Raw genomic sequence first — 57,671 nt, forward strand, 5'->3', positions numbered from 1 at the left:
GGCAAACGCCGGTGCCGTCAGCATCAGTGTCACCAGGGTTTGACGCAGGGCAAGTCGCAGCATGACGGGGCGATCCTTTCGATGGCGAACACGCCTTGATAGGGCAGCATGCCCGATGGTCCTTGATCTGCATCAACCGGCTTAATGCGCGGCGGAGGCCGTCTGCCATCAGCAGTCGTCGTGCGACCAGGCGCCCTGCGCGCAGGCACCCTCGCTCCAGGCAGACAAAGAAATTCGTTTCGTCCTAGATAGTCACCGGTATAGGAATTGTCAGCTCCCTTGTTCTGGCAGCTGGCGTTGGATAGAACCGCGCGCAAATAACCAGGGTGGGCCGCTGGAAAAGCTGACGGGAGGACTTGCCGGCTCCGGCGTCGTGGCATCCTCTGGGTGCGTATGTAGCGATTCGCTACCGCAGGCAATCCTGAATTGCCGCCCAGTCACTCCCATCCCAAAAATCCCATCCGGCGCTTTGCTGGCCCGCGCCCTCATCATTCGCATATGACGGCTGCAAATGCTTGTTCTGCCATGATCTTTCGCTAATCTAGATCCGGGTGGATGGAGGAGCCGAGGGTGGTTTGTCAGGTTTGTCAGTCGACCCTGAAAGCCGGCGACGTGTATTGCTCGTCCTGCGGCGCGGTCGTCCCTGAACATCCTCCCGTAACTGCCGAACTTCGCGGTCGCATCGCTGGCGAGCGGAAATATCTCACGGTCCTCTGTGCCGATCTGCAGCGCTCGACCGATTTGATCTCGGAGCTGGACCCCGAGGCGGCGATATCCCGGCTCGAGCCCGCGCTGATTGCCATGCGCACCGCGGTTCGCCGCAACCGCGGGATTGTCAGCAAGGAGGGCGGCGACGGGCTGATCGCGCTTTTTGGCGCCCCGCATGCCGATGACAATCACGCCGTCATGGCTTGTCACGCGGCGGTCGAGCTGGTGCGCCGTGTAAAACTGTTGAACGACCCTGCGCTTCAGGTGCGGGTCGGGGTTCATTCCGGCTATGTCGTCGCCCACGTGATCGAGGCCGACTTCTCCTCGATCTATGAAGCGGGGGGCCCTGCGGTTCATCTGGTCAAGCGGCTTGAGAATGCCGCCCAAGCCGGCCAGATCCTGGTGTCGGAATCCTGCCAGAGCCTGGCCGCGGGCCTGGTAACTTTCAACGTGCTACCCCAGAGGCGGCTGGAGGGGTTTTCCGCGCTTGTTCCCTGCTACGAGCTAGCCGAAATCAGCGGGCTTACCCGCTGGCGCGCCCGATCGACCAAAGGGCTTTCGTCATTTGTCGGGCGGGCCGAAGAGATTTCCCTGCTCGAGCGGGCGGCGCGGGAGGCCGGTTCGTCCGGGCAGATCGTCGCGCTGGTGGGGACGGCCGGTATCGGAAAATCCCGAATCGCCCACGAATTTGTCGGTGCGTTGCGGGAGAAGGACTGGCAAGTGCTGGAGGCGGAAGGCAATCCGCTGGAGCAGGCAGTGCCGTATGCGTTGCTGAAGAAACTGCTCCAAAGCGCGCTGCAAGGGGGCCATGTCGGGGCAACTGATCAACATGGCCTGTCCGAAGGGTCGGTAGCTGCGCATTCCGATCTTTGGCCGGCCGCGCTTTGTTCGGTTCTGGACCAGCCGGTTATGGACAGCCGGTGGAACGATCTCGAACCCCTGTTGCGGCGCCGCGCCATCATCGATGCCGTCCGCAATGCGATCGGCAGGGTGATCGCGACACGGCCGACCGTCCTGCTTCTCGAGGACCTTCACTGGATCGATGGTCAAAGCGAAACCACGATCGAGGCCTTGATGTCGCTGACGGCAGGCCATCCACTGCTGGTGCTGCTGACATGGCGGACGGAAGATACACCGGGATGGCTGGCTCGGCTGGATGTGCGCCGGGTCTGGTTGCGGTCGCTCGACATCTCCTCGGCAAACGCTTTGCTTGACGATCTGCTCGGTAACGGGGCGGACCTCGACGCGCTCAAGGCTCACATCCTTCGCCACACCGGCCAGGTTCCGCTCTTCATCGAGGAGGTTGCGCGGCAACTCCTCAATCGTGGCGTTCTCGACGCCGACGCCGGCCGGTTTGCCACCAAAACCCCCTGGGACGCGCTGGAAATTCCTCCCACCGTGCAGGGGGTCATTGCTTCCCGCATCGATCGCTTGCCGAAAGAGGACAAGGCGCTGCTCCAGCTCGCTTCCGTCGTCGGACCGCGCATTCCGCCCCCCTTGCTGACGGCCGTGACCGGCATGCCGGCCGCCGAGCTGCAAAGCCGCCTTTGGTCGCTGGAAATTCTGGATTTTCTGGTCGAGTCGCAATGGCTTTCCGCGCCGGAATACGAATTCGCGCACGATCTCATTCGCGAGGTTGCCTACGATTCGATCCTTCGTCCGCAACGGGAGGAGCTACACCGCCGGATTTTGGCGGCGATGGAGGCGAATGCTCTCGGTCACCGGGAGGAGGTCGCCGAGGCATTGTGCCACCATGCGGTCAAAGCGCAGGACTGGGCTAAAACGGACCAATACGGATACATGGCGGCGAAGAAGGCGTTCGATAGATCGGCGTTCCGGGATGCTACCGGATATTTCCAGATTGCGATGGACGCGGTGGACAAGCAGCCGGCCTCGAATGTGCGCGAACAGCGGGCAATCGACCTTCGTATCGAAGCCCGGCTTGCATTTGCAACGCTCGGAAGAATGGATCAGTGGTTTGGCCTCTGCCGCGACGCGGAAGCCCGTTCCGCGAAAATCGGTGATGAAAAGAGACGGCTTGCTTCCCTCGCCGTGAGGGCGGCGGCACTTAATTTCTACGGAACCCCTTATGAAGCGACCACGGCGGGAGAGCGGGCCGTTTCGTTAGCGAACGAACTGACCGATATGACCTGGCTCGGTTTTGCCGAGTATGGGCTTGGCCAAGCCTATTTTGTCGCGGGCCGATACCGCGATGCGGAGGCGTGCCTGAATCGAGCGGCTGCGCGATTTGTGAGTGCACCGGAGAATGTGCCTCCCGGAGCCACCGCATCAAGCCTTCTCGTGCTCAGTTACATGATGAAGGCCATTATCTACGCATCGATCGGCGAATTCGACGACTCCCAGCAGTGTTCACTGCAGGCAAGCGATCTCGCTGAAGGCAATGGCCGTCCATACGATTTGATCGCGGCTGGATATGGTCGCGGCCTGGTACAAATCTTTCAGGGTAATTTTGAGGAGGCGGAAAGCGTTCTCAATCGGGCGGCCTCACTCTCGCGCGAGAACGAAGTCCGGTTGTTCCTACCGCTGGTATTGTGCGGACTCGGGAGCCTTTATTTGCAGCAAGGGCGCCCGGCGGCGGCGAGAGACATTCTGCTTGAGGCAAAGGACGAGGCCGATACACTCGGTCACGTGACCAGTGACCTGCTGTCATCGGCTTATCTCGCGACCGCTTACGCACAACTCGGGGACATACCTCGTGGATTGAGTGTCGCCCGGGGGTGCCAGGCCGGAGCAAAGCAGAAGGGATATCAGGGAATTGAAGCCTTGGCGCTATTTGCTGAAGCTGTAACTTTGTCTCTACAAGGCCCGTCCGCCGTAGCGGAAGCGATTGCGCAGTTCGAGCGAACCATTGAAATTGCGGCAAGACTTGAAGCCAGACCTTTGCTGGGCGCGGCGAAGGGGACAATGGCCCGTTTGCTGGCCAGTTCAGGCAGAAAGGCCGAGGCACAGCAAGAACTCGTTCAGGCGATCGCTCTGTTCGCAAGGTCGAAAATGACTATTCAACTCGAACGTGCTAAAGCAATCCTCTCCAAGTTCTCGGATTGATGACGAATTATCACCAAAGGAGTTGAGCATGGCCGGATTCGTCTATGGCGGAAAATTTGAGCAGATCATCAACGAAATGCTGGGCCCGGAAAATATCGCCGCGTCGGCAACCAAGTTCAAAGAGTTGGAAAAGAAGTACGGGCCTTACAGTTTCGGAAAGTTTGTAAAATATTTTCTGCCGAAGCCAGAGGAGTTTGCGAACTGGGATAAGGATGCTGGCGGAATATCTGAACCGGTGCAGCGCCGCCTCACCGAAATCGTTGCGGCCAATCTCAGATCCTCATTGCCAATGCCGATGTTGTTGAAGGTCGGCGACAACGTCGATGCGACCCACGATCTGATCGTCAAGGTCTTTGTCCACAATGCCCACATCTACATCGGCCTTCACATGCTTTGTCCAAATCCTGCGCTAAAATGACGCCGAAGTCCGCATGTTGGAGGTCGGAATCGATATCCTCCCACTCGCATCCAACCCTTTCGCCTATTTAAAATTGTTCACTTAATTTACGCATCCTAGGCGAGCAATTATCTTAAAGGCCTCGGTATAACCGGGGCCTTTCTTGCCGTGCGCTGCCCGCCGGAGTATAAATTGCGGCGCGGCGGACTATTGCTCTCGTCAGCCTTGCGTCAGCACGACCCGCCGTTGATGGGCAAAGTATCAGATGGTCGTGACCGGCGTGCCTCAGGATAAGACGGGTGGAGCTCGCGAGGCTCCGAGCAGCAAATTATCGGTGCTGCGCAAGCATCCGATCTTCTGCGATCTTGAACCCGAGGCGTTCGATCAGCTGTGCCGCTATGCCAAACACTCCACGCTGAAGCGGGGTGCCACGATCTTTTCAAAGGGCGATGCCGGCACCAGCATGTTTGCGGTGATCAGCGGCACCGTGAAGATCAGCATCTCCTCCGCCGATGGCCGCAGCGCGATTTTGAATTTGATCGGCGCCGGAGAGATTTTCGGCGAAATGACGGTGCTCGACGGGCAGGTCAGATCCGCCGACGCCACGGCAAATACCAGTTGCGAACTCTTCATCATCGACCGCCGCGAATTCATTCCGTTCCTGAAGAGCCAGCCGGCGCTGGCGATGAAGTTCATCGAGCTGTTATGTACGCGCCTGCGCTGGACCAGCGAGCAGGTAGAGCAGATCATCCTGCAAAACCTGCCGGGCCGGCTGGCCAGCGCGCTCCTTCGCCTGACCGAAAAGCACAAGCTTGCGCCTGGCGGCCGGACCATCGCCGTAACCCAGCAGGAAATCAGCGAAATGGTCGGCATGACCCGGGAAAGCATCAACAAGCAGCTCCGGGTCTGGGCCGATCGCAAATGGGTGCGCCTCGAGCACGGGGCCATCGTCGTGCTGAATGCCGAGCCGCTGCAGTCGCTGGCCGAAGCGGGATCAGGCGACAACGGCGATTAGCGCGCCGTTGCAAGGTTGGTGAAACCGCCGCATCGAGCGCAGCGATGCCTTATAGCCTTTTCCGCGACCCACCTGACAGCGCCGGCGCTGCCGCTTTACCCCTCGATGATGGCGACTGCGCGGGTCCAGCCCGCCGAAGCGCGTTCGATCTTGACCGGAAAACACGACACGGTGAATCCGGTCGACGGCAACTGCTCGAGGTTGTGCAGCTTTTCGATATGGCAGTAGCCGATATGGCGTCCGGCCTTGTGGCCTTCCCAGATCAGGCTGGCGTCCCTGGTCTCCGCATATTTCTTCGCGGTATGGACGAATGGCGCATCCCAGCTCCAGCCGTCGATGCCCGTGAGCCGCACGCCGCGCTCGAGCAGATACATCGTCGCTTCATAGCCCATGCCGCAGCCGGACGTGACGTAATCCTGCCGGCCGTATTTGGTCCCGGCGCTGGTGTTGACCACGACGATTTCCAGCGGTGAAAGCGTGTGGCCGATGCGCTTCAGCTCATTTTCGACATCCTTTGCGGTCGCAACATAGCCGTCCGAAAAATGTCGGAAGTCCAGCTTCACGCCGGGTTGCAGGCACCATTCCAGCGGCACTTCATCGATGGTCCACGAGCGCTCGCCGCGGTTCATGGTCGGGTGAAAATGCCAGGGCGCATCGAGATGGGTGCCGTTGTGGGTGGAGAGCTGGACCTGTTCGACCGCCCAGCCTTGCCCGTCCGGCAGATCCTCGGCTTTCAAGCCCTCGAAGAACTGCAGCATGCGCGGCAGGCCCTGCTGGTGATCGATGTACTGGATGGTGGGATGTCCGCCCGGCGGATCGGCCGGCACGTCGTTCTGCAGCGGCACGGAAATGTCGATCAGTTGTCTGGCCATATGCGCTTCCTCGAAGAGTTTTGCCTGCTTTTATTCACATATCGAGCTTCAGGCGTCCTGCCGCTCGACCTTGTTTTTCAGGATTCCGATCTTTTCAACCTCAAGTTCTATGGTGTCGCCGTGTTCGAGATACCAGCCGAGTTCAAGCCCGCAGCCGTTGCCGACAGTGCCTGACCCGATGAATTCCCCGGGCATCAGGGTTTCATCGCGGGTGACATGCGCAATGATTTCCTCGAAAGAAAACAGCATTCCCTCGGTAACGCCCTGCGAGCGCATCTTGCCGTTGACGCGGGCTTCCATCCTGAGCTTGTAGGGATCGCCGATCTCGTCTGGCGTGACGATCCACGGTCCCATGACGTTGCCACCGTCAAAGCTCTTGCCCTTGGCAGGGCCGAGCCGTCCTTCCATTTCGATGCGCTGGGCGTCGCGCGCCGAGAAATCGTTGAAGATGGTATAGCCGAAGATATGGTCCCGGGCCTTCGAGGCCGGGATATTGGCGCCCTTGTTCTTCGTGACGATGCCGAACTCCAGTTCGTAATCCATCACCTTGCTGTAGCGCGGCCACTTCACCGTCGTGTTGGTGCCGCGCACGCTGAAGCGGTTGGTGATGTAGTAGATCGGCTGTTTGCGGTAGACTTCGGGCAACTCGCCCAGCGGCTCGGCATCGATCCGCGCCAGCTCCGCCATGTCGTTCTTCGCGCGCGCTGCAAGCTTGAGCTGGCCCCGCGGGGCCTGCAGGATATGCAGCGGGAACGACATGCCGTCGCGCATCTGCCGAGGTTCGGGGATCGGTGCCAGGATCTCGGCGGCCGCGACATTCTCGGACAAGGTTTCATCCTTGCCGCTCTTGTCGAACAACTGCCCGGCCTGGTCCAGGGCTGAGGAGCCAGCGTCGATCAGCGACAGCATCGAAGCAAAGGCTGGATTGGATTTGCCCTCCCGGTCCGCAGCCGCCGCCAGGTCGAACAATCGCGAATTATCACTGTGCACGAGACCGATCTTTTCACGGCCGCCGGATCGAAATGTCGCAAGTTTCACCATTATCTCCCTTGCAGTTTAATAAAATATATGATCATTAAAAATATCGATAAACAAGGGGCGATAAAAAATATCGCTATCGGGAGGCGATTGATGACCAGATTCCTGGCGGCAGCAGGCGTTGCGGCGGTTTTGTCCGTCAGCCCGGTCCATGCGCAGAACAAAATCCAGATCGGCTGCACTGCGACGTCCGACTGCGCTTCCGCGATGGTCGCGATCGACGAAGGCATCTTCAAGAAGCATGGTCTCGATGCCGAAATGGTGTTGATTGGCATCAATTCGAACATTCCAGCCGCGATCCTCTCCAACTCGATCCACGTCGGCGGGCCGACCTCTACCGTGTTCTTGCAGGCGGTCGATGGCGGCCTCGACCTGGTCGCGGTCGCGGGAGCTAGCGTGATGAGTCCAGTCACCAACGGCAATGTCAGCGCGTTCGTCCGCAATGGCGTCGTCATCAACGAGCCGAAGGATTTCATCGGCAAGAAGGTCGGCGCCCCCGGGCTCGGCGCGTTCCTCCATGTCCTGTTCGTGAAATGGCTGGTCGAGAAGGGCGTTGACCCCAAGAAGGTCAATTTTGTCGAGGTGACGTTTCCGACCATGATGGATATCGTGAAGTCGGGCAGTGTGGACGCAGTCCTGACGGCAGAGCCGTTCGTGACCCGGATGACCAATGCCGGACTAGGCTCGGTCGGTGCCCGTTACGCCGTCGAACTCGCGCGGACCGAACCGATCATTTTCTACGCCGCCTCGCGCGAATGGGCGGAAAAGAATCCCGATACCATCAAGAAGTTCCGCGCCGCGATCGCGGAAGCCGCTCCCGTCGTCAACAACGACCGGGACAAAGCCTCAACTTCGATTCAGAAGTTCACCAAGCAGCCCATCGAACTGGTCAAGGCCACGCCGCCCAACCGGTCGGAACCGATCCTCAAACCGGAGCAACTGGCCTGGTGGATCGAGATCATGGCGACGCAGAAAATGTTGCAGAGCAAGCTCGATCTCAACAAGCTGATCCTGAAGTAGAACCGAGCATGGCGCCAGCGGTGCAAAGCGGTTCAGGGGAGGCGTCGGGTTCGGACACCTTGAGCGAGCGCGCGGCCAGCCTGGTGGAACGCGATATCATTGCCGGCAATCTCGCGCCTGGCGCGCGTCTTGGAATCGTCGATCTGGTCCAGCGCTACGACATCGGCGCCACGCCGCTGCGCGAAGGCCTGTCCCGGCTCATTTCCAGGGGGCTGATCGTCGGGATCGGCCAACGCGGTTTCCGGGTGGCCGATGTCAGCCGCGAGGATCTGAAAGACATTACGCAGATGCGCACGGTGGTCGAGATCGAGGCGCTGCGGCTCGCGATGGGGCAAGGCGACGATGCCTGGGAAGCGGGCATTGTCAGCGCGTTGCATCAAATGCGCCGGCACATTCAGCGAACCGGCGACAGGTTTCGCGAGGGCGCGCCGGAGTTCGACGCCTTGCACAAGGGATTTCACACCGCACTGCTGGCGGATTGCGGATCACGACGGCTGCTGCAGGCGCATTCGGATCTCTACGATCAGGCCTATCGTTATCGCCGCGTCATGATGCGCAGTCTGGGTAGCGGTGAAGACTTTGTCGCGGCCCATCAGGATCTTGCGGATCTGGTGCTGGCGCGCGATGTCGATGCTGCGCAAGCCAGGCTCAGGTCACACCTGGGTTCGACGCTCAATTACGTCTATCCGCCGGCCAAAGGGGGCTAGATCGTGAACATGATTGCTGCCGTGAACCAGGGGGCGAACAGCCTTCGTCCGGGGCGTGCGCAGATCGTCTTTTCCGGCGTCACGCTCAATCTCGGCGGCAAGGCCATTCTGGAAGGCATCAGCCTTGACGTGAAGCCGGGCGAATTCCTCTGCATCATCGGGGCGTCGGGTTGCGGCAAGACCACCGCGCTGCGGCTTGCGGCCGGACTTTATCAGCCGACCAGCGGCACCGTGGCCTTCGACGGCCAGGCGATGCTGGCGCCGCGGCGGGATATCGCCATCGTCTTTCAGGACTACGGCAAGGCGCTGCTGCCATGGCGAACCGCCGCCGGCAACGTCTCGCTGGCGTTGGAGGCATCCGGCATGGCCGCCTCGCAGCGCGCCACCCGCATCGACGAGTTGCTCAAGAAGGTCGGATTGCCCAACCACGCCGGAAAATACCCGGCGGAGATGTCCGGCGGGATGCAGCAACGCCTGCAGATCGCGCGCTGCCTGGCGCAAGAGCCCAAGGCACTCTTGATGGACGAGCCGTTCGGCGCGCTCGACGCGATGACGCGTCAGGGACTGCAGGATGAAGTGCTGTCGCTGGTGCACGCCAGCGATGCGACGGTCGTGTTCGTCACCCATGATCTGGAAGAGGCGATTTACCTGGGTGACCGGGTCATAGGCCTGTTACCGCATCCCGGCCGCATCGGCATCGAACTCCAGATTGATCTGCCGCGGCCCCGCGATCAGCTGACGACGCGGGAGAACCCCGAATTCCTGCGGCTGCGCCGCGAGTTGTTCGATTTCATCAAGGCGTCGGAAGCATGATCCCGGAGCGCATCAAGGCGTTTCTGCTCCCGATCTCGATCCTGGCATTACTCGAAATCTGGGCCCGGGCGGTTGATCTGAAAAGCGACTCGCTGGCGCCGCCGAGTGCCATTGCCGCGGCGCTTGTCAAGGCTTTCCAGGACGGCTCGATGTTGACTGCGACACGGGACACGCTGATCTCGGCGTTCACCGGGCTCTCGATCGGGGGCGCCGTCGGCCTTGCCTTCGGTATTGCGCTAGGCATTTTCCACATTTTCGACCGGTTGATGGAAGTCACCATTGAGTCGATCCGTCCCATACCGTCCATTGCGCTGTTGCCCATCGCGCTGATCGCACTGGGTTTCGGCTATCGCATGGAGATCACGATCGTCGCATTCGCCTGCGTCTGGCCGATCCTGATCCTGACGCGCGCGGCCGTCGGCGGCATCGAACCGCGTCTGATCGAGGTGTCGCGCGCACTGCGGCTCTCGCCGGCGGACCGGGTCCGCAAGATCATCATCCCGGCGGCGCTGCCGAGGATTTTCCTGGCCTTTCGCCTGGCTGCCGGCATAGCGCTGATCGTCGCCGTCACGGTCGAGATCGCGATCAATCCGATCGGGCTGGGCGCTGCGATCATGACGGCGCAGCAGGCGCTGCGGCCCGACCTGATGCTGGCCTATCTGTTCTGGATCGGTCTGATCGGCTACCTGTTGAACACCGCCCTGATGCTCGCGCAACGCCATTTGTTCGGGCGCGCGGCTTTGGTTGGAGATTCCGCATGAATCGCTCGGTGCTGTACTGGCGTGCCGCCAGCTTTGCGGTTGCCGCAGGCTTCATCGGGTTGTGGCAGTTCATTGCCGATCAGCGGCTGGTGTCGCCGGTTTTCCTGCCCGGGCCGGATCGCGCCTGGGCATCGCTGGTAAGGGGATTTGCCAGCGGCGACCTGCTGGACAAGCTGCTGGGAACCCTGGAGCACATGGCCTATGGCTGGTTCGTCGCGTCCATCGCCGGTATCGCGCTTGGAGCGATGATCGGCTCGTCGCGCACGATGCGAAGCTATGTCGCGCCGTCGCTCGAATTTCTTCGGCCGCTGCCGGTATCCGCCGTCATTCCGGTCGCGATTGCGATGTTCGGGTTGACCCAGACCATGGCGCTGTTCGTGATCGCGTTTGGCGCGATCTGGCCGATGCTGCTGGCGACGATACATGGTTTCGCGGCAGTCGAGCCGCGGCTCTACGAAGTAGCGCGGTCGCTGCACATGTCGCGACTGGCGGTCATCTTCAAGATCGCGCTGCCGTCGGCAAGTCCCGACATCCTGGCGGGCATGCGATTGAGCGTGACTGTGGCGCTGATCCTGTCCGTGGTCTGCGAAATTCTCGCCGGCCTCGATGGCCTCGGACACTGGGTGCTGCTGTCGGCCCGGTCGTTCCGTTCAGCGGACCTGTTCGCCGGCGTGATGCTGCTTGGTGTTATCGGCTATCTGACCGCGCTGGCGATGTCACTGGTGGAGAAGCGGTTGTTGAAATGGCGATCGAGCGGCCATTGAGTTCTGTCTGGCGGAGTGCGGGTCTGACTTGCGCAGTTACTTGCCCGCGTCAATGAAGCCAGCGCGTGCTCGTATCGCGCGCTGATCGGTGCCGATCAACAGGTCGATCAGGTTCCGCGCCTGCTTGCCAAGGGCCGCCCGTGAGGTCACCGCCGCCGTATACATGGTCGAGAGGTCGCATCCCTGAGGCAGCGATCCCGACAGAATCACCCCTTTGGTACTGATGATCTCGGTGGATTGCGTGCAGCCGATCGGCCTGATCGCGTCGGTCTCAGCCAGTTGGCGCATTGCGGCCGCCCCGTTCGGAAAGATTCGGAGCCGGGCCGCCACCTCACCGGCGATGCCGAGTTGCTGCAGGACTTTCGCCACGTGGATTCCGGCGGTAGACGCCTTGATATCGGGAACGAAGATCGCATCCGCCGCGAGCAGCGCATCGCGCAAGGCGGCCGCATCGTTGACCGTGACCAGGGAATCGCCGGCGCGGACGGCGACTGCGGTCTCGACCAATCCGATGTCGGCGATAGAGTCGGGAACTACCCATTTCTCCTCCGCCAGTCTGGCGACAATTGCCGCCGTCAGGATGATGACATCGGCATTGGTGCCGGCGCGCAATTTGTCGGCCATGGCGCCGACTGCGCCGAACTCTCCTACAATGTCGAGGCCGGCTTGCGCCTTGAATTGTGGTGCGATACCTGCGACCAGGCCTTGCGCCGCGCCGCCGCTCAGGATGTTCAACGCAGTCATGAGTTCAATTCCATCGCCGCGATCAGGCTGTCGCGCGTAATCGGCAGGTTGCGAACGCGCACGCCGAGCGCATCGAACACGGCGTTGGCGATCGCCGCGGTGACCGGTCCGTGCGCCGCTTCGCCGGCGCCGAGAGGTTCGCTGTCGGATCGCTGGATCAGTTCGACCTGTACGTCCGGCACATCGCTGAAGCGGAGGATCGGATACGACCCCCAGGTGGTGCTGGTGATGCGTTGCCGGTCAAAGCGGACGCGCTCCTTCAATACCCAACTGGTAGCCTGGATTGCGCCCCCTTCGATCTGGTTGATCACCCCATCGGGGTTGATGGCTTCGCCGACGTCGACCGCGATCGTCAGCCGCCTCACGCTGATATCCTCGGCGCCCTCGACCTCGGCAATGACCGCACAATAAGCGCCGGTGTTCTTGTAGCGCGCGAAGCCGAGGCCGTAACCGGTCCCGGCCTGCTTGTCGGGTTTCCAGTTCGCGCGCCTCGCGACGGCTCGGATCACATCCTTGGCCCGCTCGTCCGACAAGAGGCGCAGCCGGAACTCGACTGGGTCCTCGCCGCGCTCGGCGGCGAGTTCATCGAGAAAGCATTCGATCGCGAATACGTTGCCCTGCGCGCCGAGCGTCCGCAGTGCGGAGGTTCGGATCGGCATCGTGGTCAGGCGATGGCATTCGATCCGCCACGACGGAAAGTCGTAGAGCGGAACCGAGTTGCGATCGGCGCCGCCGCCACTGGCTGACGGCGGATTGGTGGAGATCATGCGTGGAAACGGAGTTTCCAGCTCGGTTGCCGCCAGCAAGGCAGGCTCAGCCGCGCGTCCGGGCCGCGCGGTATGGCCGTTGCTCCAGATGCTGTGGCGCCAGCCGATGATTTCGTCTCTTGCGTCGAGATCGGCCTCGATCTCGATCGCCATCGCCGCCCCGAACGGCGCGTGCGACATCTCGTCTTCGCGCGACCATTGTACGCGCACTGGCCGGCCTTGGGCTGCTTTCGCCAGCAGCACCGCGTCGAGTGCGACGTCGTCGGCGGCATTATGCCCGTAGCAGCCGGCGCCTTCCATATGCTCGACTGTGATGTTCTCGGCTGGCAGTTTCAAAACCAGCGCGAGATCGGCGCGGAGGAGATAGACCCCCTGGCTGTGGGTCCAGACATGAACGCGGTCTTCCGCGGTCCACTGCGCCATGGCGCAGGACGGCGCGATCGAGGCGTGCGCGATATAGGGGCGGGTATATTGCCGTCGGACCGTCCGCACCGGTTCGCGGGTCGCCGACGCCGTTCTGGTATCGATCTCTGTCGACTGCGACGGCTCGGCTTTCAGAAACGCAGCCAGTTGGCCTTCATCGGGCAGCATTCGGTCGGATGACCAGGTCGCGCTTCTGCGCAAGGCCTTCAGGGCCGCCTGCGCGCCGTCCTCGGTTTCGCTGACGACACCCACAAAGTTGCCGTCGTGCACGAGGGCGACAAGGCCGGTAACAGCACGCGCGCCATCCTCCTTCAAACCGGTGAGTTTCGCTGCCGACAGCTCCGATCGCAGCACAAGGCCATGCAGCATCCCGGGCAGGGCGGCGTCGTGAATGAAGCGGCGATGCGCGAAAACCTTGTCGGGGATATCCAGCCGCTGAACCGAATAGCCGGCCTGCATGCGCCTGGCAGGTGGCTTTGGCATGGCGCCCGGCGTCGCGTCGCGGTCCAGTGAAACGTGCTCCGCGAGTTCCCAGTAACTGGTCCTGATATTGCCGGGACCGGAGATGGTGCCATCCTCGACCGCGAGTGCGTCGATGCCGACGCCCAGGCGATCCGAGGCGGCGCCCAGGAAGATTTGCCGCACTTCGGCGCAGGCCTGCCGTATGGCGCGGCCCGACTGCTGCACGGATAGACTGCCCGAGGTGACGCCCTCGTTGGGACTGGCCGCCGTCGAGGCGCGCGCCATCTGCACGCGGCCGATATCGATATCGAGTTCGTCGGCGGCGATCTGGGCCAGTGCGGTGATGATGCCTTGCCCGATCTCGACCTTTCCTGGCGAGATCATCACGTGGCCTTCCCGAGAGAACTGTACCCACGACGACAGAGTGGGGTTCGCCGCCAGGCTGACCGGCAGTTTTGGCGCGGGGGAGGGGGCGCGCTCGCTCATCGCGCGGCCATTTCAGCCGCCGCGCGCAGCACCGCCCGCACCATGCGGTTATGCGATCCGCAGCGGCAAAGGTTGCGATCGAGTGCGGCCTTCACATCGCCACTGGTGGGTGTCGGGTTTTGCTGCAGCAGCGCCGCGGCGCTGATCAGGATGCCGGAAACGCAGTAGCCGCACTGCATGGCCTGCTCGGCGATAAAGGCTCGCTGCAGCGGATGCGGCGCTTGCGCGCTTCCCAACCCTTCCACGGTGATGACGTCCTTGTCCGCGACCGACCACAGCGGCGTGTCGCATGCGGCTACCGCATGATTGCCGACCAGGACGTGGCAGGCGCCGCATTCATTGGCGCCGCAGCCAAAATGCGGCCCGGTCATCTCAAGCGTTCCGCGCAGGATACCGAGCAGCGAAGAATCGGGATCGGCGTCGACCTCCGTTTCGACGCCATTGAGGCGAAACCGTACGTTCGACATCGACGGAAACCTTATTGCGGCTTCTCGGCGAATTTCTTGACGACCTCGGCCCATTTCACGATATCGCCGCGCAGATACTTGTCGAACTCTTCGGGAGTCATCGACATCGCGACCGCGCCCTGTCCGGTCCAGAGCTTGACGATATCCGGCCGCTTCACCGCGGCGTTTACAGCGGCGTTGAGCTTGTCGATGACAGGCTTCGGCGTTCCCGCCGGCGCCATCAATCCGAGCCAGATCGTTGCCTCGTAGCCGGCGACGCCGGCCTCGGAGGCCGTCGGCGCGTTCGGCAGCACGCTCGATCGCGATTTGCCCGTGGTGGCGAGCGCGCGCACCTGGTTCGCGGCGACGTTCGGCGCCATCGCCGGAACCGCGTCGATCATCATCTGCACCTGTCCACCGATGACGCCGGTGCGTGCCTCGCCGCTGTTGCGGTAGGGGACATGCACAAGCTCGATGCCGGCCATGGCTTTGAATAGCTCGCCGGCCATGTGGTACGGCGTACCCTGGCCGGACGACGCATAGTTCAGTTTCCCCGGCTGCGCCTTGGCGAGCGCGATGAATTCGGCCAGCGTGCTGGCCGGCACCGACGGATGCACCACGATCACGAGGTCGGAATAATTGACCGGCGCGATCGGCGCCAGATCGCGCATCAGTTCATACTTGCGCGTCGGCACCAGCGACTCATTCGCCGTCTGGGTATTCGACATCATCAGCAGCGTGTAGCCGTCGGGCGGCGACTTGACGACCTCGACCGTGCCGATCACTCCGCCGGCACCGGTACGGTTCTCGACCACGAAGGGCTGGTTGAAACTTTCCTGCAGGATGCCGCCGATCTGGCGCGCCGTGACGTCGGCCGGGCCGCCGGGGCCGAAGGGAACGATGATCTTGACGGGCCGCGCCGGATAATCCTGCGCCCGACATTGCGTCGCAACAAGACCCGAAGTCGCAACAAGCGTTGCCGCCAGCGCCAACGCGAACCGTGAGACTGTCATTTCAATCCTTCCAAGCCCGGTCTTGTTCTGAATCGGCTGTCTGCCGGCCGACGCTGACTGCCAAGTCCGGGACCAAGTTTAGCCAACTGCGCTGCGACTTCCAGTGCTCAAATCAGGCTTTTGTCGCCGTAACGGTGGCGGGCCATTCACGCCCGTGGCGGGCCTATCCCGGCGCACAATGCATGGCCCGCGCGCATTTTTCGCTGGTGCGTGGCGGATAAATGCGCTCGGCGGTCCCGGCTTTTGATGCTAGCAATCGGGGCATGAACCAGCAACCAAGAATCGACATCCGGCACTCCACCTGTCCGCACGATTGCCCGTCGGCCTGCGCACTCGATGTCGAGGTGATCGACGGCACCTCGATCGGCCGGGTGCGTGGCTCCAAGCTGCAGACCTATACCGCCGGCGTCGTCTGCGCCAAGGTCGCGCGCTATGCCGAGCGCATTCATCATCCCGACCGGCTGCTCTATCCGATGCGCCGGACCGGCCCGAAGGGCTCCGGTCAGTTCGCGCGGATTTCGTGGGACGAAGCGCTGGACGAGATCGCCGTGCGGTTCGACGCGGCCGAGCGCGAATTCGGGGCTCAATCGGTCTGGCCCTATTACTACGCCGGCACCATGGGCCTCGTGATGCGCGATGGCATCAACCGCCTCGCGCATGTGAAGAAATATTCCCGCTTCTACCAGACCATCTGCGCCAATGTCGCGCGGATCGGATTCGCCATCGGCACCGGCAAGATCGCCGGGGTCGATCCGCGCGAGATGGGCGTCTCCGACCTCGTCGTGATCTGGGGCACCAATCCCGTCAACACCCAGGTCAATGTGATGACGCATGCGATGCGTGCCCGCAAGGAGCGCGGCGCAAAAATCGCGGCGATCGACATCTACAACAACGACACCATGAAGCAGGCCGACATCAAGATCATCCTGCGGCCCGGCACCGACGGCGCCTTCGCCTGCGGCGTCATGCATGTGTTGTTCCGCGAGGGATATGCGGACCGCGCCTATATGGAGCGCTATACCGATTGCCCTGGTGAACTCGAGGCGCATCTGAAAACCCGCACCCCGGAATGGGCCTCCGCCATCTGCGGTGTTCCCGTTGAAGAGATCGAGGCCTTTGCCCGTTTGGTCGGGGTGACAAAACGATCGTTCTTCCGGCTCGGCTATGGTTTTACCCGCAGTCGCAACGGGGCTACGCAGATGCATGCGGCGCTCTGCATTCCAGCCGTGACCGGCGCGTGGCAGTACGAGGGCGGCGGCGCATTCTTCAACAATTTCGCGATCTGGAAGTTCGACGAATCGATCATCGAGGGCCATGACGCCATTGATCCCACCACGCGGGCACTCGATCAGTCCAGGATCGGGCGCATCCTGACCGGCGACGCCGAGGCATTGCACAACGGGCCGCCGGTCAAGGCCATGCTGATCCAGAACACCAACCCGATGACGGTGGCGCCGGAGCAGACGCTGGTGCGGCAGGGTTTTGCGCGCGAGGATCTGTTCGTGGCGGTGCATGAGCAGTTCATGACCGAGACCGCGCAAATGGCCGATATCGTGCTGCCGGCGACGATGTTCCTGGAGCATGATGATCTCTATTACGGCGGCGGCCACCAGCATATCTCGGTCGGCGCCAAGCTGATCGAGCCGCCCGGCGAATGCCGCTCCAACCATGAGGTGCTGCAGGGCCTCGGCCGACGGCTCAACGCCGTGCATCCCGCCTTCGACATGACGTCCCGCGAGCTGATCGACGCCACGCTGAAGAAGAGCGGCCATGGCGATATCGAAACGTTGGAGGCCGATCTGTGGCGCGATATCCAGCCGGATTTCCGCACTTCGCATTACCTCGACGGCTTCGCGCATGCGGACAAAAAATTCCACTTCAAGGCGGATTGGGCGCACCCGCCATTTGGCAACGCCGGCATGGGGCCGTGGGAGCAGATGCCGTCGCTGCCGGATCACTGGACCATCATCGAGGAGGCGGACGAGGCACATCCGTTCCGGTTGGCCACCAGCCCGTCGCGCAGCTTCCTCAATACAAGTTTCAATGAAACGCCCTCGTCGGTCGCGCGCGAAGGCGCGCCTTCGGTGATGATTCACCCGTCGGATGCGGCATCGCTCGGAATCGCCGACGGCGAGGCCGTGGTGCTGGGCAATACGCGCGGCGAGACCACGCTGACCGCCAAACTGTTCGACGGCCTGCGCCGCGGAGTTCTGATCGCGGAGTCGATCCAGCCGAACAAGGCCCATGTCGGCGGTCGTGGCATCAACACCCTGACCGGCGCGGAGGCCATCGCCCCGATCGGCGGGGCGGCGTTCCACGACATCAAGGTGTGGGTCAAGAAAGCGGCGCCAGCCACTGCGCGCAAGACCTGATGCCGCTTGCGGTCCATCATTGTCCCAAGGCAAATGTTTGCGAGCATATGAGCAAAACAGGCGGATGGGACGATGACCGACAACAACAGCGTGATCCGTGAAAGGCGCGGAACTGCGTTCTGGATCACCATCAATCGGCCGGACAAGCGCAACGCCCTCAATGGCGACGTGATCGCCGGCATCGCGAAGGGCTATCGCGACGCGCATGACGACAAGGACGTGCGCGTCATCGTGCTGACCGGGGCGGGCGACAAGGCGTTCTGCGCCGGCGCCGACCTGCAGAACAGCGGGGCCGCGTTCGCGATGGATTTTGCCAGGCCCAATGTCGATTATGCCGATCTGCTGCGGCTGTCGCAGAATGCCACCAAGCCGGCGATCGCGCGGGTCGGCGGGGTCTGCATGGCCGGCGGCATGGGGCTGTTGTGCATGACCGACATGGCGGTCGCGGCCGACCACGTGATTTTCGGGTTGCCCGAGGTGAAGGTCGGCGTGTTCCCGATGCAGGTGATGGCGCTCTTGCAGGGAATCGCGCCGCGCCGCCTGATCAACGAGTGGGCGCTGACCGGCGAACCCTTCGATGCGCGCACCGCGCAGGCCGCCGGGCTCCTGAACCATGTGGTACCGGCTGCCGAGCTCGATGCCAAGATCGACTGGCTGATCGGCCGCATTGCCGACAAGTCGCCGACCGCGATCCGGCGCGGAAAATACGCCATGCGCGCCATCGCCGCGATGTCGTTCGACGAAAGCATCGCCTATACCGAAAGCCAGATCGCGCTGCTGGCGATGACCGAGGACGCCAAGGAGGGCCTCAAGGCCTTTGGCGAAAAGCGCAAGCCGTCATGGCCGGGGAAGTAGGACCAACGCCAGCTGTCGCTGTCTCAGGCTTTCAATCCTCCCGCCAGTCTGCTGTAGTGGGCGAAACTATCTGCCGGGAAGGGCAAATATGGACCGCCGAAATTTTGTGGCCGGATGCGCCACTCTCTTGTTGTCAGCCAAAGCGGGCGACTCAATCGCCCAGTCCGGGCCGCTGACAAGGATCGTGTTTCCCTTCGCGGCCGGCGGTGGCGGCGATACGCTCTGCCGGCTCGTGGCACAACATATCGCCCCGCTGCTCGATCGCAATGTCATCGTCGAGAACCGCACCGGCGGCGATGGCTTGATCGGAATCAAGGCGGTCATGAATGCCAGCCCCGACGGCGCCACCATTCTCATCACCACCGGTCCGACCATGTATCTGCTGCCGATGGTGGAGGCGGTGCCGAGCTTCAATACGGCGAAGGATTTCGTGCCGGTATCCCAGATCGCACGTTTCGAGTTCGGCATCGTTGCCAGCCCGACGATCGGGGCCAAGGACTTCAAGCAGCTGGTAGCCTGGCTCAAGACCAATTCAGACAGAGCGAGCTACGGCGTGCCGAGCAACGGCACCATTCCGCATTTCACGGGTTTGAAACTGGAAGAAGCGCTCGGCATGAAAATGACGCGAGTACCCTATCGCGGCAGCGCGCCAATCATCAACGACCTCGTCGGCGGCCATCTGCCGTTCGGCGTTACCACCATTGCCGACGCGATCCCGCAGCATCGCGCCGGCGGCGTCCGGATTCTGGTCGTGAGCAGTGTGGCGCGTTCGCCGTTCCTGCCGGAGGTGCCGACGTTGAAGGAGAACGGCATCGAACTGGTCGCCGATGCCTGGTACGGGATGTGGCTGCCGGCCGGCAGTCCGGCGGCCTTTGCGAAGCAACTGAGTGAGGCGGTTGCAACGGCGCTGGCCAAGCCGGAGGTTCGCGAAAAACTGCTGGCGATCGGTCTGATCCCGGTAGGCAGCACGCCGGAGGGTCTCACCCAGGAGTTGGCCGCCAACACCGCTTTCTGGCAGCCGATCGTCAAGGCCTCGGGCTACAAGATCACGAATTGAGCGGCTTCATCTCTTGGGTTTGAGCATGATCGTTTCGGAAAACCGGTTTCCACTTTTCCGGATCATGCTCCCGGCTGAATACCGATCTTCTTCCGGATCGCTGACAGCTCGGTTTCGTCCCAGATCCCGATCAGGACGCCGTTTCTGACCTGGAGCTGCTTCTCGGCATAGGCGGCGATCTTTTCCGTGCTGGTCGTGATGTGACCCTTTGGGTGCAGCGCCCAGTCGAACAGCGCCGACTGCAGCCGGGCCATGACATCGGCGCAGGACGAGTCTTCGCCGCGGTCGGTCAATTCCTGCGGGTCTTCGAGCAGGTCGTAAAGCATCGGGCGGAAGCCGGAGGCGTGGATATATTTCCAGCGGCCGTCGAATACCATGAACAACCGGCACTGCTCGATCGGCTGGTTCAGCTTCAGCCGGACATCCTGCATGCAGTAGTCGTATTCTGAAAATACCACCTTGCGCCAATCCGAAGGCGGCCCGCCGCGCAGCAGCGGCATAAGCGAACGCCCTTCCAGAATGTGATCCGGCGGCTTGCCGCCGAAATAGTCGATGAAGGTCGGCGCCAGATCGATTGCCTCGACCAGCGCGTCGCAGACCGTGCCCCGCGTGGCGTCGGCCCCGGCCGACGGATCGATCACGATCAGCGGGATCTTGGCAGAGGCATCGTGGAACAGGTCCTTCTCGCCCATCCAGTGATCGCCGAGATAATCGCCGTGATCCGAGGTGAACACGATCATGGTGGTGTCGAGCAGGCCGCGCGCTTCGAGAAATCCCATCAGCACGCCCATCTGGTCGTCGATCTGCTTGATCAGCCCCATATAGGTCGGAATGACTTTCTCCCGCGCCTCGTCGCGCGACATGTTGCGGGAATAGCGCATGTCCATGTAGGCGGCGAACACCGGATGCGCGGATTGCTTTTCCTGCTCCGAACGAACCGCCGGCAGCATGTCGCCGGGGCCGTACATGCTGGCATAGGGCTCGGGCGCGATGTAGGGCCAGTGCGGCTTGATGTAGGACAGGTGCATGCACCAGGGCCGTCCGTCGGCTTCAGCCTCGGTGATGAAATCCATCGCACGTCGCGTCATGTAGGGCGTCTCGGAATCCTCTTCCGCGACGCGGGCCGCCTTGTCGGCATGCACCAGCAGCCAGCCGTTCTGCAGTGAGCCGTCTTCGCCGGCGCCGGAATTTGCCCAGTGCTCCCAGGGATTGGTCGCCTCATAGCCGCGTTCCCGCAGATAGGCGTCGTATTTCGGGCGGGGCTTGCCGGTCGGATGCAGGCCGTCGTCACGCTCGTAAGGCTCGAAGCCGCATTCGGCCACATGCACGCCGATGATCGAATCCGGCGCGATCCCCAGCATCTTCAGGCCTTCGAGATCGGGCGCCATGTGGGTCTTGCCGACCAGCACGTTGCGCACGCCGATTTTCTTCAGGTGATCGCCGAGCGTCGGCTCGCCGACGCGCAGCGGCCAGCCGTTCCAGTGCGAGCCGTGCGAGCGCATGTAGCGTCCGGTATAGAACGACATCCGCGAGGGGCCGCAGATCGGCGATTGCACATAGGCGTTGGAGAATCGCACGCCGCGCTTGGCCATCGCGTCGATATTCGGCGTCTTCAGCGTCGGGTGCCCGGTGCAACCCAGATAATCATAGCGAAGCTGGTCGCACATGATCCAAAGGACGTTTTTCGGGCGTGACATGGCGTTACATTTCGGTTTGCACTTGGGCGATGGCGGCGGCAGCCGATCGGGGCAGCGCGTTAACCCGGGTTAGCCTTCAATCCGGCGGCCTCGATCCCCGCGATCGCGCAGATTTCGTCATTGTCCGATGTGTCGCCGCTGACGCCGACCGCGCCGAGCAGGACGCCGCCGTCCTGGATCAGCACGCCGCCGGGCACCGGAATCAGCCGGCCCTGCGCCATCGTGTTCACCGCGCTGACGAAATAGGCCTGTTCCTGCGCGCGCTGGAACAGCGCCCTCGATCCCATGCCCATCGCCAACGCGCCCCAGGCCTTGCCATGGGCGATCTCGCTACGCATCAGGCTGGTGCCATCCTGTGCCGCTGATATCTTGACGCAACCGCGCGCATCGAGAACGGTGACCACGAGGGGTTTCAGTTTGATCTCGACGCCCTTTGCGAGTGCGACATCGAGAATCTTGCGGGCGATATCGAGAGTGAGTTCAGCCATCAATGGGTTCCTTTGCGACGGGTGAGGAATAGGGGGTGGCGCGCGCGCTGTCGAGGCTCATCGCCAGCACGCGCGCGACGTGAAGGGCGCCACGGCCGGCGCCGTCCCTGATCTGGTGCCGGCACGAGGTGCCGTCGGCGACGACCAGCGTGGCATCGTCGGCGCGCCTGACGGCAGGCAGCAGCGACAGTTCGGCCATCTCCATCGAGGTCTGGTAGGTGTCGGCGCCGTAACCGAAGGCGCCGGCCATGCCGCAGCAACTGGAATCGATGGTTTCGACATCGAGGCCGGGGATGAGCCGGAGCACCTGCTCGACCGGCTTGAACGCGCCGAATGATTTCTGGTGGCAGTGGCCATGCAGCACGGCTTTCGCGGCAACAGGTCCGAGCGGCAGCGAAAGGCGGCCGGCCTCGGCCTCCCGCACCAGAAACTCCTCAAACAGCAACGCATGCGCGCTGACGCTCCTGGCTGTCACGTCCGATCGCAGTGACAGCAATTCGTCGCGCAGCGTCAGCAGGCAGCTCGGCTCGAGGCCCACGATCGGCACACCGCGGGCGGCGAACGGGGCGTAGGTCGCAACCAGGCGGTCCAGTTCGGCCCGCGCGTGGTCGACCAACCCGGCCGAGAGAAAGGTCCGTCCGCAGCACAATGGCCGGCCTCGATCCGCGGGCTTCGGAAGATGGACGCGGTATCCGGCCTCGACCAGCACGCGCAGCGCGGCGTCGAGATTCTCGCGCTCATAGGCGCGATTGAACGTGTCGGCGAACAGCACGACTTCGCGGCCATCGGCCGGGCCGGTCGCCTCGACATCCGACTTGAAAACATCGCGCCGCCATTCCGGCAGAGCGCGCTGCGCGCTGATTCCTGCGAATTTCTCGAACCATTTTCGCAACAGCGGGCTGTGGTTGCGAAGATTGGCGAGCGGGGCGAGATGCGATGCCAGAGCGGCGTAGCGCGGCAGATACCCCACCAGCCGGTCGCGCAACGAAAGCCCGTGTTGGGCTGCCCGCGCCGCCAGCACCTCGATCTTCATCTTGGCCATGTCGACGCCAACAGGGCATTCGTGGCGGCAGGCCTTGCAGGACACGCAAAGTTTCAGCGTGTCCATCATCTCGTCGGAAGCCAGCGCATCCGGGCCCAACTGGCCGGAGATCGCCAGCCGCAAGGTATTGGCGCGGCCCCGCGTAACATCCTTCTCGTTGCGGGTGGCGCGATAGGACGGACACATCACGCCGCCTTCGAGCTTGCGGCAGGCACCGTTGTTGTTGCACATCTCGACCGCGCCCTGAAAACCACCGCCGGCGCCGGGATACGCGGACCAGTCCAGCGCGGTCTTCAGCTCCGTGACGCGGTAATTCGGCGGATAACGAAACAGCGACCGGTCGTCCATTTTCGGCGCGTCGACGATCTTGCCAGGATTGAGCACATGGCCAGGATCGAAGCGCTGCTTGATCTCGCGGAAATCTTCGATGATGCGCGGGCCGAACATCGGCTCGTGAAATTCCGAGCGCACCAGGCCGTCGCCGTGCTCGCCGGAATGCGAGCCCTTGTATTCCCGGACCATCGCGAAGGTTTCCTCGGCGATGGCGCGCATCGCCTTGACGTCCTTTTCCAGTTTCAGGTTCAGCACCGGGCGTACATGCAGGCAGCCCTCGGAGGCGTGCGCATACATGGTGCCGCGGGTGCCGTGCCGGGCAAAAATCTCGTTGAGCCGCGCGGTATAGTCGGCGAGATGCGGCAGCGGCACGGCGCAATCCTCGACGAAGGAGACCGGCTTGCCTTCCTGCTTCATCGACATCATGACGTTGAGGCCGGCGGCGCGAAACTCGGCGATGCCGGTTTGCAACGCGGGCTCCATAATTTCGACCACGCCGCCCCATTTGCGTTGCGGTCGGTCCCAGCCAAAACCGAGATCGGCCATCAGCTCGCCGAGCTTTTTCAACCGATGAATGTTTTCGGCCTGATCCTCTTCGGCAAATTCGACGATCAGCACGGCATCGGGATCGCCGCGCACGGCGGTGCCGATGATCGGCTGGAACATCGCGATCTCGCGCCCCAGCGCCAGCATGGTGCGATCGACCAGTTCGACCGCGATCGGGCGCAGCTTCACCAGATGCTGGGCGGCATCCATCGCCTCGTAGAAACTGCCGAAGTGGCAGACGCCCAATACCTTGTTGCGGATCACCGGCCACAGCTTCAGTTCGACCTTTGTGGTGAAAGCCAGCGTGCCTTCGGAGCCGACCAGCAGATGCGCCAGATTGTTGGGCGCATTGCGCGGCACCAGCGCATCGAGATTGTAGCCGCCGACCCGGCGCTGCACTTTCGGGAATCTCTCGGCGACTTCGGCGGCCTCGCGGGCGCCGAGGTCCAGCATGTCGCGGAACAGGGCGACGCTGTCGTCGCCGGAATTCACCTCGCCGAAATGCAGCAGGTTGCCGTCGGCCAAAGCGGCGTCCATCGACAGCGTGTTGTCGCGCATGGTGCCGTAGCGCAGCGAGCGTCCGCCGCAGGAATTGTTGCCGGCCATGCCGCCGATGGTGGCGCGCGAGGCGGTGGAGACATCGACCGGAAACCACAGCCCGTGCTTTCGAAGTTGCCGGTTGAGATCGTCGAGCACGATGCCGGGCTCGACCACGCAAGAGCGGTTCTCGAGGTCGAGCGAGACGATGCGGTTGAGGTGTTTGGAGAAGTCGATGACGAGGCCGTGATTGACGGTCTGGCCGCATTGCGAGGTGCCGCCGCCGCGCGGCGTGACGATCCGCCCATCGTCCCGGATGATCGCGAGCGCCCGCAGCGCCTCGTCCATGGTCCGGGGGATCACCACCCCCGCGGGCATCATCTGGTAGAACGAGGCGTCGGTGGCATAACGGCCGCGGTTGAACGGGTCGAAGAACACGTCGCCGGTCACCGCGCGCGCCAGCCGGTCTTCAAGCCTCATTGAACCCTTGTTGGACATTCCGCTCCTGCTGGGCGCTACCGGCGCACATTCCCACCAAGATTGGGCAGGAAATGCAATTTAATTTTATGCTCTTGTATTTTGAATTCAAATTCTGCTTCGAACCGCAGGGGAGATGAGGTGTCAAGCTGGCTCCGCCCCGGCCATGCCGTCCGCCTTCAGATGTTCGACGGCGGCGGTCCGCTTATTGCGCAAATGCCTGAACAGGATGTCGCTGAGTTCGCTGCCGGCGCGGCGACGCAGCGCATCCAGTATGGTTTCGTGTTCGCGCATCGCTTCGCCCCAGCGCTCCCGCTTGCGGGCGAAATTGGCGGAGTAGCGTACCCGGCGAATCCGGCCGGCAAAGTTGGCGTAAGTGGCCAGCAGCACCGTGTTGCGAGAGGCTTCGACGATCTTCTGGTGGATCAACTGGTTGACGCGGAAATAGCCGTGCATGTCGCGGTGCAAATAGAAGCCGTACATCTCATAATGCAGCCGCTCGATTTCGGCGATTTCGGCGTCGGTAATGTTTTCGCAGGCGAGGCGCCCGGCGAGACCTTCGAGTCCGCCCATGACGTCGAACAGTTCGCCGAGGTCGTGCTCGCTCAATTGCCGCACGCGGGCGCCCCGGTTGGGCAATAGCTCGACCAGTCCCTCGGAAGCCAATACCTTCAGGGCTTCACGCAATGGCGTCCGCGAGATGCCCAGCATCTCGCAAAGCTGGCGTTCCGGCACGCGGCCACCATCCGGAATGTTGCCTTCGACGATGTGGTCTCGTAGCCGCGTCAGGATCTCGTCATGCAGAGACAGGTCTTCCCGGTCCGGATCGGTGCCGGCGCCAAGGACTTTCGAGGTGGCGTCGCTGGGAATCAGGGGTTTCATAAGCTGAACATAGGACCTGGCGGGGCTCCCGTCGATTAAGAATTGTAAACAATATTTCGATTGCTGTCAGGTAAATTGAATGCAATATAATTAAGAGCAGACGAGGAAGCCATGACTCAGCACCAGGGACGCCATTTCCTGCAAATTCCTGGCCCGAGCCCGGTGCCGGACCGGGTGCTTCGCGCCATGGACATGCCGGTGATCGATCATCGCAGCGCCCAGTTCGCCGAGCTGAGCAAGGCGGTCTTCGAAGGCTGCCGGCAGATCTTCAAGACCACCGGCCCGGTCCTGATTTTTCCGTCGTCCGGCACCGGCGCCTGGGAGGCGGCGATCGTCAATACACTCTCGCCCGGCGACAGGGTCCTGATGGTCGAGACCGGCCATTTCGCGACGCTGTGGCGGCAAATGGCGGCGCGCTGGGGCATCGAGGTTGATTTCATGCCCGGCGACTGGCGCCACGGCGCCGATCCCGTTGCGATCGAGGCCGCGCTGGCGCAGGATTCAGCCCATGCCATCAAGGCGGTAATGGTGGTGCACAACGAAACCTCCACTGGCGTGACCAGCCGCGTCGGCGATATCCGCGCCGCGATGGACAAGGTCGGCCATCCCGCCTTGCTGCTTGTCGATACCATCTCCTCGCTTGGTTCGATCGACTACCGGCACGACGAGTGGAAGGTCGACGTCACCGTCAGTTGTTCGCAGAAAGGCTTCATGCTGCCGCCGGGGCTCGGCTTCAACGCGATCTCGGAGAAAGCCCGCGCCGCGGCCAAAACCAACAAGATGCCGCGGTCCTACTGGGACTGGGAAGAGATGCTGAAGCCCAACGCCGCTGGCTTTTTCCCCTACACGCCGGCCACCAGCCTGCTCTACGGCCTGCGCGAAGCCATCGCGATGCTGCTGGAGGAGGGACTGGATGCGGTGTTCGCCCGGCATAAGCGCCTTGCGGCTGCCACCCGCACCGCCGTCGCACATTGGGGCCTCGAGGTGGTTTGTCTTGAACCTGCCGAATATTCGCCGGTTCTGACGGCCGTGATGATGCCGCCGGGGCACGACGCCGACCAGTTCCGCAAAACCGTGCTCGACAATTACAACATGTCGCTCGGTTCCGGGCTGTCGAAGCTCGCCGGCAAGGTGTTTCGCATTGGCCATCTCGGTGAGTGCAACGAACTCACATTGATGGGAGCCCTGTCAGGCGTTGAGATGGGTCTCTCCACTTCGGGTGTGCCGCATCGGGCCGGCGGTGTCGAAGCTGCGATGAAATATCTCGAAGGGCGAACAGAAGCAAATGCTCCCACGCATCTCAAGGTGATCGGAAATTAACTGCGGATGGCGAGCGAAAGCTCGCCGGGCGATGCAAAAAATCAAAGCGCCTGGTGTCAACGTCAGGCCCAACGGGCTGGTCGGCTTCATCACCACCCTGGCCATTGTGCTGTTGTTCTGGCCGATACTGGACCGCGCCTGGAGCAGCGTCGGACGGCTGTGGCGTCCGGCGCGGGCCTAGTCTGCCGTGTTATGCATTGACGGGGCGTCCCGGGCGGGGGACAAGCCCGCCGAATAGTGATATTCGAGCGGCTCGCGAAGCGGAATACCCCCGGGAAGGACGCCATATGACCCTCCACACTGGTAGGCATTTTCTCCAGATTCCAGGCCCGACCAACGTGCCCGACCGGGTATTGCGGGCGATGGACATGCCCACCCTGGATCATCGCGGCCCCGAATTCGCCGAGCTGGGTCATGCCGTGCTGGCGGGCTGCCAGCGCGTGTTCCGAACCAAGCAGCCGGTCATCATTTATCCGGCGTCGGGAACGGGCGCCTGGGAAGCGGCGATCGTCAATACGCTGTCGCCGGGCGACAAGGTGTTGATGGCGGAGACCGGCCAGTTCGCGGTGCTGTGGCTCGGCATCGCCGAGAAGTTCAAGCTCGACGTCGAATTCCTGCCCACCGACTGGCGCCGCGGCGCCGACGTCGAGCAGATCGAAGCCAGGCTCGCCGCCGACCGCGACCACAGGATCAAGGCCGTGTGCGTGGTGCACAACGAGACCTCGACCGGCTGCGTCACCCATCCGCTGGAGGTTCGCAAGGCGCTCAATCGCACCAACCATCCGGCGCTGCTGATGGTCGACACCATCTCGGGCCTCGCCTCGCTGGAATACGAACACGATGCCTGGGGCATCGACATCTCCGTTGCCGGCTCGCAGAAGGGCATGATGCTGCCGCCGGGCCTCAGTTTCAACGCGGTCTCGGAAAAGGCGCTGGCGGCCTCGAAGGCCAACAGTTCGCTGCGATCCTACTGGGACTGGCATGACCATATCGCGATCAACAAGGTCGGCACCTTCCCCTATACGCCCGCCATCAACCTTCTGTTCGCGCTGAAGGAAGCGATTGCGATGCTGGAGGAGGAGGGGCTCGACAAGGTGTGGGCCCGCCACCTGCGTCACGGTGCGGCGACCCGCGCCGCCGCCAAGGCATGGGGGCTGGATCTGGTCTGCCTCGACCCCCACTGCTATTCGCCGGCGCTGACCGCGGTCATGGTTCCGGACGGGCACGACGCCGACGCCTTCCGCAAGGTGGTGCTGGAAAACTTCGACATGTCGCTCGGCACCGGTCTCGGCAAGCTCAAGGGCAAGGCATTCAGGATCGGCCATATCGGACATTTCAACGACCTGATGCTGATGGGCACGCTGGCAGGCGTCGAGATGGGACTCGACCTCGCCAAGGTGCCGCATCGTAGCGGCGGCGTGCTCGCCGCGATGGACGTCCTGAAGGGGCGCGACGTGGTGCCGATGCAAAAGGCGGCGGTGGCCTGAGCCCCGCGATCGTCGCTTGCGCTCCTCGCAATGACGTCAACAACAGAAAAGAGCGTGCGATGAACGCCCCGGCAGCCAGCGAAGACCTGATCTATACGATCGACAACGGCATTGCCCACCTCACCTTCAACCGCCCGCAGGCGCGCAATGCGCTGACCTTTGCGATGTACGAGCAGATGGCGGCGATCTGCGAAAGCGTGAACGCCGATCGCTCGATCAAGGCGATGATCCTCACCGGGTCGGGCGACAAGGCGTTCGCGTCCGGCACCGACATTTCGCAGTTCCGTGCCTTCAAGACCGCGGAGGATGCGCTCGACTATGAGGAGCGGATCGATCGCGTGCTGGGCGCACTGGAAAAGGTGAGGGTGCCGACCATCGCGGCGATCGCCGGCGCCTGTACCGGCGGCGGGGCGGGAATCGCCGCCTGCTGCGACATTCGCATCGGTACGGCGACGGCGCGGATCGGCTTTCCGATCGCGCGCACGCTTGGCAATTGCCTGTCGATGTCCAATATCAGCCGGGTCGTCGCCCTGGTCGGGCCGGCGCGGACCAAGGACCTGATCTTTACGGCGCGGCTGATCGAGGCGCCCGAGGCGCTGGCGCTCGGTCTGCTCAACGAAGTGGTGCCTGACGTTGCGACGCTGCAGCGCCGCGCCGCTGAAACCGCCAGGCTGATTGCCGGCCACGCGCCGATCACGATGGAAACCGCCAAGGAAGCGGTGCTCCGCCTCCGCCGCACCCTGTCGCGCGAGGAGGGCCGGGACCTGATCCTGCGCGCCTATATGAGCGAGGATTTCCGCGAGGGCATGGATGCCTTCCTCAACAAGCGCACGCCGAACTGGAAAGGCAAGTGATCCTGGCTCCCGATTTCGGGGGCCTTTCGTTTGCGCCACTCCGCGCCACAGAACCGGCATTCAGGCGGATCGACCCCTTCCGTTTCATCGCTGCGCGGTCCCGCCTTTTCGCATGAGCGGGCTTGACCTGATGCGCTGCATGACCCGGCGCGGCAAAACAGTTAGGTCGAGGATATCCCAGGGCCGGTATCTCCGATTTTCGGTTTGCCCCCACAACAGAAAATGCTTTCGAAGGTCTCCCACACCGATATCAGCAAGATCGGGATTCAATTTCAGATAAACCGCCTCATCGAAATCTCGAGGCAGGCGTCGGCCGTCCCGTAAAACCGGCCAATCCAGAAGTTCGTACATTTCAAACCTGATTGGCATGTATTCTATTTCGAAACCCTCTAACCAGCAGACCGGCAGCAACGAAAGCTGATCCCGTTTTGAATGCACCGAAATCTGCTCCCACCATGTGTTCATGGGTCGCAGCAAGGCTGGATGGTGGTGGCGTCGAAGCAGGAAAGTACCTTTGGCGAGCCCGTTCCTGGCCGGATATTTCAGATGTTTGTAGAGCGCCATCTGCTCGTCGACCCGTTCAGCCGTGTCCAATCGCAAACTGACAACTGTCTTTGCTTCTTCATAGACGCAATCGCGTTCGAAATGTCTGAAGCACACCATCGGAGAACTGGCCGGCGCCAGGTATTCATCGAATATTCTGTTTGGCGCAGCCTTCAAGCGTACGGTGTTGTCGATGTACAGGCTCCAGTCGTACTCCTGCAGGTAAATGTGCGGGAGTGCCTTTATCCTCTTCGCCGCGCGCGCGGGGTCGAGGAGTTGCCGCGGCAGGAGTCGAATCTCCCAGAAATCCGAGCGCAGTTCGGGATCGTCCGTAAAGCAGACAAAATCGACCCCGTTCCTTTCATACCGAAAGTCGTTGAATAGCTCAGAGTGACCGAACAGGCAGGTATAGACGACACGTCTCAGAAAACTCTCCCATGGTGGTCCACGCTCGAACGCTTGCGCAGATATCCTGTCCCAGACTTCAACGACCAGCAGGGCAGGATCCTTTCCCCAAATCTGATCCTAGTGGAATTGCCTGCACCCGCAAGGATAGACCCACAAGGCTTGGACGGCCTGCGCATGGGCTCTTCCTCAGTCCGCGGACAACTGCGAGGCTCCAAATTCCGTTGCAATGCCGGTGCCCGGGTCCCGATCCATGTCAGGCCATGCACGCCAGTTTGCGCGCATGTGCCCCTGGCAAGGCTAGGCTCCGCAGCGAAACCTTGCTGCAATGTCGAACGCCGAACGGACTTGTTGACGTCGTGACAGCCTCGGGAATATGATCGGCGGGGTTGCAGGTGATTTATCTCAACCGGGGATCAGGTGAGTCGTGGGGACAGCCATCGATCTCGCTGGTGATTTGAAGCTTGCTGCCGAAGTTATTACGGATGTCATCATAACGATTCAAGATACCGAACCCCATTAACGCGACGACCCACGGCACGCATCTCACTGCCCTTCAAGCTACCCATTTAACTTGAGCCGAGCAGCAGTCCACTGACGTGGCGAGCTCGATATTTTCTTGCGCCGGGCGCTTTCGCGCGCCGGTCGCCGTTTGGCACAAACGCAGGGGCTTCTCATGACCAATCAGGCGCCGACTTTCACCTCGTCAAACGCAACCGGCAGCTTCAGCGAGTTTGCCGACACCACGGATTCGATGGTGCTGCATCAGCTGACCGGCACGATGAATTTCAAGGACAACAATCACGGCGACAGTCACACCACCGCGGCGACGCTGAAATCCGCCGTCGTGTCGGGAGGAACGGTCATTCCCGCGTCGGCGCTGGCGAGTTTCAATACCGCGATGTCGTCCCAGATCCTGACCGACAGCAACGGCTCCGGCATGCTGCGGTGGTCGTTCAGCGACGCCGATGACGATTTCGATTTCCTCGCCAGGAACCAGACCCTGACATTGACCTATGAGATCAGGGTTTATGACGATCACGGCGGCAGCGCCCTGCGAACCGTCAAGATCACCATCACCGGCACCGACGACCGGCCGGTGATCAGCATGCCGGCAACAGGTACCGTGACCGAGCAGGCCGGCCAGACGCTGTCATTCTCGCCGGATGTCGCCCACATCGCCCTCAGCTTCGTCGACCAGGATCTCGCCAATACCGGCCACACCGCCACGGTCACAGGCGTGTCGGCGTCCGGCAATACCGACGGTATTCTGCCCGGTTTTCTCGGCACCATCGAACTGATGTCGTTCTTCCATATCAACAATGTCGTTAAACCGGCCGGCTCCAGCAGCGGCACCATCAACACCACTTTCTCCGCGCCCGACCTCGCCTTCGACTATCTGGCTGAAGGCGAGCAGGTCGACATCACCTACACGGTGCGGCTCAACGACAATGCCGGCGGCATCACCACGCAGACTGTCGTGGTAACCGTGATCGGCACCAACGACGCGCCGGTGTTTCTGTGCGGACCGGACTCCGAAAATCTCGAGGAGGGCCAGGACCTTTCGCCGGCGGGCGAACTTAACGCCGCTGGCGATCTGGATTTCGCCGACATCGATCTGTCCGATGGCCACACGGTCTCGACCACGGTTACGGCGGAGCGTTCGGGCGGCGGCGCGATTCCGCTTTCCAATGCCGCGCTGCTGGCGGCGTTCCAGACGTCGTTGGGACCGGATTCCACCGGGCACCTGTTCGGCGAGGTCGACTGGAGCTTTGCCCTGCAGAACAGCGCGGCGAGCTTTCTTTCTTCCGGCGAGACGCTGACGCTGACCTATCACGTCACCGTCACCGATTCAGCGGGCGGATCGGACGTGCAGGACGTCACGATCACGATCCTCGGCACCAACCATGATCCCGTCATCGGCAGCGGGCCGCAATCGGCCGCGGTGACCGAATTCGCCGACACCACGGGCTCGTCGGTGCTCAACACCACGTCCGTCGTGCCGGCCGGCACGCTCGACTTCATCGATCAGGACACCGGCGACACCCACACCGTCGCGGTGGCGCTCGACTCCGCGACCTGGTCCGCGGGCGGCAGCGTGCCGGGAGCGACCCAGGCGGATCTTGCGGCCGCGGTAACGACCACGCTGCATGATTCCACCGGTACCGGCATCGGCAGCGTGGACTGGGACTTCGCCATTGCCGACCACGATCTCGATTTCCTGGCGGATGGCGAAACCCTGATGATCGACTACACCGTCACGATCAGCGACGGTGCGGGCAGTGTCGGGCAAACGGTTTCGGTCGTGGTCACCGGGACCAACGACGCCGTGGTGATGACCAGCGGGCCGGATTCGGGCGCGATCGAGGAGCAGGCCAACACGACGGGTTCGTCGACACTGGACACCGCCAGCGGAACGCTGGCTTTCGCCGATGTCGATCTCAGCGACAGCCACTCGGTCAGCGTGGCGTTGACCTCGGCAATCTGGTCCGTCGATCCGGACTTCGTGCCTTCCGGTACCCTGAGCGAGCTGCAAACCGCGCTGGCAGCCGCGTTGAATGACTCCACGGGCATGGGGGCCGGGAGCCTCGACTGGACCTTCAGCATCCAGGACAGCAATCTCGACTTCCTCTCCGCCGGGCAGACGCTGACGGCGACCTATGACGTCACCGTGTTCGACGGCACCACCAGTTCGACCCAGACCGTGACGGTCACCATGACCGGCTCGGTGGACGACGCGATCATCGTCAACCCGCTGATCGCGAGCCTCGCCGATACCTCGGCGACCGACGACGGCCAGGTGGTCGCCGTCGGCAACCTGATTACAGATGCCGGCGATTCCGCCGGCGACCTCGGCAACACGCTAAGCGTGACGGAAGTGAACGGTCAGCCCGTCGCCGGCCTCCTGGAGATCGCCGGCGCCTACGGTACGCTGACGGTTTTCGACGATGGAAGTTATTTCTATACGGCCAATGCCGGGCTCGATGCTGTCCTGCTCGGACAAAATCCCGTCGAGGTGTTCGACTTCACGGTCAGCGACACCTTGGGCAACAGCACGCCCACCACCCTGACGCTCAATGTCATGGGCGCCAACGAGGCGCCGCAAATAACTGCGGCGGCGGCGTTCGGATCGATCACCGAGGATGCCGGTCCGACGGTATTGGCCAATGGCGACTTCGAGACCGGTGATCTCTCGGGATGGTCGGGCTTCGCGACAGCCGAGTTCACGGCGATCGGAGGAGCCTTCGGCAACTACTCGGCCAGGTTGGGTTCGCTGTCGCAGGACGTCGCCACCACGCCCGGACAGCATTATACGCTGAGCTTCACCGTGGCCGGCGACGTCGAGGCCAGCAGCAGCACCTTTACCGTGCTCTGGGATGGCGTGCCGGTACTGGCGCTCACCAACTTTACCGGCGGCTTTACGCACTACTCTTTCGACGTGATCGGGGATTCGCTGGATCCAACCACGCAGCTGGAATTTTCAGCGAGCACCGACGGGGTCGGATTCCTGCTGGACCAGGTCGCGGTCGCGGCGGTCTCGGGTGCGGCGAGCGAAACGACGTCGGGGTCGGTTGCTTTTTCCGACGTCGAGGCCGGCGATACCCACACGGCAAGCTTCGTGGCGCATGATGTCGGCTACGTCGGTACGCTGTCGCTCGATCCGGTCAGCGAGGCGGCGGGCCTCGGATCGGTGGCCTGGCATTTCACGGTCGATAATGCCGACATCCAGTTCCTGTCGGCTGGCCAGCAGCTGGTCCAGACCTACACCGTGTTCGTCACGGACGATCAAGGCGGCACGGCCGGGCAGGACATCACAGTGACCATCAACGGCGCCAACGATGCGCCAACGGCGGTCGGCGAAACCATCGTCACCAATGTCGGCCCGGACGGGCTCGTCGGCGTCCATGCATGGATGCTCGGCGCGAACGACATCGATCCGGACACCTTCGATTTTGTGTTCGCCAACAACGTCGTTTACAGTTCGGGCGGCGACGCGGGGACCTTCGGTAGCGGTGTTCTGTTCCTCGACGACTCGACGCTGGGCGGTTCGTTCAACTACACTTCGTCCGACGGCATCGCCACCAGCGCCAATGAAGCCACCGCGACCGTGATCAACAATGCAACCTCGGTCACCGCGCTCAACGGGACCAGTGGCGACGACATCATCATCGCCACCAACGGCACTGAAACGCTCGATGGCGGCGCCGGCAATGACATCCTGGTCGGCAATTCCGGCAGCCATGTCATGACCGGGGGAACTGGCAATGACGGTTTCGCCTTCGTGCAGACGTCGGACGGTCCGGGCACCATCACCGACTTCAACAACCTCACGGAAACCGATTACATCGCTATCTCCGCCGACGGTTTCGGGGGCGGGCTGACCGCGGGCATGGATGTGAGCGGCCTGTTCGAGACATCCGGCGACGACCAGTTCTCGGGGGCCGGTCCCGTGTTCCATTTCGATACCTCGAACCAGACGCTTTATTTCAGCGCCGATGGCACCCAGGCGTCGGTCATCACGGTGGCGACGCTCCAGGCCGGCGTGACCCTCAATGCGAACGATTTGCTGATCGTCTGATCGGATTGTACCGTTTGATTGGCTGGCGGCGCGGGCTGTTGAAGAGGCCCGCGCCGTCGGTGCGAACGGGCGGTATCTCACCGGCAGCGGCAGGCCGCCGCTGCATGTGGTTCGACTACACCACCCTGGCTTGGCGCAATGCCGCGATTTCTGCCGCGGCAAAGCCGAATTCGGCCAGCACCTCATCGGTCTGCTCGCCGAATTCCGGCGGCCGGGCCGCCATGCTGCTCGGGGTGCGTGACAGCGTGACCGGCTGGCCGACCAGCCGGATCTGGCGGTTCTCGGCATTGGGCACGTCCTGGGCGATGCCGAGATGCTTGACCTGCTCGTCCTCGAACATCTGGTCGATCGAGTAGATCGGGCCGCAGGGCACGCCGGCGGCGTTCAGCTCGCTGACCCAGCTGTCGGTCGATTTCTGCATCGTGAGTTTTCCGATCAGCGCGTTCAACGCGTCGCGGTTGTCCGAGCGCGCCGGCGCGGTGGCATAGTCGGGATTGCCGAGAAGCTCGGGCGCACCGATCGCCTGCGTGAAACGCTCCCAGATCCGTCCGCCCGTGGTGGCGATATTGATGTAGCCGTCGGAAGTCTTGAACACGCCGGTCGGAATGCTGGTCGGATGATTGTTGCCGGCCTGTTTGGCGACTTCCTTTTCCATCAGCCAGCGCGCCGCCTGGAAGTCCAGCATGAAGATCTGCGCCTGCAGCAGCGAGGTCTGGACCCACTGGCCCTCGCCGGACACCTCGCGCTCCAGCAACGCGGTCAGGATGCCGGTGGCGCAGAACAGCCCGGCGGTGAGGTCCGCCACGGGAATGCCGACCCGCATCGGGCCTTCGCCCGGCGCGCCGGTGATCGACATCAGCCCGCCCATGCCTTGCGCGATCTGATCGAAGCCGGGACGCTTGTGGTAGGGGCCATCCTGGCCGAAGCCGGAGATGCTGCCATAGACCAGGCGCGGATTGATCTGGCGCAGGCTTTCGTAGTCGATGCCGAGTTTTGCCTTCACATCGGGGCGGAAGTTCTCGACGATCACGTCGGCCTTTGCCGCCAGCCGCTTGAACACCTCGAGCCCTCTGGCGTCCTTCAGGTTCAGCGTCATGGCCCGCTTGTTACGGTGCAGGTTCTGGAAGTCGGATCCAGCGCGGGGGCCGCCCGGCTGTTCGCCGGCAGCATCCTCCAGCAGCGCATCGACCTTGATGACATTGGCGCCCCAGTCCGCCAGCTGCCGGACGCAGGTCGGCCCGGAGCGAACCCGGGTAAGATCCAGCACGGTGAAGCGGGACAGGGCCTGCGAGGCGCGGGGGAAAGCCATTCAGGTACTCCGGGAGTGAATTGCGGTGGCAGGAGGGGCACAATCGCCGAAAGCAGAGGGTTTGTGCAAGCGTGACCAGGCGTCACCCCGAAGCCTTTGACCGAATTCGTGATCCTGCTGTCAACAAGAGCCCGGATAGCGGTGGCCGGGCGGGTTCACGCCGCGCCGCGACATTCAACCTCAAGAAAACAACCCCAGGAAAGCTGCCCGAGAAAATTAGCAATCAGGTTGAACCTCGGGGCGATCCGGCGCACCAACACAATGGGGTTCCCTTGTGCGTAATTTGCCGCAATCGCTGCATTTCTTGGATGTTCGAGGGGAAGCCGTCGTAACCGCGTAAGAAAAGGGCTATAATCTAGGCGGAGTGGCAGGCTGGACTTTTCAGGACAAATATTTGACTCCATATCGCCTCGCTGGCCGTCGCCCGGATTTCGTGACGTCGTTATTTTCATAGCTGAGAGAATCTCAGCGAACTCAAGGAGGTAGAGATGCGTCGTATTGTTCTGCTCGGTATAGCCATGGGATTCCTCGCTCCGCTTCTCGCATCGGCACCGGCCTCGGCCCAGGCGACCCGAACCTGGGTCTCGGGCGTCGGCGACGACGCCAATCCGTGCAGCCGCACCGCCCCGTGCAAGACCTTCGCGGGCGCGATCTCGAAAACCGCGACGGCCGGTGAGATCAACACGCTGGATCCCGGCGGCTTCGGCGCTGTCACCATCACCAAGGCGATCAGCATCATCTCGATTCACAACGCAGGTGTGCTGGTATCGGGCACCAACGGCATCATCGTCAACCCGCCGGCGAACGCCGAGGTAAACCTCGAAGGTCTCGATCTTGAGGGGCTTGGAACAGGCATCAACGGTATCAGGATCATCAGCGCTGCCAAGGTCTTCATCAATAAGTGCGCGATCCGCAATTTCACCACCGCCGGTGTTGACGTTGCGGGCCCAGCGGGTGCCCGGGCCATCATCCAGGATTCGGTCATCACGAGCAACGCGACTGGCGTCAACGTGGTAGGCTCTGCCGGCGCGTCCAATACCGCAACCGTTATCAGGACCACAATCGACAACAACACGGTGGCCTCGGTCAATGTGACTGCGCCCAGCTCAGTGTTCCTGAACGGCTCGACGCTGATCGGAACCGCGGCCAGCGTCGCGGGCACCGGAACGTTCAACTCATTCGTCAACAATGCGATTGTTGGTACCACGATCGCCGTCACCAACATTCCTCTCAAGTAGATCAGAGTTCTGCCGCGGCAAGGAAGCCGCGACCTGGCCGGCAGTCGATTCCCGCAACAGTCCTCCGAACGGAGGCTGTTGCGGGTTGCGTTTGCCTGTCGGTCCAAACCGTCTGATAATCCGAAGCTGTATGAGGGTAGCTGAGTAAGAGAGCGAAAAGCTATTCATTTGAGCTGATATTCTTTCTAGAATCGGTGCTGCGGGCTGGAGCGAAATGCGTGGATCATCTAGGGTTATCGCCTCGGAGTTATCGAGTTTTCTCGATCCCGGATTTTAGGAACTCTCCAAGCGAGCCAAGCGTAGAGTGATGGCATCTCCCACGCCGACACGATCATCGAGCGAACCCACTGATTACCTGGACGGACTTCGAGGATTGGCCGCTCTGATTGTCCTATTTGGACATTGCAGCAATGTGGGTATGGACGTGATACCGGCACTGAATTTTGGCGCTACCGCCAAGATTGGCGTCTGGTTGTTCTTCGTCCTCAGCGCGTATCTGCTGGCTGGTAGGCTCGTGGGCGAGCTGGAAGACAGTACGGTCCGTGGGCGGGTGATCCTGGCTTATGCGGTGAGACGCGTGCTCCGGATTATGCCGGCATATTTTGTATTCCTGTTCGGGGCGACCGCTCTGGGCTATTTCCGCATGGACGAGGCGCTACGGCATGCTTTTTTGATGGAAGGCCGCGACCATCTCTGGACGATTCCCGTCGAAATGGCTTTTTATGCTCTCCTTCCAATCATTGCGTTGATCTTGTCGAGATGTAGCCCACGCCAACGGCCGTGGCTTACCGTTGTAGTCGTGATTGCAGCATCGTCTGCCTATGCCGTATTGGCCTCGCAGGCAATCCAGGCCAACTCGATGCAATTTCCGGCCTACGCGTTGTTCTTCGCTTTCGGCATTTTGGTCGCGCAGTCCCGAATGGGCCTCAGCAACAACGCAGCCCTCGGTATCGCCTTGGCCTCAATGGCTGCCATTGTCTTGCTGGCGCCAAGATCAATGGAATCATTCGTGAATATTTCAGTTCAGGAAGCGCTTGGCTGGTCGTGGGCAATCGGACTTGGCTGGGCTGCGATTCTGTACGCGCTTACGAGGTCCAGTCCGCTTCAATACCTGTTCAGGAACAGCGCTCTTCGCTTCTACGGGCGAATTAGCTTCAGCCTCTATTTGACGCATTTTTATCTCATAAACGCAGTCGCGGCAAACATGATGCTGCCGGGCATTGTGAAAGGCGCCGTAACCCTCGTTTTGGCAACAGTCGTCGCAACCGGAATGTATCTCGCCGTCGAAGTGCCCGGACTCAGGCTCGGTGGCCGGCTGGCGCGTGCTATCATGCGAAGTGGCAGTGCGATCGCGCCCCGAACGTAGCATAGCCGCCCGGAAGCGACAGCTTGCCAACGTTTGCAGCCCAGCTAAATCGCACCATGTAATGACGCATCGCTGCTCATCTTGACGCCTTCATCCCCGCGATAACGGGCGTCAGCTGGTCAAAAATGACCGAAGCCACAAGTTCCTGACCTTCGGACGTCCAGTGCGTGTCGTTCATGTATAGACAGCGGGGATCGGCCAGCACCGCGGGCAGCACATCGATGGTCGGGAGACCGATTTCCCGGAACATCTGGGCCAGCATTGATTGCGGCATCTTGAAGTCGTATTTGGAAATTTCCTTCGGATCGATCATTCGGGCCTGCAGGATCGGGTTGACCTGGTTTTCATCCGGAAGCAGGGCCACGACCACGGGCAAGGAGCTCCCTGCAAGGTTCTTGATTCGGTGAATCTGGCTAACTGCCGGCCTTGCATTGACTCGCTGCTCGCTGCTGTCGGCGAGATGAAAGGGCATGCGCGTTTTCTGAATCGCAAGATACGTTTCGCTGAAGTCGTCACACTGCTTGCGGATGAAGCTCTCCGATCCCGGAGGCCCCCGCTTCATCAGCAGCCTGGCCAAATGACTGTGATCGTAGAGAAAGACCTGGAGCTTGATCAAGCGGCGGGCCGCGGCTTCAGGGGTGATCAAATGCCCGCGGATTGCCGTATACGCCTTGCTGAGGCTCGTGATCGGCGAGAACGTGTCATTGCCGACGAAAAAACCGACGAGGATCAGATCGGGCTCGAACCGATATCCATAGTGTTCGTAGTACTGTGCGTATTGAAGCGGATCCCACCCGCCGACTCCCGCGTTCACCACCTCGATTTTGGGGCCGTACACGCGCTTCAGGTGCCTCTCCAGCGCTTTCGGATAAGCCTCTTCCTGTCGAACGTTCGTACCGACCGTAAACGAGTCGCCCAACACCAGGATTCGAAAAACGCCTGGCGGCTTTTTCAGCGGGACTTCGACGTCCCGATGGCCATGACTGTTTGCGACGCCGGGGATTCCCATTTGATAGGTGCCGGTACCGCCCGGCTTGAGCCGGTATCCGGTATACGGATCGGGCTCGAAATACATGTTTGTTTCATTCGAGAATGGGATCGGATGAAAAATCGCCAACCCTAGTTCGATCGCGCCAACGGTCAGGATACATGTCAGCAGGGGCACCAGAATCTGGAAGAGCCGCTGCCGCCAGTTCAGATTCTCGAGATTGGAAGTCGCCATTTTTGCGGGTTTCGGAGCGGGATATCAGACCTGACGGGATTACGTTGGCACGGAGGTGAAGTCCGGCGGCGTTGCGGCACGGGCGGAACTTGACCTCGTACTACAATCCGATCCCCGCCAACGCAATGCCTGCGGCAACCGGAGCGTCATGCGGTGCATCACAGCCGCTCGCGCGGGTGAGACATTGCGGAGATCGTGGACCGCGCCGATCTGTGCGATGTAGATTTTCCTGCGCCACGCGGCTAACCTGCGGACACACAGAGTTGGGACAGCATGAGCAAAAGTTGCAGCGATAGTGTGGGTCCGGAAAGCGTCGTTCGGCGTGCGCGGTCCAGGGCGACGCGGCTGGGCCGCGCCATTGTTGTCGTTGCTGCCGTGATGCCAATGCTGCTCGCAGCCGGCGATGTCGCCGAAGCCGCGACGGTCCGGCAGGGCGTCGCCGCGTTCGACCGCCAGAACTATGTGCGGGCGTCGCAAATCTTCATACCCTTCGCCGAGCGGGGCGACCCTGCCGCGCAGACCTATCTCGGCATCATGTTCGAAACCGGACGCGGCGTTCCGCAGAATTACACCGAGGCGGCGATGTGGTACCGCCGCGCCGCGGAGCAGGGCGACAGTCTCGCGCAATATTCCCTCGGCCTGCTCTACGATCGGGGGCTGGGCGTGCCGCAGGATATCGTCGAAGCCAGCAAATGGCTCAACCTCGCCGTCGCGGCGGCACCGCCGCGGGCCCGGGAAGCCCGCGTTCGTATTCGGGATGCCGTGACCAGCAAGATGACCCGTGGCGAGATTGCCCAGGCCCGGTTGCGTGCGCTGGAATGGGTGCCGAGCCGCGAGCGCTGAATTTCCGATTTACGGTATCAAGATACCTTATAAACTGCCAAAAAGGGCTTGCGTTTTCATTGCATGGGGTTGTTTTCGATATTTTTGCAGACACGCCGCAGCAGGCGCCGGGCCGCATCAGTTCAGCAGCGCCTCGGCCAGCCAGCCGAGCCAGATTGCCGGCGCCAGGAACGCGCCAAAGGGAAGGTAGGCGGTCGCCTTCAACGCGCGCTTCCGCAGAGTGCCCGACGCGACATAGGCGCCGAGCGCCGACAGGGTGGCCAGTTCGATCACCGCAAACACCGTGACCAGGCCGAGCCAGGCGCCCGCCACTGCGGCCAGCTTGATATCGCCGAAGCCGAGCCCGTCGCGGCCGCGCCAGGTGCGGTAGGCGGCCATCAGCGCCAGAAACGGCAGGGCTATGGCCGCGGCGCGCAAGGCCGCCCACATCGCGGCGTAGCCATCCGCCTCGGGTCCGACCAGGCCGGCGCGCAATAGCGCCAGCGCGAATGCCGCGCCCGTCAGTTCGTTCGGGATGATGTAGCGGCGGGAGTCGGTCACGGCGATCGCCAGCATCAGGGCGGCCAGCAAAGCACCCAGCAGCCCGTCAGGGCCGGGTGCGGCGAGCAGGCTGCCCATCACCGCGGCGAGCAGCGCGAAGCTGATGGCGATGGGCCGAAGCGATCGCGCGATCACGTCCTTAACGCGCGAGCCCGGTCTTCGGATCGACCATGATCACGCGATTGCTGGTGCCGACCAGCCGGTTGTTCATCTTGGCGCGCATTTCCTCGGCGATGACATGCGCATCGAGGGCGTCCTTGATCACGGTCGGGCGGATGAACAGGATCAGTTCGGTTCGCGCCCGCGATTTGTTCTGATGCGAGAAGGCGTCGCCGATGCCGGGAATGGAATCCAGCAGCGGAATGCCCTGCCGCTGCGTGCTCTCGGTCTCGTTGATGAGCCCCGCCAGCAGGACGGTCTGGCCGCTGTTGACGGAAATCGAACTTTTTACGCGGCGTTGCGAGATCGTCGGCGTCAGGTTCGGTGCTCCCGCAGCCCCGCCTCCGGCGGCGACGTTGCTGATTTCCTGTTCGATATCGAGCACGATGTTGCCGGTGGCATTGGCGCGGGGCAGCACACGAAGGATGATTCCGGTGTTCTTGTAGTCGATGGTGTTGACCACGGTGTTGTTGGCGGTCAGAACCGTCGCGCTGCCGGTCGAGAACGGCACCTGGTCGCCGACCTGCAGCGTCGCCGGCTGGTTGTCGAGCACCACCAGCGACGGGTTCGACAGCACCTTGACGTTGGTGACGTTGTGGAGAGCGTCGAGAATGACCCGCGGCGAGTTCTCGGCGCCGATCAGGAAATTGAAACCGGGAAGCACCCGATTCATCAGGGCGCCGGCGGCGGCGTTGACGGCGTTGACCGGAGGCTCGACGCTGTTGGCGAGGCCGCCTGTGCTCGCGCCGGTGCTGATCACGTTCGAGATCGAGCCCTTCTTGCTCGCCAGGAAGAACTGCACGCCGTAATTCAATTGATCGTTCAGCGTGACTTCGGCGATGGTTGCCTCGATCGCGATCTGGCGCTGCGGCCGGTCGATCTGGCGGATGGTTTGTTCGACGACACGCTGCGATTCCTGGTTGGCGTAGACCAGCACGGCGTTGTTGGTGATGTCGGCGGTAATCCGGACGTTCTGCAGAATGGCGTTGCCGGCCGGTCGGGGGCCTGCGCCCAGAATGCCGCCGGGCGTATCCTGTCCGGCGGACGGAGCGCCGGCGCCCGGGGCGGCGCGAACGTTGAGCGTCGTCGTGGCGCTGGCGGCGGGAGGCGCCGCGCCCGAGGCCTGGGTCGGCATGCCGCTCAACGCGGCGATCGGGTTGGCTCCCGACGACGAAACCGAAATGCCGGCGCCCGGCGAAATCTGGCTGTTGGCGCTGTCGAGCGTGCCGCTGGCCTGGCCGTGACCGGTCAGGATCTCGTTGAGCAGCGCGACGACCTGTTTCGAATTGCCGTAGCGCAGCGGATAGGATTTCAGATTGACGCCCGCGGTATCGGACCTGTCGAGCCGCGCGATCCAGGTCTGCGCGCGCTTGAGATATTCGGGCTTCTGGCTGACCACCAGAATGGAATTGAGCCGGCCGATCGGCTGGAACTTGACCATGTTCTGGCCAAGGCCGCCTTCGCCGGAATCCATGATCTTCTCGATCTCTGATATCAGCGGCTCGGGCGTGGAGTTGCGTACCGGGAAGATGCCGACCGATTGCCCGCGCATCCAGTCGGCGTCGAAGGAGAGGATGGTATCGATCGCCGCGGCGCGGTCGGCGCCGCTGCCCTGGATCACCAGCGTGTTGCGCGCGGTATCCGGGCGGACGGTGTTGGCCTTGACGCCGAATGCGTCCAGCAGCTTGAAGACGTTCTGTGCCGAGACGTAGCGCAGCGGCACCACGCTGATGCCCTGACCGGCCTCGGCGGACGCTTTGCGGTCGATGCTGCCGGGGCCTGCTTCGGCACCGGGCAGCAGGCGGTATCCGCCGCGATCGCGCACCAGCGCCACGCCGGACATCCGCAGCGCGTTTTCGAGCACATAGAGCGCATCGGACTTCGGGATCGGGCGAACCGATGCCAGCGTCACCGTACCCTGTACCCGGGGATCGATGGTGTAGCCCACTCCCAATACGTCACCCAGAATGACCTTTGCCACCGTGGCGACCGGCGCGTTCTCGAAGTTGAGGTCGTAGCCGCTGGCGCCGGAATCGTCCCGGTCGATCAGGGCAGCGCCCTGCGGTCGCGACCCGTCGGCCAGATAGATCGCGGGATTCGAGGCGCCCTGCTGCCGGATGCCCGAGTTCCCGGCTTCGGTGGTCTGGCGCGGCGACAGGTCCATCGAGCGGATCTTGTCGGCGATATCCTGGGCGCGGGGGTCCCTGGGATTGCCTTCGATCGATTGATCGGCGGTCAGGATGCAGGCCGTCAGGAAGAAAGCGGACAAAGACAGAACCAGCGTTCCAGACAACGCTGAACGCAGGCGCGAAAGCGGGTGGACCACTTTGGACAAAATACGCCTACTGTCGCTGCACTAAACTGGAAAAACACGTCCGATCCGGCATGGCCCGGACGTTCAAAAATTTGCTTCACGATTATGTTTTTGCTAGTAAATAAGTCAAGAGCAAAGGCATTCCGTCACACGCGAGAGCTGTTGCTTTCCAGTAACAAGGTTAGCGCTGTGAATTCGATGCGAGACCTTTCCGCAGAGACCTTCCGGCAGCATCTCCTCGAAAAATATTCATTGCCGCCGAAGGCGCGCGCCCGCGTCGTAAATTCCGCCAAAACCGCTCTGGCACGGCCGCTGCGCGAGTTGTGGGAAGCCACCGATCTGTCGGCCGCCGAATTCGCCGACGAAGTTTCGGACTATTGGGGCGTCGTCAGGCTCAGCCTGCCGCAGCTGTTGGCGTCCACGCCCTGCCTCGACGGATTCTCCCGCCGCTTCCTGCGGGAGTCCACGATCTTCCCGGTGCGTGCGCCCAACGGCCATTACCGGCTGGCGGTCGCCGACCCCTCCGATACCGCCGGCATTCGCGCCGCGGAAATCGTGTTCGGCGCGCCGGTCGAGGTTGCGGTGGCGTCGTTCGAGGACATCACGACGCTGCTCGACCAGCGGCTCGACGCAGACGACGCCATTGCCGATGAGACGTCGAAGGGATCGAGCCAGCAATCCGACGACGATATCGAGAGCCTGCGCGATCTCGCCAGCGGCGCACCGGTGGTGCGTGCGCTCAACGACCTTCTGGAGCGCGCGGTCGAGCTTCGCGCCAGCGACATTCACATCGAGCCGTTTCGCACCGGCCTCGTCGTGCGGATGCGCGTCGACGGACTGCTGCGGGCGATGACGGCGCCGTCGGGCATTCCGCCGCAGGCGCTGATCTCGCGGGTGAAAATCCTCGCTGGCCTCAATATCGCGGAACGGCGGCTGCCGCAGGACGGCGCGGCGCGGGTTCGCGTCAGCCGCTCCGAACTCGATGTCCGCGTCGCCACCATGCCGACCCAGTCGGGCGAAAGCGCCGTCATCCGCCTGTTGCCGCGCGACCGCGGCCTGCTCGAGATGGGAAGGCTCGGCCTCGTCGCGAGGGATGAAGCGATCATGACGCGGCTGCTGGCGCTGCCGCACGGCATGATCGTGGTGACCGGGCCGACCGGCAGCGGCAAGACCACGACGCTGGCGACCATGCTGTCGATCCTGAACGAGCCGACCCGCAAGATCCTGACCATCGAGGATCCGGTCGAATACGAGATTCCCGGCATCAACCAATCACAGGTCAAGCCGTCGATCGGATTGACCTTCGCCTCGGCCATGCGGTCCTTCGTCCGCCAGGACCCCGACGTCATCATGGTCGGCGAAATCCGCGACGCCGAGACCGCGCATATTGCGATCCATGCCGCGCTGACCGGCCATCTCGTTCTGACGACCCTGCACACCGATACCGCGGCGGCGGCGGTACCGCGGCTGATCGATCTCGGCATCGAGGGCTTTCTGCTGAAGTCGACGCTGCGGGCGGTGGTGGCGCAGCGGCTGGTGCGGGTGCTGTGCGATCGCTGCAAGGTGCCGCACAGCCTGACGGCCGAGGACATCGACAACGACCCGCGCTTCGCCGTGATCGGCTTCAAGGCCGGCGAGGTGATCCACGAAGCCGGCGGCTGCGAACGCTGCGGCGGCACCGGCTATCGCGGCCGCAACGGCGTCTTCGAGATCCTCGAAATGTCCGACGAGGTTCGCAAGCTGGTCGGACCGCAGACGGATTCGCACACCATCGACCAGGCCGCGATGGCCGGCGGCATGACCACGATGCTGGCGGACGCCGTCGTCAAGTGCCGCGCGGGGCTCACCACCGTGCCCGAGGTTTTCCGCGTCACGACGATTCGGTGAACCGATGCCGAATTACCGTTATCGTGCTCTCAACAGCAACGGCGAACTGGTTTCCGGCGCGATCGCGGCGACCGCACCCGGAGATGTCGCGCAGCGGATCGAGCGTCTCGGTCTGGTGCTGGTCGACAACGTAACCCTCGAGGAGGGGGGCGGCTCGGCACGCAGCGGCTTCAGTCTCTTCAACAAGCCCAGGGCGGAAGACGTCACGATTTTCACCCGCGACCTCGCGCTGCTGCTGCGCGCCGGCGCGCGCATCAATGACGGCCTCGAACTGCTCGCCGCCGACCGCGATTTCGGCCGCTTGCGGCCGGTGGTCGCCGATATCAGGTCGCGCGTCGTCGCCGGCGAGAGCTTCGCCGAATCGCTGGCGCGGCACGAGGCGTTGTTTCCGGCGATGTATGTCGCTCTGATCCGGGTCGGCGAGGCGTCCGGCTCGCTGGATCAGGTGCTCGAAGTGCTTGCCGACGAACGCAGCCGCAACGAGGCGCTGAAACGAAGGCTCGGCGACGCCATCCGCTATCCGCTGTTCGTGCTCGGCGCCGCGGCTTGCGTGCTGCTGTTCTTTCTCACATTCGTGCTGCCGCAATTCGCCAGCGTGCTGACGGATTTCGGCGCCAAGGTCGATCCGATCGTTCTGACGTTTCTGAACTTCTCGACGGTGATGCGCAATAATTCCGACGCGGTGCTGGCCATCCTCGCCGCCGCCATCGCCGGAAGCTGGCTGTTGTTGCGCCGGGAAAGCGTTCGACGTGGCCTGACCAACCGGCTGACCCGGCTGCCGGCGATCCGCCAGGTGATGATGTACTACCGGACCTCGCTGTTTTGCCGCAATCTCGGGGTTCTGCTCGGAAGCGGCGTGAACCTGACGACGACGCTGCGCATTCTGGTCGACATGATGTCGACCGCGGGTCCCGTCGCGGTCTGGACCGACGCCGCCGACCGCGTGCGCCATGGCGCAAAACTGTCGGATGCGCTATCCGATACCAACGCGTTACCGGCGATGGCGGTGCGGATGCTGCGGCTTGGCGATGAAACCGGACAATTGCCGATGCTGGCTGGCCGCGTCGCCGAGTTCTACGAGGCAAAGCTGCAGCGCACGCTCGATCGCGTGGTCGGGATCGCCGGCCCCGCGGCGATCGTCGTCATCAGCATCGTCGTCGGCGGTTTGATCGTGTCTGTGATGACGGCGCTGATGTCCGTCAGCCAGATTATCGGCTGAAGGTTGAGGAGATGGCGGTGCGTCGAAGTCCAACAATCAGCGCGGCGAGAAGGCGGTCGCGGCGCGGGCAGGCCGGTTTCACGCTGGTCGAAATTCTCGTGGTCATCACCATCATCGGGCTGATCATGGCGCTGGTCGGGCCGCGGGTGCTGAACTATCTCGGCGAATCCAAGGCCAAGGCCGCCAAGATCCAGATCGAGAGCTTTTCCAGTGCGCTCGATCTCTATTATCTCGATCTCGGACGCTATCCGAATTCCAGCGAAGGCCTTGCCGCATTGACGCGCAGCAATAACGCGGCGGGCTGGAACGGGCCGTATTTGCGCGGCGGCGTGGTTCCCAACGATCCGTGGGGCCATAGCTATGTCTATCGTTCGCCCGGCGAGCGGTCGCCGTACGAAATCATTTCCCTCGGATCCGACGGGCAAGAAGGCGGCAGTGGAACGGCAACCGACATTGCCAGCGGCGCGCGCTGAGCACGGCCATCGCGAACAGGGTTTCGCGCTGATCGAGATGCTGTGCGTGCTCGCCATCATCGGCCTGCTCGCGGCCATCATCCTGCCGGCGATCCCGCGTGCGACCACGCGGGCCAAGCTCGAGAGCTATGCGGTGCAGACCGCGGCGCTGCTGAAGGCGGACCGCAACGCGGCGCTGCGCCGGCAAGTCCAGGTGACGACGCTGGTCGATGCGGCGGGGCGATCGATCCGCTCCGGCGCGACCGGCGCCATCATCCGCTTGCCCGACGATGTTTCGCTGGATGCGATGCTGGCATCGCGGTGCGCGGATCGCAGCGCCGGCCGCTCGATCGACTTCTTTCCCTCGGGCATGTCGTGCGGCGGCGTGCTGGCGCTGGCGCGTCCGGGGATGGGCTTCGAGGTTCGCGTCAACTGGCTGACGGGAGGCGTCGATATTGTCCCGCAGAAGATCCTCTAGCGGTATCGCCGGATTCACCCTGATCGAGGCCTTGGTGGCGCTGGCGATCATCGCCGCGGTGCTCTCCTCGATCGGCGCCGTGATTGCCACCACGGTGAAGGGGACGCGCTCGATCGACCAGCGGCTGGCGCTGGCCGGGGGCGCCGAGACGCTGCTCGCAGCCCTCCCGGCGCGCGATCTGCTGAAGCCCGGCCGGCAGTCCGGCGAACTGGCCGGCCATCGCTGGCGGATCGATGTCGCGCCGATGAATGTGCCCGACAGCAGCGGCGCGTCGCAGGCCAGGCGTTTCGTTCCGCTGGCCGTCAACATGCGGATGCAGGCGCCGGGCGGTCCGGCGATCCAGATCACCACCGTGCGGCTGGTGCCAAGGGCCGCCGAATGATCGCGCTTCGCCGCCGCCGGCCAACAGGTGAAGCGGGCTTCACCCTGATCGAAGTCTTGATGGCGACGTTGCTGATGACGATCATCCTCGCCGCCCTGGCGACGGTGACGGCGCAGTGGCTGCCGAACTGGAACCGGGGAATGGCGCGGGTCCAGCGTGCCGAGCGGCTCGCGATGGGTCTCGACCGCATCGCGGCGGATCTGTCGGTCGCCGAGATGATTTCGCTCAACGGCGATGCCAGGGCGCCGCTGTTCGAAGGCTCGGAGCTGGCGGTGACCTTCGTGCGAACCGCCGTCGGTCCCAATGCGCGGCCCGGCCTCGAAATCGTCAGGCTGATCGAGAAGGCCGATAGCCAGGGCCTCGCGATGGTTCGCGAGCGCACACCGTTTGCGCCGATGCCGACCGACGCGCAGATCAGGTTCGCCGATCAGGTCGTGCTGGTCCGCGCGCCGTTTCGCATCACGTTTTCCTATGCGGGCCCCGACCAGGTCTGGCAGCCGACCTGGCGCGGCCAGATGCAGCTTCCCGAAAAAATTCGCATCGCAGTGCGCGACGGCGGGACCGGCCAGGTGCTGAGGGTATCCACCGCGACCATCGTTCACGTCAGTGCGCCGGCGGAATGCGCGCGGGCAAAGAATGCCGTGGCATGCCTGAACGCGCGATTGAAACCGGATGCTCAAAAGAAGGAGGAGCAGCTCTGACGGGCTGAACCGACCGGCATGGGCATGAAACTCAGATTATCAGACCATCCGGGAGACGCGCGCGGCTTTATCGTCGTCGCGGTGCTCTGGATTCTGGCGGCCCTTTCGGCGCTGGTCCTGATCTATCTGACCTATGTCACCAACACCGCCGTGGTGGTGGCCGGAAGCACCGACCGGATCCAGAGCGAGGCGATGGTGAGCGCCGGGGTCGAACTGGCGGCGTATCGGCTGGTGGATGTCAGTGAAGCCGTCCGTCCGACCAGCGGAACCTTCAATGCAAGGGTCGGCACGGGCCAGGTGTCCGTGACGTTCCGCTCCGAGGCCGCGCGCATCGACCTCAATGCGGCGCCGAAGGGGCTGCTTGCCAGGCTGATCGTCGGGCTCGGCGCCAGCGAAACCAATGCTGCAAGCTATGCCGACCGGATCCTGGCCTGGCGCGCGGCGACCGAGGCCGGCGACGACGATCCGGAGAATTCGTTCTATCGCACCATGGGCTCGGCCTATGTGCCGCGCCACGCGCCTTTTCCGGCGGCGGAGGAGCTGTGGCTGGTGCGCGGAATTCCGCCGCTGGTTGTCGAAAAGATGCTGCCCTTCGTCACCGTGTTCAGCAATCTGCCTTCGGTGAATATTCTCGACGCCGCACCCCAGGTGGTGGCGGCGCTGCCGGGCATGACACCGGAAAACCTGCAGGCGGTGCTGGCGCAGCGCGGCGACCCGGCGCTGGATCCGCGGTCGCTGCTGGCCATCGCCGGGGGCGAGGGCGCGACCCTGGCCGGCGCCCGGGCTTACCGGATCACGGTCGGCGTCGAACTTGGCAATGGGCGGCGGAGCGGGGCGGAGGTCGTGATCCTGCTTCTCGACAGCGGCAACGAGCCTTATCGTGTATTGTCGTGGCGCAATGCCTCCGATGGCAGCACGGCGCCGCAAAGGGCCTCCCCGAGATGAAGCTGTTCCAAACCATCGGCGCGATCCTCAATGCCTGGACCGGCAGCGTGGCTGCCGCGATCATTGCAGGCTTCGACCGCGTGGTATCGCCGCGCGTGGTCCGGCTGGTCGAGGACGACGATGGCGGATTCACGGTAGAGGCGGCGGCGAAATCCGACAATGCGCCGGCGCGCATCGGCTTTGCCGATGGAACGCTGTCGGCGCCCAACCTTGCGCCGCTGTTTCGGGGCAGCCGGGTCGAGATCGTGCTGCAGCCCAGGCGTTTCCTGTTCCGCCCGCTAGAACTGCCGGCGCGGGCGGCGGACTTTCTCGACGGCATCGTGCGCGCGCAGATCGACCGGCTGACGCCGTGGAGCGCCAGCGAGGCGGTGTTCGGCTGCAGCGCTCCGACCGAGAGCGGCCCCGAGAGCATCACCACGGTGATCGCGGCGACCACCCGCAAGGTGGCGATGGGGTATGTGCAGGCGGTGTCGGGTTTCCATCCCGCCGCCATCGCAGTTTGCACCGACGTCGCCGAACGCAATGCCGGCCGCGTCAAGGTTTTCGAGCAGAAGGCCCGCGGCCATCTCGACGCCGCGCGCCTCAGCCGCGTGTTGCTGCTCGTGCTCGGCGGCGTCGCCGCGGCTTCGCTGGTCTCGCTTGCGGTCGCGGCCTATATATCCGACAATCTTGCCACGCAGGAGAGCGTGCTGGCGCGGCAGATTTCAGCGCGTCGCGCCGCCATTCGCGCCGGCGGCGACGGCGGCGACCGCTCCCCGATCGCAGTGCTGGAGCGGCGCAAGCATGAGACGCCGGCCAGCGTGATCGTGCTCGAAGCGCTGAGCCAGGTTCTGCCCGACCACACTTTCGTCACCGAACTGCATCTGGCCGGCACAAAGTTGCAGATCGTCGGCATCACCCGCGATGCGCCGTCGCTGATCTCGCTGATCGAGCAATCCGGGCACTTCACCCGTGCCACCTTCTATGCTCCGACCACCCGCCTGGCCTCCGATCCAGGTGAACGTTTCCATATCGAGACGCGGATCCAGCCGAAGAATACCAACCCATGACCGCAGGCCAGACCATCACGCGCACGCTGACGCATTCGCCGCTGATAGCAGTGGTGCTCTATGTCGCCGTCGTCGGCGGACTGCTCGCCACCGCCGGCTTCGCGATCGCCGACATCGTCAGCCAGCAGCGGGCGCTGGCGCAGACCGCCGACCTGCTCGACCAGTTGCAGGGCCGCAAGCAGCGCAGCGGCGGCGCGTCTTCGGCGCAGCGTCCGGGCACGCCGTTTCTGGAGGGGCCGACGGTGACGGTGGCCGGCGCGACGCTGCTGCAGCGGGTCGCCACCGCGGTCGGCAATGTCGGCGGCACCATCCAGTCGTCGCAGGTCGACGTGCTGGGCACCCAGGCCAAGGACGGTTTCGTCGGCCTGGTGGTCAGTTGCGAGATGGAGCAGCCTGCCTTGCAGAAGCTGCTCTACGATCTCGAGGTCGGCATGCCGTTCCTGTTCATCGATCAGCTCGACGTCCAGGTGCCGCAGGCCACGGCGCTGGCTGAAGGCGGCACGGGGCGGATCAGGGTCGTGCTCGGCATTTCCGGCCAATGGCAGGGCGGCAAGTAGAATACGAGGATGCTATTGCCTCCTCCCTCCACGCGCTATTTGCGGGTGGCGGGGAGTGGTTCGCGGGAGGAGGGGAGAGAAACGGCGCGCGATCTCACCACGTGTATCTGGCGACGCCCTTGCCGGCATAGCTCGCGACATTGCCGGAGAATTCGCCCTCGAACGTCGCCATCAGCGAGAATCCGCTCAGCCACTTCATCTCGGCGCCGGCGCTGACCAGCGCCGCATCGGGATTGCCGCGGGCGCCGTTCACCACGAAGTTCGCACCCGGCAGCGACTGGAACTCGGCGGTCACTGCGCGGTCGGGATTGTAGTCATGAGCCCAGGCGGCGCGGCCGCGCAGCGTCAGCACCGCGTCCCGCATCGCGATTGATTTATCGCCGCGCAGGCCGAGTTCGGTGCGGGTCGCGGTCGTGGTCTGCGAGGCGTAGTTCAGCGCGAACTGGCCGTTGCCGACCAGCGACTGCTCGGCATAGCCCGGCAGATTGAAGCTGATCGCCTGCGCCGCGGCGTAGGGCGTGATGCCGATGAAAGGCGTCGCGAAGCGATAGCCGCCCTCGAACCGGGCCGAAAAGGTCTCGGCCCTGAAACGGCCCTGCAACTGGTCGACGCCGGCCAGCGCCACCGTGCGGTTGGTGGTGACGTCGTGCCAGCCATAGGCCAGCGCCGCCGAAATGTAGGCCGGGCCGAAACTGTGCCGGCCGAAGGTGCCGGCCTGGAACAGGTCGGATGAACCGCGGCCCATGGCATTGGCCAGCGAATAATTGGTGCCGCCGCCGGCGAGCGCGAAGCCGAGCAGGGTGTTCGGCGTGACCTTGTAGTCCGCGCCGCCCACGACGCCATAGACGCGCGACGTGGTGTCCTGCGATCCGACGCTGGTGTTGCCGCCGGTGGTGGCGGAACCGCCATAGGCGGCGCCCCAGACGCTCCAGCGATTGGCAGATTGCGCCGCCAGCAGGCCCGGCGCCTTCTTCGCCATTGCATAGGCGGCGCGCTCGCCGGGCGTCGCCCGGCGCTTCGCGCCATAGGCCAGCGCCTCTTCGTCGGCGAATGGCGAGGCGCCGCCGCCGGTTGCAAAACCGCCGGCGCGGCCGGCAACCGCGGGGTCGAGCAGCAAGTTGAGGAACAGATCGTCCGCCCTGATCGCGGACTGGATGATGCCGGTGCCGAGCTCGCCCGAGGCGATCGTCAGGCCCGCGGCATCGAGCGCGGCAAACTCGATCGGAATACCGCCGGTGCGGTTGAAGAAGCCGGTCAGCGCATTGGCGACGTTCTGCTGGTTGGCGTTGAGGCTGCCCCCCGGCGGCGTCGCGAAAATCAGCTCGATGTTCAAAAACGCATTGTTGGCGTCGTAGCTGAGGGTCGATTGGATGTTCGCCGTGTTGGAGGTGACGGCCGGATTGAACGTTCCGCCGACGCCGCCGGTGGCGTTGACGATGACATACTGCCGGTCGACATAGCTGCCGGGCTGGAACGTCGCGTTCACCGTGGCGCCGCCGAGGGTCGCAACGCCCGATACGTTGGTGCGGCCGGCATTGGCAGGCGAAATCTGGATCATGTAGGTCGAAGCCGCCGTGAACGAGAGGTCACCCTGCACGGTCAGCGGACCGAATGCGCTGCCGCCGGCGCTGCCGGGCGCCAGCGTGCCACCGATAATCGCGGCGTTACCGACGATGCCGCTGCCGCCGAGCGTGCCCCCGGCGTTCACGGTGGTGAGCGAGGACAGGGCCGTCGAGCCATCGACGATCAGCGCGCCGCCATTCACTGTGGTCGCGCCGGTATAGAGGTTGGTATTCGACAGGATCAGCGTGCCTGGACCGGCGATAGACAGTGTTCCGCCGCCGCTGATCAGGCCGCTGGCGGTGATGGTATTACTGTTCGCGAATATCAGGGAGCCGTTGTTGATGAAGCTGGCGGTGCCCGCCGTGCTGGTGTCGTGGAACGTGACGACGCCGCCGACAGCATTGTTGATCGTTGCGCTTCCGGCGCTGGACGAATTGAAGAAATCGAGGGTCGCGCCGAGGGCATTGGTGATATTGGCGCTGCCGGCCGAACTCGAATTGAGGAACTGTATCGTTCCGTCATTGCCGATGGTGGATGTGCCGGCCGTGCTGGTGGTGTTGAACGCGATGGTGCCCGATGCGTTGTTGGTGATGCCTGCGGAGCCTGCCGTACTCGCATCCTGGAAATTGACCACGGCGTTGTTGGTGATCGTCGCGGTCGCTGCCGTGCTGGTCCCGTTGAACTCCAGGCTGCCGTTGTTGGTGAAGGTGGCGGCGCCGGCCGTGCTGGTGTCCTGAAACGAGATGCTGCCGCTGTTGTTGTAGGTGACCAGCCCGGGTCCGGCGCTGGCCGAACTGTTGTTCTGGAAGTTCAGCGATGAAAAAATATTGAACGTCTGCGTGGCGGCGCTGTTGTTGGTGACGCCGGTGCCGTTGAAAAGGAACAAATCGTTGATGTTGATAGTGTAGGCCGGCGCGGTGCCAGTGAAGCTGGCGGCGCCGATATTGACGAGACCGTTAACGTCGACCGTCGCCGAGGCGCCATTGTTGGTGAAGGTGGCGGTGCCATCCGGCAGGTCCGGATTGGAGGTCCAGTTGGCGGGATCGAACCATTCGGTAGGGGTGCCGGAATTACCCAGCCAGGTGCCATCGACCGCATGCGCCGACACGACTCCGAGCGCCGAGGTCGCGAGCAGTATCGCCAGGGAATGCCTCAGACCCGATCGCGGCCGGTGTCCGGTGTTAATCGAGCGGATTGTCGTACCAGCCATGGCGCCTTCGATTCTTGTGATCCGCTGATCGCGAGATTTCGGGAATTGGCCAGGCTTCCGGCCAATCCTCGAACAAGTTCCCTGCGACCGCGAATTCCACCACATTCCCACGCGTTCAAGGAGGCATGCAACGAACCCTTGCCGCTCTTGCCGCCAGACCGTGCCTGTCCCGTTCGGTATTTTCGGAGCGTTGCCATTGGGCAACATTCGGGAGCCGAAATCGGCTCGCAAGTTCCCAGAAGCCACGGCCTTTTTGACCCTCGCAGGAGCTCCCCAACCCGACATGATGGCCTCGATTCGCATCAGGTTGATGGGCGCGCGCGATGCGGATAGGTTGAAGGCCATCCGGCGCCGCGTCTGCTTTTGCGGCCCGGCGTCCGGCAGCAGGACTGACATGGTCAGGTGGTCCAAAAATCTCGGTCTGGCACTGCTGCCCGGTGGGCTGCTGTTGCTCGCGCTGATACCGGCGCCGCACGCGGCGACCTCGTCGACGGTGGATATCCTCTCCAATGACGCGACCGATGCTCGCGATGCCGTGGATATGGGCAGCGTAAAGCCGCTGGCGGCCCGGGAGCGCGGCAAACCCCTGCCGAGCGGAAACCCGTTGTGGTCAGTGCCGCTTTCGGCGCTGACGGCTACCCAGGAACGTCCGATTTTCTCGGCCTCCCGGCGCCCGGCGCAGAGCGCGGTGGTGGCGCCGTTCGAGGAGCAGTCCAACGCTCCCGCTCCGCAGAAGGCGGCGGAGGAACGCCAGCCGCTGGCGCTGATCGGCGCTGTCGTCGGCGACAGTGACGCCATTGCGGTTTTCTTCGACCGTTCCAACCAGAAAATTGTCCGCCTGCGGCAGGGCGACAGCCATGCCGGCTGGGTGCTGGACTCGGTGCAGGCGCGGGAAGTGACGCTGAAGAAGGCCGACCGCACTGAAATTCTCGGGATCAAGAGCGGGGAAGGGCCGCCCGCCCTGCCGGCGCCTACGGCGATCGGCGCCGGCCCGATCGATGCATCCGCGCCCTTTGTGCCCCGCTCGACACCGAAGAACGGCGAGCACGACGGGCTCTGACATCAGTCGGGGCCCTCCACAGCCTCCCTGCCGACCCATCTGAATTAACCGCTGCCCACCGGCGCCCCCGGGGCATGCTTGCGACGGATCAGAGATTGTGGCCTTGATCCAGGTTCCGCTGGTGGACGCGACGATAAGGGAGGCCTTGGTGAGCGTTTCGGGCCGCGCGCGAAGGCTGGTTGGAGGCTGGTCCGCGAATCTTGTTCAGTTAGGGCTCGGGGTTACTCAGCAGGTCGCGCTGATCCCGGTGTTCCTGCATTTTTGGACCAGCGACGTGCTCGCGGCGTGGCTCGCGATCTATGCGGCGGGCAATCTCATTCTGGTCGCGGATGCCGGCCTTCAATTCCGCACGCTCAACAGATTCTTCTCGTTCAGGTCGACCGTCGACAGCAATGGCCGCACCGCCCGCTACTATGCCGCGATGCTGCGAATCTATTTCGTCCTGGCAGGTCTGCTGATCGTGGTTGTGCTGGCCGGAGCGCAGTTCTTGCGTCCTTCGGATCTGCTGGGATTCAAGGCGACGCCGGACTTCGATGAGGCCTTCATCGTCATGATCGTCGGCACGCTGCTGGTGTTGCCTTCCAATCTGGCATCGGGGCTGTATCGCGCGCGTGGCTTCTATGGCCGCGCGGTGTGGCTGCAGTGCGCGGGGATGCTGATTGCGCAGCTGGCGCAACTCGTTGCCGTGATAACGACGGGAAGCCTGCTGGCCGTCACCATTGCCTTTGTGGCCACCCAGCTCCTGGTCCAGATCTATGTCGTGGCGATCGATGCGCGTCGGCTGTTTCCGTTCCTGCGCGAGGTACGCGTGCGCGTGCGATTGTCCTGGCGCTGGATCGCCGGCCAGTTTCGCCGGGCATCTCCGTTCGCCATCGCAGGTGGCACCGAGATCGCGCTGCTGAATCTGCCGGTGCTGCTGGTCAGCGCCCTGGTCGTCGACCGCGTCGCCGTCGCCCAATGGGGCCTGACTCGTGTCGTGGCCGGGCTGCTGCGGGCGCTGTGCACCCAGGCGACGCTGCCGCTCGCCGCTGAACTCGGTCACGATCATGCGGTCGGCGACAAGGAACGGCTGCAACATTTGTATGCCAGGGGATCGGTGTTCGTGACGCTGCTGGCGAGTGTCGTCATTTCCGGGCTGCTGCCGTTCTGGCCGGATTTCTTCGCGCTGTGGACCCATGGGTCGATTCCCTACGATCCCGTGCTGACGATCACGCTGCTGATCGGCACCGGCGTCATCGCGCCTTCGATCCTGGCGCTGGGGTTGGCCAATTACAGCAACCGCGGTGAACTGCTGGCGCGAACCAAGGGCTTGCAGCTGGCGGCTTTCCTTATCCTGGCGGTCGTGCTGACGCCGCCGATGGGTCCGCTGGGAACCGCCATCGCGATTGTCGCAAGCGATGTGCTGGTTCAGTTCGGATTGCTGGCAGTCGTTGTCCTCAAGCAGACGCTGCAGAGGCCGGTTCGGCACGTCGCCTTTCTGGCTTTGCTGATGATGGTCGTTACGCTGGGTGGATGGGGATTGGGGATAGTCATCCGGTCGTTTGCGCCCGGGGCCGGGCTGACGCGGTTTGCATTCGAATGCACGCTCTGGCTGATCGTTGTTGCCTTGCTGGCGTCGCCATTGGCGAGCCGGACACTGCGCGACAGGCTGTCGGCCGCCATCCCGCGCTAGCAGCGCCGGCCGCCGGGTCTGCTCCAGTCAGGCCTTGCCTCTCGTGGAAATGGGTGGCATTCCCTCGCCTGTATCAAGGGCTTAAGAGCTTGTCAGTCCGGCGCGCCGGGTGATTATCGGCGCCGCAAACGGCTAATGGCGAGGTGAGAATGTCGGAGCGAGGGTCGATCATGGCGGAGTCCAGACTCGGCGAAACCAACGTTCATACCGCGCCCACCAACGTGCCCGGCGTCGTTCGTTATCGTTTTCCCTGGGTGAGGGATCCGCGGGGAAACCTGGCGGTTGGCGAGTTCGAAAAGGAATTTCCATTCCGCCCGCAACGGTATTTCATCGTCTCGGGCGTGCCGTCCGGCGCGACGCGTGGAGAACATGCGCACAAGAAATGCCACCAACTCCTGATCTGCGCACAGGGCCAAATTCGTCTCTCGGTCGATGATGGAAAGTCGCGGTTTGAAACCCGGTTGGACCAACCCAATGTCGGTATCTACATTCCCAACATGATCTGGTGCGAGCATTGGCAATACAGCGC

General features: G+C 63.2%; 47 protein-coding genes (1 of these 47 running past the window's edge). 31 read left to right on the plus strand and 16 right to left on the minus strand.

The genetic code is table 11. From position 1 onward, the window contains the following. Positions 1-570 precede the first annotated feature (570 nt). The 3 genes from Q8N40_RS04055 (at position 571) to Q8N40_RS04065 (ending at position 5,186) form a co-directional block, all read left to right on the plus strand. Positions 571-3,774, plus strand: a complete 3,204-nt coding sequence (locus Q8N40_RS04055; RefSeq protein WP_305710890.1) for an AAA family ATPase — start codon at positions 571-573, stop codon at positions 3,772-3,774. Positions 3,775-3,802: 28 nt separating this feature from the next. Beyond that, on the plus strand, positions 3,803-4,192 hold the full coding sequence (locus Q8N40_RS04060; RefSeq protein WP_305710891.1) for a hypothetical protein: 390 nt from the start codon (positions 3,803-3,805) through the stop codon (positions 4,190-4,192). Between the two features lie 259 nt (positions 4,193-4,451). Continuing rightward, complete coding sequence (locus Q8N40_RS04065; protein ID WP_305710892.1) at positions 4,452-5,186, plus strand: Crp/Fnr family transcriptional regulator; 735 nt, start codon at positions 4,452-4,454, stop codon at positions 5,184-5,186. Between the two features lie 95 nt (positions 5,187-5,281). Here Q8N40_RS04065 and Q8N40_RS04070 read toward each other — a convergent pair whose 3' ends face one another. Both Q8N40_RS04070 and Q8N40_RS04075 read right to left on the minus strand, forming a co-directional pair. Further along, the gene (locus tag Q8N40_RS04070; protein ID WP_305319228.1) at positions 5,282-6,058 is read right to left on the minus strand and encodes a cyclase family protein; all 777 of its coding nucleotides are present in this window, start codon (positions 6,056-6,058) and stop codon (positions 5,282-5,284) included. A 48-nt stretch (positions 6,059-6,106) separates the two neighbouring features. Continuing rightward, positions 6,107-7,096, minus strand: a complete 990-nt coding sequence (locus Q8N40_RS04075; RefSeq protein WP_305710893.1) for a fumarylacetoacetate hydrolase family protein — start codon at positions 7,094-7,096, stop codon at positions 6,107-6,109. A gap of 93 nt (positions 7,097-7,189) precedes the next feature. Here Q8N40_RS04075 and Q8N40_RS04080 point away from each other — a divergent pair, with 93 nt between their 5' ends. Genes Q8N40_RS04080 through Q8N40_RS04100 form a run of 5 tightly spaced genes read left to right on the plus strand, consistent with a single transcriptional unit; the run spans position 7,190 to position 11,161 of the window. Further along, complete coding sequence (locus Q8N40_RS04080; protein ID WP_305710894.1) at positions 7,190-8,116, plus strand: ABC transporter substrate-binding protein; 927 nt, start codon at positions 7,190-7,192, stop codon at positions 8,114-8,116. An 8-nt stretch (positions 8,117-8,124) separates the two neighbouring features. Beyond that, positions 8,125-8,823, plus strand: a complete 699-nt coding sequence (locus Q8N40_RS04085) for a GntR family transcriptional regulator (RefSeq protein WP_305319238.1) — start codon at positions 8,125-8,127, stop codon at positions 8,821-8,823. A 9-nt stretch (positions 8,824-8,832) separates the two neighbouring features. Beyond that, positions 8,833-9,636, plus strand: a complete 804-nt coding sequence (locus tag Q8N40_RS04090) for an ABC transporter ATP-binding protein (RefSeq protein WP_305710934.1) — start codon at positions 8,833-8,835, stop codon at positions 9,634-9,636. After that, a complete protein-coding gene (locus Q8N40_RS04095) occupies positions 9,633-10,397 on the plus strand; it encodes an ABC transporter permease (RefSeq protein ID WP_305710895.1) in 765 nt (254 codons plus the stop codon). Before Q8N40_RS04090 ends, Q8N40_RS04095 begins: the two co-directional genes overlap by 4 nt. After that, positions 10,394-11,161 (plus strand): ABC transporter permease, encoded by a 768-nt coding sequence (locus Q8N40_RS04100; protein ID WP_305710896.1) that lies wholly within the window; start codon positions 10,394-10,396, stop codon positions 11,159-11,161. Before Q8N40_RS04095 ends, Q8N40_RS04100 begins: the two co-directional genes overlap by 4 nt. Before the next feature lie 36 nt (positions 11,162-11,197). Here Q8N40_RS04100 and Q8N40_RS04105 read toward each other — a convergent pair whose 3' ends face one another. From Q8N40_RS04105 to Q8N40_RS04120, 4 genes are read right to left on the minus strand one after another with little or no spacing between them, the layout of a single operon-like run. Next, positions 11,198-11,905, minus strand: a complete 708-nt coding sequence (locus Q8N40_RS04105; RefSeq protein ID WP_305710897.1) for a substrate-binding domain-containing protein — start codon at positions 11,903-11,905, stop codon at positions 11,198-11,200. Next, on the minus strand, positions 11,902-14,043 hold the full coding sequence (locus tag Q8N40_RS04110) for a molybdopterin cofactor-binding domain-containing protein (protein ID WP_305710898.1): 2,142 nt from the start codon (positions 14,041-14,043) through the stop codon (positions 11,902-11,904). Before Q8N40_RS04110 ends, Q8N40_RS04105 begins: the two co-directional genes overlap by 4 nt. Next, positions 14,040-14,510 carry a (2Fe-2S)-binding protein gene (locus tag Q8N40_RS04115; protein ID WP_305710899.1) on the minus strand — a complete coding sequence of 157 codons (471 nt, stop codon included), beginning with the start codon at positions 14,508-14,510 and terminating at the stop codon, positions 14,040-14,042. The genes Q8N40_RS04110 and Q8N40_RS04115 overlap by 4 nt, the downstream gene beginning before the upstream one ends. An 11-nt stretch (positions 14,511-14,521) precedes the next feature. Further along, positions 14,522-15,502, minus strand: a complete 981-nt coding sequence (locus tag Q8N40_RS04120; RefSeq protein WP_305710900.1) for a tripartite tricarboxylate transporter substrate binding protein — start codon at positions 15,500-15,502, stop codon at positions 14,522-14,524. 263 nt (positions 15,503-15,765) lie between these two features. On the opposite strand from Q8N40_RS04120, the gene Q8N40_RS04125 reads away from it, so the two are divergent. The 3 genes from Q8N40_RS04125 (at position 15,766) to Q8N40_RS04135 (ending at position 19,786) form a co-directional block, all read left to right on the plus strand. After that, positions 15,766-17,874, plus strand: a complete 2,109-nt coding sequence (locus tag Q8N40_RS04125) for a molybdopterin oxidoreductase family protein (protein WP_305710901.1) — start codon at positions 15,766-15,768, stop codon at positions 17,872-17,874. Between the two features lie 72 nt (positions 17,875-17,946). After that, the gene (locus Q8N40_RS04130; protein WP_305318447.1) at positions 17,947-18,729 is read left to right on the plus strand and encodes an enoyl-CoA hydratase/isomerase family protein; all 783 of its coding nucleotides are present in this window, start codon (positions 17,947-17,949) and stop codon (positions 18,727-18,729) included. A 184-nt stretch (positions 18,730-18,913) separates the two neighbouring features. Beyond that, positions 18,914-19,786 (plus strand): Bug family tripartite tricarboxylate transporter substrate binding protein, encoded by an 873-nt coding sequence (locus Q8N40_RS04135; protein WP_305710902.1) that lies wholly within the window; start codon positions 18,914-18,916, stop codon positions 19,784-19,786. A gap of 62 nt (positions 19,787-19,848) precedes the next feature. On the opposite strand, the gene Q8N40_RS04140 is transcribed toward Q8N40_RS04135, so the two are convergent. From Q8N40_RS04140 to Q8N40_RS04155, 4 genes are all read right to left on the minus strand, one after another. After that, positions 19,849-21,483: an alkaline phosphatase family protein gene (locus Q8N40_RS04140; protein ID WP_305710903.1), complete on the minus strand. Its 1,635-nt coding sequence runs from the start codon at positions 21,481-21,483 to the stop codon at positions 19,849-19,851. A gap of 59 nt (positions 21,484-21,542) precedes the next feature. After that, the gene (locus Q8N40_RS04145; RefSeq protein WP_305318450.1) at positions 21,543-21,971 is read right to left on the minus strand and encodes a heme-binding protein; all 429 of its coding nucleotides are present in this window, start codon (positions 21,969-21,971) and stop codon (positions 21,543-21,545) included. Further along, positions 21,964-24,909 carry an FAD-binding and (Fe-S)-binding domain-containing protein gene (locus Q8N40_RS04150; RefSeq protein WP_371135609.1) on the minus strand — a complete coding sequence of 982 codons (2,946 nt, stop codon included), beginning with the start codon at positions 24,907-24,909 and terminating at the stop codon, positions 21,964-21,966. The genes Q8N40_RS04145 and Q8N40_RS04150 overlap by 8 nt, the downstream gene beginning before the upstream one ends. Before the next feature lie 141 nt (positions 24,910-25,050). Next, positions 25,051-25,788 carry a GntR family transcriptional regulator gene (locus Q8N40_RS04155; protein WP_305318452.1) on the minus strand — a complete coding sequence of 246 codons (738 nt, stop codon included), beginning with the start codon at positions 25,786-25,788 and terminating at the stop codon, positions 25,051-25,053. A gap of 111 nt (positions 25,789-25,899) precedes the next feature. Between Q8N40_RS04155 and Q8N40_RS04160 the strand changes: the two genes are divergently transcribed. From Q8N40_RS04160 to Q8N40_RS04175, 4 genes are all read left to right on the plus strand, one after another. Next, positions 25,900-27,108: an alanine--glyoxylate aminotransferase family protein gene (locus tag Q8N40_RS04160; protein ID WP_305710905.1), complete on the plus strand. Its 1,209-nt coding sequence runs from the start codon at positions 25,900-25,902 to the stop codon at positions 27,106-27,108. Positions 27,109-27,139: 31 nt separating this feature from the next. After that, entirely contained in the window at positions 27,140-27,289 is a 150-nt protein-coding gene (locus Q8N40_RS04165; protein WP_305710906.1) for a hypothetical protein, read from the plus strand. Between the two features lie 106 nt (positions 27,290-27,395). After that, a complete protein-coding gene (locus Q8N40_RS04170) occupies positions 27,396-28,595 on the plus strand; it encodes an alanine--glyoxylate aminotransferase family protein (protein ID WP_305710907.1) in 1,200 nt (399 codons plus the stop codon). 59 nt (positions 28,596-28,654) lie between these two features. Next, complete coding sequence (locus Q8N40_RS04175; protein ID WP_305710908.1) at positions 28,655-29,449, plus strand: enoyl-CoA hydratase/isomerase family protein; 795 nt, start codon at positions 28,655-28,657, stop codon at positions 29,447-29,449. A gap of 84 nt (positions 29,450-29,533) precedes the next feature. On the opposite strand, the gene Q8N40_RS04180 is transcribed toward Q8N40_RS04175, so the two are convergent. Then, the gene (locus tag Q8N40_RS04180) at positions 29,534-30,511 is read right to left on the minus strand and encodes a glycosyltransferase domain-containing protein (RefSeq protein WP_371135610.1); all 978 of its coding nucleotides are present in this window, start codon (positions 30,509-30,511) and stop codon (positions 29,534-29,536) included. Between the two features lie 562 nt (positions 30,512-31,073). On the opposite strand from Q8N40_RS04180, the gene Q8N40_RS04185 reads away from it, so the two are divergent. Then, on the plus strand, positions 31,074-34,976 hold the full coding sequence (locus Q8N40_RS04185; RefSeq protein ID WP_305710909.1) for a VCBS domain-containing protein: 3,903 nt from the start codon (positions 31,074-31,076) through the stop codon (positions 34,974-34,976). A gap of 115 nt (positions 34,977-35,091) precedes the next feature. Here Q8N40_RS04185 and Q8N40_RS04190 read toward each other — a convergent pair whose 3' ends face one another. Beyond that, positions 35,092-36,285, minus strand: coding sequence for a CaiB/BaiF CoA-transferase family protein (locus Q8N40_RS04190; RefSeq protein WP_305710910.1), 1,194 nt, complete (start codon positions 36,283-36,285; stop codon positions 35,092-35,094). 488 nt (positions 36,286-36,773) lie between these two features. Here Q8N40_RS04190 and Q8N40_RS04195 point away from each other — a divergent pair, with 488 nt between their 5' ends. Both Q8N40_RS04195 and Q8N40_RS04200 read left to right on the plus strand, forming a co-directional pair. Next, a complete protein-coding gene (locus tag Q8N40_RS04195) occupies positions 36,774-37,523 on the plus strand; it encodes a hypothetical protein (protein WP_305710911.1) in 750 nt (249 codons plus the stop codon). A gap of 307 nt (positions 37,524-37,830) precedes the next feature. Further along, entirely contained in the window at positions 37,831-38,889 is a 1,059-nt protein-coding gene (locus tag Q8N40_RS04200; protein WP_305710912.1) for an acyltransferase, read from the plus strand. Between the two features lie 76 nt (positions 38,890-38,965). On the opposite strand, the gene Q8N40_RS04205 is transcribed toward Q8N40_RS04200, so the two are convergent. Further along, a complete protein-coding gene (locus Q8N40_RS04205; RefSeq protein WP_305319524.1) occupies positions 38,966-40,111 on the minus strand; it encodes a GDSL-type esterase/lipase family protein in 1,146 nt (381 codons plus the stop codon). A gap of 384 nt (positions 40,112-40,495) precedes the next feature. Between Q8N40_RS04205 and Q8N40_RS04210 the strand changes: the two genes are divergently transcribed. Beyond that, positions 40,496-40,954, plus strand: coding sequence for a tetratricopeptide repeat protein (locus tag Q8N40_RS04210; protein ID WP_305319525.1), 459 nt, complete (start codon positions 40,496-40,498; stop codon positions 40,952-40,954). A gap of 117 nt (positions 40,955-41,071) precedes the next feature. On the opposite strand, the gene Q8N40_RS04215 is transcribed toward Q8N40_RS04210, so the two are convergent. Beyond that, a complete protein-coding gene (locus Q8N40_RS04215) occupies positions 41,072-41,629 on the minus strand; it encodes an A24 family peptidase (RefSeq protein WP_305710913.1) in 558 nt (185 codons plus the stop codon). Between the two features lie 4 nt (positions 41,630-41,633). After that, entirely contained in the window at positions 41,634-43,928 is a 2,295-nt protein-coding gene (gene gspD / locus Q8N40_RS04220) for a type II secretion system secretin GspD (RefSeq protein WP_371135611.1), read from the minus strand. 237 nt (positions 43,929-44,165) lie between these two features. Here gspD and Q8N40_RS04225 point away from each other — a divergent pair, with 237 nt between their 5' ends. Genes Q8N40_RS04225 through gspM form a run of 9 tightly spaced genes read left to right on the plus strand, consistent with a single transcriptional unit; the run spans position 44,166 to position 51,637 of the window. Further along, positions 44,166-45,854 carry a GspE/PulE family protein gene (locus Q8N40_RS04225; RefSeq protein WP_371135612.1) on the plus strand — a complete coding sequence of 563 codons (1,689 nt, stop codon included), beginning with the start codon at positions 44,166-44,168 and terminating at the stop codon, positions 45,852-45,854. A gap of 4 nt (positions 45,855-45,858) precedes the next feature. Further along, positions 45,859-47,073, plus strand: coding sequence for a type II secretion system F family protein (locus Q8N40_RS04230; protein ID WP_305710916.1), 1,215 nt, complete (start codon positions 45,859-45,861; stop codon positions 47,071-47,073). A 17-nt stretch (positions 47,074-47,090) separates the two neighbouring features. Beyond that, on the plus strand, positions 47,091-47,546 hold the full coding sequence (gene gspG, locus Q8N40_RS04235) for a type II secretion system major pseudopilin GspG (RefSeq protein ID WP_370870829.1): 456 nt from the start codon (positions 47,091-47,093) through the stop codon (positions 47,544-47,546). Next, a complete protein-coding gene (locus tag Q8N40_RS04240) occupies positions 47,509-48,003 on the plus strand; it encodes a prepilin-type N-terminal cleavage/methylation domain-containing protein (RefSeq protein WP_305319531.1) in 495 nt (164 codons plus the stop codon). Before gspG ends, Q8N40_RS04240 begins: the two co-directional genes overlap by 38 nt. Beyond that, entirely contained in the window at positions 47,981-48,385 is a 405-nt protein-coding gene (locus Q8N40_RS04245; protein ID WP_305710917.1) for a prepilin-type N-terminal cleavage/methylation domain-containing protein, read from the plus strand. Before Q8N40_RS04240 ends, Q8N40_RS04245 begins: the two co-directional genes overlap by 23 nt. After that, entirely contained in the window at positions 48,382-49,086 is a 705-nt protein-coding gene (locus tag Q8N40_RS04250; protein WP_305319533.1) for a type II secretion system protein J, read from the plus strand. Before Q8N40_RS04245 ends, Q8N40_RS04250 begins: the two co-directional genes overlap by 4 nt. A gap of 24 nt (positions 49,087-49,110) precedes the next feature. Then, positions 49,111-50,031: a general secretion pathway protein GspK gene (locus Q8N40_RS04255; RefSeq protein ID WP_305319534.1), complete on the plus strand. Its 921-nt coding sequence runs from the start codon at positions 49,111-49,113 to the stop codon at positions 50,029-50,031. Further along, positions 50,028-51,080 (plus strand): PilN domain-containing protein, encoded by a 1,053-nt coding sequence (locus Q8N40_RS04260; protein ID WP_305319535.1) that lies wholly within the window; start codon positions 50,028-50,030, stop codon positions 51,078-51,080. Before Q8N40_RS04255 ends, Q8N40_RS04260 begins: the two co-directional genes overlap by 4 nt. Further along, positions 51,077-51,637, plus strand: coding sequence for a type II secretion system protein GspM (gspM, locus tag Q8N40_RS04265; RefSeq protein WP_305710918.1), 561 nt, complete (start codon positions 51,077-51,079; stop codon positions 51,635-51,637). Before Q8N40_RS04260 ends, gspM begins: the two co-directional genes overlap by 4 nt. A 94-nt stretch (positions 51,638-51,731) precedes the next feature. Here the strand turns inward: gspM and Q8N40_RS04270 are convergent, their stop codons facing one another. Then, a complete protein-coding gene (locus tag Q8N40_RS04270) occupies positions 51,732-54,410 on the minus strand; it encodes an autotransporter domain-containing protein (protein ID WP_305710919.1) in 2,679 nt (892 codons plus the stop codon). Positions 54,411-54,720: 310 nt separating this feature from the next. On the opposite strand from Q8N40_RS04270, the gene Q8N40_RS04275 reads away from it, so the two are divergent. The 3 genes from Q8N40_RS04275 to Q8N40_RS04285 all read left to right on the plus strand — a co-directional run. Beyond that, positions 54,721-55,470 (plus strand): hypothetical protein, encoded by a 750-nt coding sequence (locus Q8N40_RS04275; RefSeq protein ID WP_305710920.1) that lies wholly within the window; start codon positions 54,721-54,723, stop codon positions 55,468-55,470. A 148-nt stretch (positions 55,471-55,618) separates the two neighbouring features. Continuing rightward, complete coding sequence (locus Q8N40_RS04280; RefSeq protein ID WP_305710921.1) at positions 55,619-57,142, plus strand: lipopolysaccharide biosynthesis protein; 1,524 nt, start codon at positions 55,619-55,621, stop codon at positions 57,140-57,142. 221 nt (positions 57,143-57,363) lie between these two features. Further along, a protein-coding gene (locus tag Q8N40_RS04285; RefSeq protein ID WP_305319540.1) for an FdtA/QdtA family cupin domain-containing protein crosses the window boundary here: on the plus strand, positions 57,364-57,671 show its 5' portion. It continues 100 nt past the right edge of the window; the window shows 308 of its 408 coding nt (coding positions 1-308); the start codon lies at positions 57,364-57,366; its stop codon lies beyond the right edge, outside the window.

The organism is Bradyrhizobium sp. (assembly GCF_030693485.1).
In the GTDB taxonomy this organism is placed as follows: Bacteria; Pseudomonadota; Alphaproteobacteria; order Rhizobiales; family Xanthobacteraceae; genus Bradyrhizobium.

Excerpts from the sequence above, each read along its gene's own strand:
- Q8N40_RS04060 (WP_305710891.1), top strand. The coding sequence starts at position 3,803 with ATGGCCGGATTCGTCTATGGCGGAAAATTTGAGCAGATCATCAACGAA.
- Q8N40_RS04070 (WP_305319228.1), bottom strand. The coding sequence starts at position 6,058 with ATGGCCAGACAACTGATCGACATTTCCGTGCCGCTGCAGAACGACGTG.
- Q8N40_RS04080 (WP_305710894.1), top strand. The coding sequence starts at position 7,190 with ATGACCAGATTCCTGGCGGCAGCAGGCGTTGCGGCGGTTTTGTCCGTC.
- Q8N40_RS04085 (WP_305319238.1), top strand. The coding sequence starts at position 8,125 with ATGGCGCCAGCGGTGCAAAGCGGTTCAGGGGAGGCGTCGGGTTCGGAC.
- Q8N40_RS04090 (WP_305710934.1), top strand. The coding sequence starts at position 8,833 with ATGATTGCTGCCGTGAACCAGGGGGCGAACAGCCTTCGTCCGGGGCGT.
- Q8N40_RS04095 (WP_305710895.1), top strand. The coding sequence starts at position 9,633 with ATGATCCCGGAGCGCATCAAGGCGTTTCTGCTCCCGATCTCGATCCTG.
- Q8N40_RS04100 (WP_305710896.1), top strand. The coding sequence starts at position 10,394 with ATGAATCGCTCGGTGCTGTACTGGCGTGCCGCCAGCTTTGCGGTTGCC.
- Q8N40_RS04105 (WP_305710897.1), bottom strand. The coding sequence starts at position 11,905 with ATGACTGCGTTGAACATCCTGAGCGGCGGCGCGGCGCAAGGCCTGGTC.
- Q8N40_RS04110 (WP_305710898.1), bottom strand. The coding sequence starts at position 14,043 with ATGAGCGAGCGCGCCCCCTCCCCCGCGCCAAAACTGCCGGTCAGCCTG.
- Q8N40_RS04115 (WP_305710899.1), bottom strand. The coding sequence starts at position 14,510 with ATGTCGAACGTACGGTTTCGCCTCAATGGCGTCGAAACGGAGGTCGAC.
- Q8N40_RS04120 (WP_305710900.1), bottom strand. The coding sequence starts at position 15,502 with ATGACAGTCTCACGGTTCGCGTTGGCGCTGGCGGCAACGCTTGTTGCG.
- Q8N40_RS04125 (WP_305710901.1), top strand. The coding sequence starts at position 15,766 with ATGAACCAGCAACCAAGAATCGACATCCGGCACTCCACCTGTCCGCAC.
- Q8N40_RS04130 (WP_305318447.1), top strand. The coding sequence starts at position 17,947 with ATGACCGACAACAACAGCGTGATCCGTGAAAGGCGCGGAACTGCGTTC.
- Q8N40_RS04140 (WP_305710903.1), bottom strand. The coding sequence starts at position 21,483 with ATGTCACGCCCGAAAAACGTCCTTTGGATCATGTGCGACCAGCTTCGC.
- Q8N40_RS04145 (WP_305318450.1), bottom strand. The coding sequence starts at position 21,971 with ATGGCTGAACTCACTCTCGATATCGCCCGCAAGATTCTCGATGTCGCA.
- Q8N40_RS04150 (WP_371135609.1), bottom strand. The coding sequence starts at position 24,909 with ATGAGGCTTGAAGACCGGCTGGCGCGCGCGGTGACCGGCGACGTGTTC.
- Q8N40_RS04155 (WP_305318452.1), bottom strand. The coding sequence starts at position 25,788 with ATGAAACCCCTGATTCCCAGCGACGCCACCTCGAAAGTCCTTGGCGCC.
- Q8N40_RS04160 (WP_305710905.1), top strand. The coding sequence starts at position 25,900 with ATGACTCAGCACCAGGGACGCCATTTCCTGCAAATTCCTGGCCCGAGC.
- Q8N40_RS04165 (WP_305710906.1), top strand. The coding sequence starts at position 27,140 with ATGCAAAAAATCAAAGCGCCTGGTGTCAACGTCAGGCCCAACGGGCTG.
- Q8N40_RS04170 (WP_305710907.1), top strand. The coding sequence starts at position 27,396 with ATGACCCTCCACACTGGTAGGCATTTTCTCCAGATTCCAGGCCCGACC.
- Q8N40_RS04175 (WP_305710908.1), top strand. The coding sequence starts at position 28,655 with ATGAACGCCCCGGCAGCCAGCGAAGACCTGATCTATACGATCGACAAC.
- Q8N40_RS04185 (WP_305710909.1), top strand. The coding sequence starts at position 31,074 with ATGACCAATCAGGCGCCGACTTTCACCTCGTCAAACGCAACCGGCAGC.
- Q8N40_RS04190 (WP_305710910.1), bottom strand. The coding sequence starts at position 36,285 with ATGGCTTTCCCCCGCGCCTCGCAGGCCCTGTCCCGCTTCACCGTGCTG.
- Q8N40_RS04195 (WP_305710911.1), top strand. The coding sequence starts at position 36,774 with ATGCGTCGTATTGTTCTGCTCGGTATAGCCATGGGATTCCTCGCTCCG.
- Q8N40_RS04200 (WP_305710912.1), top strand. The coding sequence starts at position 37,831 with ATGGCATCTCCCACGCCGACACGATCATCGAGCGAACCCACTGATTAC.
- Q8N40_RS04205 (WP_305319524.1), bottom strand. The coding sequence starts at position 40,111 with ATGGCGACTTCCAATCTCGAGAATCTGAACTGGCGGCAGCGGCTCTTC.
- Q8N40_RS04210 (WP_305319525.1), top strand. The coding sequence starts at position 40,496 with ATGCTGCTCGCAGCCGGCGATGTCGCCGAAGCCGCGACGGTCCGGCAG.
- Q8N40_RS04225 (WP_371135612.1), top strand. The coding sequence starts at position 44,166 with ATGCGAGACCTTTCCGCAGAGACCTTCCGGCAGCATCTCCTCGAAAAA.
- Q8N40_RS04230 (WP_305710916.1), top strand. The coding sequence starts at position 45,859 with ATGCCGAATTACCGTTATCGTGCTCTCAACAGCAACGGCGAACTGGTT.
- Q8N40_RS04250 (WP_305319533.1), top strand. The coding sequence starts at position 48,382 with ATGATCGCGCTTCGCCGCCGCCGGCCAACAGGTGAAGCGGGCTTCACC.
- Q8N40_RS04255 (WP_305319534.1), top strand. The coding sequence starts at position 49,111 with ATGAAACTCAGATTATCAGACCATCCGGGAGACGCGCGCGGCTTTATC.
- Q8N40_RS04260 (WP_305319535.1), top strand. The coding sequence starts at position 50,028 with ATGAAGCTGTTCCAAACCATCGGCGCGATCCTCAATGCCTGGACCGGC.
- gspM (WP_305710918.1), top strand. The coding sequence starts at position 51,077 with ATGACCGCAGGCCAGACCATCACGCGCACGCTGACGCATTCGCCGCTG.
- Q8N40_RS04270 (WP_305710919.1), bottom strand. The coding sequence starts at position 54,410 with ATGGCTGGTACGACAATCCGCTCGATTAACACCGGACACCGGCCGCGA.
- Q8N40_RS04275 (WP_305710920.1), top strand. The coding sequence starts at position 54,721 with ATGGGCGCGCGCGATGCGGATAGGTTGAAGGCCATCCGGCGCCGCGTC.